Annotated in this window: 54 protein-coding genes, 2 tRNA genes, 3 other RNA genes and 1 other annotated feature (2 of these 60 running past the window's edge); of the genes, 35 read left to right on the top strand and 24 right to left on the bottom strand. The window is 53.7% G+C overall.

The window, feature by feature from the left end:
• The 4 genes in view from PGR09_RS17115 to narI are tightly spaced (each overlapping or abutting the next) and all read left to right on the top strand, a layout consistent with a single transcriptional unit that may run on beyond the window.
• On the top strand, window positions 1-1,116 hold the 3' portion of the coding sequence (locus PGR09_RS17115; RefSeq protein ID WP_047078768.1) for a nitrate reductase subunit alpha. The gene continues 2,628 nt to the left of window position 1, outside the view; only the last 1,116 of its 3,744 coding nucleotides appear in the window; its start codon lies off the left edge, out of view; the stop codon is at window positions 1,114-1,116.
• Window positions 1,113-2,648, top strand: a complete 1,536-nt coding sequence (narH, locus tag PGR09_RS17110) for a nitrate reductase subunit beta (RefSeq protein WP_045393813.1) — start codon at window positions 1,113-1,115, stop codon at window positions 2,646-2,648. Before PGR09_RS17115 ends, narH begins: the two co-directional genes overlap by 4 nt.
• On the top strand, window positions 2,645-3,355 hold the full coding sequence (narJ, locus tag PGR09_RS17105; protein ID WP_348877137.1) for a nitrate reductase molybdenum cofactor assembly chaperone: 711 nt from the start codon (window positions 2,645-2,647) through the stop codon (window positions 3,353-3,355). Before narH ends, narJ begins: the two co-directional genes overlap by 4 nt.
• Window positions 3,355-4,032: a respiratory nitrate reductase subunit gamma gene (narI, locus tag PGR09_RS17100; RefSeq protein ID WP_015367083.1), complete on the top strand. Its 678-nt coding sequence runs from the start codon at window positions 3,355-3,357 to the stop codon at window positions 4,030-4,032. Before narJ ends, narI begins: the two co-directional genes overlap by 1 nt.
• On the opposite strand, the gene PGR09_RS17095 is transcribed toward narI, so the two are convergent.
• On the bottom strand, window positions 4,029-4,925 hold the full coding sequence (locus tag PGR09_RS17095; RefSeq protein ID WP_430916341.1) for a DMT family transporter: 897 nt from the start codon (window positions 4,923-4,925) through the stop codon (window positions 4,029-4,031). The genes narI and PGR09_RS17095 overlap by 4 nt on opposite strands.
• Before the next feature lie 107 nt (window positions 4,926-5,032).
• Here PGR09_RS17095 and PGR09_RS17090 point away from each other — a divergent pair, with 107 nt between their 5' ends.
• Window positions 5,033-5,476 (top strand): Lrp/AsnC family transcriptional regulator, encoded by a 444-nt coding sequence (locus tag PGR09_RS17090; protein WP_045393819.1) that lies wholly within the window; start codon window positions 5,033-5,035, stop codon window positions 5,474-5,476.
• 113 nt (window positions 5,477-5,589) lie between these two features.
• Here the strand turns inward: PGR09_RS17090 and PGR09_RS17085 are convergent.
• The 6 genes from PGR09_RS17085 to PGR09_RS17060 form a co-directional block, all read right to left on the bottom strand.
• Window positions 5,590-5,722, bottom strand: a non-coding RNA gene (locus PGR09_RS17085) — RtT sRNA.
• Window positions 5,723-5,765: 43 nt separating this feature from the next.
• Window positions 5,766-5,850, bottom strand: a tRNA-Tyr gene (locus PGR09_RS17080).
• A gap of 39 nt (window positions 5,851-5,889) precedes the next feature.
• Window positions 5,890-6,022: non-coding RNA, RtT sRNA (locus PGR09_RS17075), on the bottom strand.
• A 43-nt stretch (window positions 6,023-6,065) separates the two neighbouring features.
• Window positions 6,066-6,150, bottom strand: a tRNA-Tyr gene (locus tag PGR09_RS17070).
• A gap of 159 nt (window positions 6,151-6,309) precedes the next feature.
• Complete coding sequence (gene purU / locus PGR09_RS17065) at window positions 6,310-7,152, bottom strand: formyltetrahydrofolate deformylase (protein WP_045397565.1); 843 nt, start codon at window positions 7,150-7,152, stop codon at window positions 6,310-6,312.
• 44 nt (window positions 7,153-7,196) lie between these two features.
• Window positions 7,197-7,655 carry a YchJ family protein gene (locus PGR09_RS17060; protein WP_430916339.1) on the bottom strand — a complete coding sequence of 153 codons (459 nt, stop codon included), beginning with the start codon at window positions 7,653-7,655 and terminating at the stop codon, window positions 7,197-7,199.
• A 110-nt stretch (window positions 7,656-7,765) separates the two neighbouring features.
• Between PGR09_RS17060 and rssA the strand changes: the two genes are divergently transcribed.
• From rssA to galU, 3 genes are all read left to right on the top strand, one after another.
• On the top strand, window positions 7,766-8,665 hold the full coding sequence (rssA, locus tag PGR09_RS17055) for a patatin-like phospholipase RssA (protein ID WP_045397562.1): 900 nt from the start codon (window positions 7,766-7,768) through the stop codon (window positions 8,663-8,665).
• An 89-nt stretch (window positions 8,666-8,754) separates the two neighbouring features.
• The gene (gene rssB, locus PGR09_RS17050) at window positions 8,755-9,768 is read left to right on the top strand and encodes a two-component system response regulator RssB (protein WP_045397559.1); all 1,014 of its coding nucleotides are present in this window, start codon (window positions 8,755-8,757) and stop codon (window positions 9,766-9,768) included.
• A 198-nt stretch (window positions 9,769-9,966) separates the two neighbouring features.
• Window positions 9,967-10,869 (top strand): UTP--glucose-1-phosphate uridylyltransferase GalU, encoded by a 903-nt coding sequence (galU, locus tag PGR09_RS17045; protein WP_045397556.1) that lies wholly within the window; start codon window positions 9,967-9,969, stop codon window positions 10,867-10,869.
• 125 nt (window positions 10,870-10,994) lie between these two features.
• Here galU and hns read toward each other — a convergent pair whose 3' ends face one another.
• Window positions 10,995-11,402: a histone-like nucleoid-structuring protein H-NS gene (gene hns / locus PGR09_RS17040; RefSeq protein ID WP_004103116.1), complete on the bottom strand. Its 408-nt coding sequence runs from the start codon at window positions 11,400-11,402 to the stop codon at window positions 10,995-10,997.
• A 546-nt stretch (window positions 11,403-11,948) separates the two neighbouring features.
• On the opposite strand from hns, the gene tdk reads away from it, so the two are divergent.
• Window positions 11,949-12,569, top strand: coding sequence for a thymidine kinase (tdk, locus tag PGR09_RS17035; protein ID WP_045397553.1), 621 nt, complete (start codon window positions 11,949-11,951; stop codon window positions 12,567-12,569).
• A gap of 184 nt (window positions 12,570-12,753) precedes the next feature.
• On the opposite strand, the gene adhE is transcribed toward tdk, so the two are convergent.
• Complete coding sequence (gene adhE / locus PGR09_RS17030; RefSeq protein ID WP_430916338.1) at window positions 12,754-15,432, bottom strand: bifunctional acetaldehyde-CoA/alcohol dehydrogenase; 2,679 nt, start codon at window positions 15,430-15,432, stop codon at window positions 12,754-12,756.
• Between the two features lie 478 nt (window positions 15,433-15,910).
• On the opposite strand from adhE, the gene PGR09_RS17025 reads away from it, so the two are divergent.
• From PGR09_RS17025 to PGR09_RS16995, 7 genes are all read left to right on the top strand, one after another.
• A complete protein-coding gene (locus tag PGR09_RS17025; protein WP_045397549.1) occupies window positions 15,911-16,558 on the top strand; it encodes a YchE family NAAT transporter in 648 nt (215 codons plus the stop codon).
• A 753-nt stretch (window positions 16,559-17,311) separates the two neighbouring features.
• Window positions 17,312-18,943, top strand: a complete 1,632-nt coding sequence (oppA, locus tag PGR09_RS17020; RefSeq protein WP_045397547.1) for an oligopeptide ABC transporter substrate-binding protein OppA — start codon at window positions 17,312-17,314, stop codon at window positions 18,941-18,943.
• Between the two features lie 84 nt (window positions 18,944-19,027).
• Window positions 19,028-19,948, top strand: coding sequence for an oligopeptide ABC transporter permease OppB (gene oppB / locus PGR09_RS17015; protein WP_015367069.1), 921 nt, complete (start codon window positions 19,028-19,030; stop codon window positions 19,946-19,948).
• A gap of 14 nt (window positions 19,949-19,962) precedes the next feature.
• Complete coding sequence (gene oppC / locus PGR09_RS17010; RefSeq protein ID WP_015367068.1) at window positions 19,963-20,871, top strand: oligopeptide ABC transporter permease OppC; 909 nt, start codon at window positions 19,963-19,965, stop codon at window positions 20,869-20,871.
• Window positions 20,872-20,882: 11 nt separating this feature from the next.
• Entirely contained in the window at window positions 20,883-21,896 is a 1,014-nt protein-coding gene (locus tag PGR09_RS17005; RefSeq protein ID WP_047046733.1) for an ABC transporter ATP-binding protein, read from the top strand.
• A complete protein-coding gene (gene oppF / locus PGR09_RS17000) occupies window positions 21,893-22,897 on the top strand; it encodes a murein tripeptide/oligopeptide ABC transporter ATP-binding protein OppF (RefSeq protein ID WP_015367066.1) in 1,005 nt (334 codons plus the stop codon). The genes PGR09_RS17005 and oppF overlap by 4 nt, the downstream gene beginning before the upstream one ends.
• 16 nt (window positions 22,898-22,913) lie before the next feature.
• A complete protein-coding gene (locus tag PGR09_RS16995; RefSeq protein WP_045368707.1) occupies window positions 22,914-23,780 on the top strand; it encodes an ion transporter in 867 nt (288 codons plus the stop codon).
• Window positions 23,781-23,848: 68 nt separating this feature from the next.
• Here the strand turns inward: PGR09_RS16995 and PGR09_RS16990 are convergent, their stop codons facing one another.
• Together PGR09_RS16990 and cls are read right to left on the bottom strand one after the other, a co-directional pair.
• Window positions 23,849-24,178, bottom strand: a complete 330-nt coding sequence (locus PGR09_RS16990; RefSeq protein WP_015367064.1) for an HI1450 family dsDNA-mimic protein — start codon at window positions 24,176-24,178, stop codon at window positions 23,849-23,851.
• Window positions 24,179-24,212: 34 nt separating this feature from the next.
• Complete coding sequence (gene cls / locus PGR09_RS16985) at window positions 24,213-25,673, bottom strand: cardiolipin synthase (protein ID WP_430916337.1); 1,461 nt, start codon at window positions 25,671-25,673, stop codon at window positions 24,213-24,215.
• Window positions 25,674-25,817: 144 nt separating this feature from the next.
• Between cls and PGR09_RS16980 the strand changes: the two genes are divergently transcribed.
• Entirely contained in the window at window positions 25,818-25,991 is a 174-nt protein-coding gene (locus tag PGR09_RS16980; RefSeq protein ID WP_086538044.1) for a YciY family protein, read from the top strand.
• A 52-nt stretch (window positions 25,992-26,043) separates the two neighbouring features.
• Here the strand turns inward: PGR09_RS16980 and PGR09_RS16975 are convergent, their stop codons facing one another.
• Complete coding sequence (locus PGR09_RS16975) at window positions 26,044-26,340, bottom strand: YciI family protein (protein WP_015367051.1); 297 nt, start codon at window positions 26,338-26,340, stop codon at window positions 26,044-26,046.
• Between the two features lie 210 nt (window positions 26,341-26,550).
• On the opposite strand from PGR09_RS16975, the gene tonB reads away from it, so the two are divergent.
• Entirely contained in the window at window positions 26,551-27,288 is a 738-nt protein-coding gene (gene tonB, locus PGR09_RS16970) for a TonB system transport protein TonB (protein WP_430916336.1), read from the top strand.
• A 37-nt stretch (window positions 27,289-27,325) separates the two neighbouring features.
• On the opposite strand, the gene PGR09_RS16965 is transcribed toward tonB, so the two are convergent.
• From PGR09_RS16965 to pfkB, 3 genes are all read right to left on the bottom strand, one after another.
• Complete coding sequence (locus PGR09_RS16965; RefSeq protein WP_430916335.1) at window positions 27,326-28,192, bottom strand: fructosamine kinase family protein; 867 nt, start codon at window positions 28,190-28,192, stop codon at window positions 27,326-27,328.
• Between the two features lie 105 nt (window positions 28,193-28,297).
• Window positions 28,298-28,582: a type V toxin-antitoxin system endoribonuclease antitoxin GhoS gene (gene ghoS, locus PGR09_RS16960; RefSeq protein WP_047046721.1), complete on the bottom strand. Its 285-nt coding sequence runs from the start codon at window positions 28,580-28,582 to the stop codon at window positions 28,298-28,300.
• Window positions 28,583-28,668: 86 nt separating this feature from the next.
• Window positions 28,669-29,601, bottom strand: coding sequence for a 6-phosphofructokinase II (pfkB, locus tag PGR09_RS16955; RefSeq protein WP_396279745.1), 933 nt, complete (start codon window positions 29,599-29,601; stop codon window positions 28,669-28,671).
• Window positions 29,602-29,958: 357 nt separating this feature from the next.
• Here pfkB and PGR09_RS16950 point away from each other — a divergent pair, with 357 nt between their 5' ends.
• The 9 genes from PGR09_RS16950 to ihfA all read left to right on the top strand — a co-directional run bounded on the left by PGR09_RS16950 (window position 29,959) and on the right by ihfA (window position 38,315).
• Window positions 29,959-30,717 (top strand): DUF481 domain-containing protein, encoded by a 759-nt coding sequence (locus PGR09_RS16950; protein ID WP_015705111.1) that lies wholly within the window; start codon window positions 29,959-29,961, stop codon window positions 30,715-30,717.
• Window positions 30,718-31,148: 431 nt separating this feature from the next.
• Window positions 31,149-33,077 carry a threonine--tRNA ligase gene (thrS, locus tag PGR09_RS16945; protein ID WP_045397528.1) on the top strand — a complete coding sequence of 643 codons (1,929 nt, stop codon included), beginning with the start codon at window positions 31,149-31,151 and terminating at the stop codon, window positions 33,075-33,077.
• Between the two features lie 3 nt (window positions 33,078-33,080).
• Entirely contained in the window at window positions 33,081-33,623 is a 543-nt protein-coding gene (infC, locus tag PGR09_RS16940; RefSeq protein ID WP_004189469.1) for a translation initiation factor IF-3, read from the top strand.
• Between the two features lie 90 nt (window positions 33,624-33,713).
• Entirely contained in the window at window positions 33,714-33,911 is a 198-nt protein-coding gene (gene rpmI / locus PGR09_RS16935; protein WP_001124225.1) for a 50S ribosomal protein L35, read from the top strand.
• A 50-nt stretch (window positions 33,912-33,961) separates the two neighbouring features.
• Window positions 33,962-34,318, top strand: a complete 357-nt coding sequence (gene rplT / locus PGR09_RS16930; protein ID WP_004102963.1) for a 50S ribosomal protein L20 — start codon at window positions 33,962-33,964, stop codon at window positions 34,316-34,318.
• A 118-nt stretch (window positions 34,319-34,436) separates the two neighbouring features.
• Window positions 34,437-34,561: a sequence feature (Phe leader region), on the top strand.
• Window positions 34,442-34,486, top strand: a complete 45-nt coding sequence (gene pheM / locus PGR09_RS16925) for a pheST operon leader peptide PheM (RefSeq protein ID WP_001386830.1) — start codon at window positions 34,442-34,444, stop codon at window positions 34,484-34,486. It overlaps the preceding feature by 45 nt.
• Window positions 34,562-34,624: 63 nt before the next feature.
• A complete protein-coding gene (pheS, locus tag PGR09_RS16920) occupies window positions 34,625-35,608 on the top strand; it encodes a phenylalanine--tRNA ligase subunit alpha (RefSeq protein WP_015367044.1) in 984 nt (327 codons plus the stop codon).
• 15 nt (window positions 35,609-35,623) lie between these two features.
• Entirely contained in the window at window positions 35,624-38,011 is a 2,388-nt protein-coding gene (gene pheT, locus PGR09_RS16915) for a phenylalanine--tRNA ligase subunit beta (protein WP_430916334.1), read from the top strand.
• Window positions 38,012-38,015: 4 nt separating this feature from the next.
• Window positions 38,016-38,315 carry an integration host factor subunit alpha gene (ihfA, locus tag PGR09_RS16910; RefSeq protein WP_015367042.1) on the top strand — a complete coding sequence of 100 codons (300 nt, stop codon included), beginning with the start codon at window positions 38,016-38,018 and terminating at the stop codon, window positions 38,313-38,315.
• A gap of 57 nt (window positions 38,316-38,372) precedes the next feature.
• Here the strand turns inward: ihfA and PGR09_RS16905 are convergent, their stop codons facing one another.
• The 3 genes from PGR09_RS16905 to PGR09_RS16895 are packed head-to-tail and all read right to left on the bottom strand — an operon-like array spanning window position 38,373 to window position 40,941.
• Window positions 38,373-38,726: a RidA family protein gene (locus PGR09_RS16905; protein WP_430916332.1), complete on the bottom strand. Its 354-nt coding sequence runs from the start codon at window positions 38,724-38,726 to the stop codon at window positions 38,373-38,375.
• Window positions 38,723-39,988, bottom strand: a complete 1,266-nt coding sequence (locus PGR09_RS16900; protein ID WP_325897858.1) for a D-amino acid dehydrogenase — start codon at window positions 39,986-39,988, stop codon at window positions 38,723-38,725. The genes PGR09_RS16905 and PGR09_RS16900 overlap by 4 nt, the downstream gene beginning before the upstream one ends.
• 38 nt (window positions 39,989-40,026) lie before the next feature.
• Entirely contained in the window at window positions 40,027-40,941 is a 915-nt protein-coding gene (locus PGR09_RS16895) for a LysR family transcriptional regulator (RefSeq protein WP_045396052.1), read from the bottom strand.
• A 277-nt stretch (window positions 40,942-41,218) separates the two neighbouring features.
• Here PGR09_RS16895 and PGR09_RS16890 point away from each other — a divergent pair, with 277 nt between their 5' ends.
• Window positions 41,219-42,652 (top strand): gluconate:proton symporter, encoded by a 1,434-nt coding sequence (locus tag PGR09_RS16890; RefSeq protein ID WP_045396055.1) that lies wholly within the window; start codon window positions 41,219-41,221, stop codon window positions 42,650-42,652.
• Between the two features lie 127 nt (window positions 42,653-42,779).
• On the top strand, window positions 42,780-43,766 hold the full coding sequence (gene btuC, locus PGR09_RS16885; protein ID WP_045396058.1) for a vitamin B12 ABC transporter permease BtuC: 987 nt from the start codon (window positions 42,780-42,782) through the stop codon (window positions 43,764-43,766).
• Window positions 43,767-43,802: 36 nt separating this feature from the next.
• Here the strand turns inward: btuC and PGR09_RS16880 are convergent, their stop codons facing one another.
• Window positions 43,803-44,603: a MetQ/NlpA family ABC transporter substrate-binding protein gene (locus PGR09_RS16880; RefSeq protein WP_045362713.1), complete on the bottom strand. Its 801-nt coding sequence runs from the start codon at window positions 44,601-44,603 to the stop codon at window positions 43,803-43,805.
• Between the two features lie 231 nt (window positions 44,604-44,834).
• Here PGR09_RS16880 and PGR09_RS16875 point away from each other — a divergent pair, with 231 nt between their 5' ends.
• The 4 genes from PGR09_RS16875 to selO all read left to right on the top strand — a co-directional run bounded on the left by PGR09_RS16875 (window position 44,835) and on the right by selO (window position 48,237).
• Window positions 44,835-45,386 (top strand): glutathione peroxidase, encoded by a 552-nt coding sequence (locus PGR09_RS16875; protein ID WP_042893936.1) that lies wholly within the window; start codon window positions 44,835-44,837, stop codon window positions 45,384-45,386.
• Window positions 45,386-46,135, top strand: a complete 750-nt coding sequence (gene btuD, locus PGR09_RS16870; protein WP_430916331.1) for a vitamin B12 ABC transporter ATP-binding protein BtuD — start codon at window positions 45,386-45,388, stop codon at window positions 46,133-46,135. Before PGR09_RS16875 ends, btuD begins: the two co-directional genes overlap by 1 nt.
• Before the next feature lie 81 nt (window positions 46,136-46,216).
• Entirely contained in the window at window positions 46,217-46,681 is a 465-nt protein-coding gene (locus PGR09_RS16865; RefSeq protein WP_045396070.1) for an NlpC/P60 family protein, read from the top strand.
• A gap of 113 nt (window positions 46,682-46,794) precedes the next feature.
• Window positions 46,795-48,237 carry a protein adenylyltransferase SelO gene (gene selO, locus PGR09_RS16860; RefSeq protein WP_430916330.1) on the top strand — a complete coding sequence of 481 codons (1,443 nt, stop codon included), beginning with the start codon at window positions 46,795-46,797 and terminating at the stop codon, window positions 48,235-48,237.
• Window positions 48,238-48,265: 28 nt separating this feature from the next.
• On the opposite strand, the gene hemP is transcribed toward selO, so the two are convergent.
• The 3 genes from hemP to ppsR form a co-directional block, all read right to left on the bottom strand.
• Window positions 48,266-48,445 (bottom strand): hemin uptake protein HemP, encoded by a 180-nt coding sequence (gene hemP, locus PGR09_RS16855; protein WP_161799839.1) that lies wholly within the window; start codon window positions 48,443-48,445, stop codon window positions 48,266-48,268.
• A gap of 170 nt (window positions 48,446-48,615) precedes the next feature.
• Complete coding sequence (gene aroH, locus PGR09_RS16850; RefSeq protein ID WP_047078818.1) at window positions 48,616-49,662, bottom strand: 3-deoxy-7-phosphoheptulonate synthase AroH; 1,047 nt, start codon at window positions 49,660-49,662, stop codon at window positions 48,616-48,618.
• Between the two features lie 154 nt (window positions 49,663-49,816).
• Window positions 49,817-50,650: a posphoenolpyruvate synthetase regulatory kinase/phosphorylase PpsR gene (gene ppsR, locus PGR09_RS16845; protein WP_015367027.1), complete on the bottom strand. Its 834-nt coding sequence runs from the start codon at window positions 50,648-50,650 to the stop codon at window positions 49,817-49,819.
• Between the two features lie 330 nt (window positions 50,651-50,980).
• Between ppsR and ppsA the strand changes: the two genes are divergently transcribed.
• On the top strand, window positions 50,981-53,359 hold the full coding sequence (gene ppsA, locus PGR09_RS16840; RefSeq protein WP_015367026.1) for a phosphoenolpyruvate synthase: 2,379 nt from the start codon (window positions 50,981-50,983) through the stop codon (window positions 53,357-53,359).
• 83 nt (window positions 53,360-53,442) lie between these two features.
• On the opposite strand, the gene rprA is transcribed toward ppsA, so the two are convergent.
• An RNA gene (gene rprA / locus PGR09_RS16835) (antisense sRNA RprA) lies at window positions 53,443-53,550 on the bottom strand.
• A gap of 170 nt (window positions 53,551-53,720) precedes the next feature.
• A complete protein-coding gene (gene ydiK / locus PGR09_RS16830) occupies window positions 53,721-54,845 on the bottom strand; it encodes an AI-2E family transporter YdiK (RefSeq protein ID WP_015367025.1) in 1,125 nt (374 codons plus the stop codon).
• Window positions 54,846-55,063: 218 nt separating this feature from the next.
• Here ydiK and ydiJ point away from each other — a divergent pair, with 218 nt between their 5' ends.
• Window positions 55,064-56,828 carry the 5' portion of a D-2-hydroxyglutarate dehydrogenase YdiJ gene (gene ydiJ / locus PGR09_RS16825; protein WP_045396078.1) on the top strand. 1,292 nt of this gene lie beyond the right edge of the window, so only the first 1,765 of its 3,057 coding nucleotides appear in the window; the start codon lies at window positions 55,064-55,066; the stop codon falls past the right edge of the window.

The raw sequence follows: 56,828 nt of genomic DNA, 5'->3' as shown, positions 1-56,828 counted from the left end.
CTGATTCCAGGGAAAACCGCGCCGCATATTATTCCGGTCGAGCGCGATTATCCGGCGACCTACGAGCGCTTCACCTCTATCGGCCCGCTGCTGGAAACCATCGGCAACGGCGGTAAAGGGATCGCCTGGAATACCCAGAGCGAGATGGATCTGCTGCGTAAGCTCAACTACACCAAGGCGGAAGGCCCGGCGAAAGGCCAGCCGAAGCTGGAGACCGCTATCGACGCCGCTGAAATGATCCTCACTCTGGCGCCGGAAACCAACGGTCAGGTGGCCGTGAAGGCGTGGAAAGCGCTGAGCGAATTTACCGGCCGCGAGCATGCGCACCTGGCGCTGAATAAAGAAGACGAGAAGATCCGCTTCCGCGATATTCAGGCGCAGCCGCGTAAGATCATCTCCAGCCCGACCTGGTCTGGCCTGGAAGACGAACATGTCTCCTATAACGCTGGCTATACCAACGTTCACGAGCTCATCCCTTGGCGTACGCTGTCCGGCCGTCAGTCGCTGTATCAGGATCACCAGTGGATGCGCGACTTTGGCGAAAGCCTGCTGGTCTATCGTCCGCCGATCGACACCCGTTCGGTGAAAGCGGTGATGGGCGAGAAGTCCAACGGCAATCCAGAGAAGGCCCTTAACTTCCTGACGCCGCACCAGAAGTGGGGGATTCACTCCACTTACAGCGATAACCTGCTGATGCTGACCCTGTCGCGCGGCGGGCCGATCGTCTGGATGAGCGAAGCGGATGCGAAAGATCTCGGTATCGAAGATAACGACTGGATCGAAGTATTTAACGCCAACGGAGCCCTGACGGCGCGTGCGGTAGTGAGCCAGCGCGTACCGGCCGGAATGACCATGATGTATCACGCGCAGGAACGTATCGTGAACCTGCCAGGCTCTGAAGTTACCGGTCAGCGCGGCGGGATCCACAACTCGGTCACCCGTATTACGCCAAAACCGACCCATATGATCGGCGGCTACGGCCACCTGGCATACGGCTTTAACTACTATGGCACCGTCGGTTCCAACCGCGATGAGTTTGTTGTGGTACGTAAGATGAAGAACATTAACTGGTTAGACGGCGAAGGTAATGACCAGGTACAGGAGAGCGTAAAATGAAAATTCGTTCACAAGTCGGCATGGTGCTGAATCTCGATAAATGCATCGGCTGCCACACCTGCTCCGTAACCTGCAAAAATGTCTGGACCAGTCGTGAAGGGATGGAGTACGCCTGGTTCAACAACGTAGAAAGTAAGCCAGGCGTCGGTTTCCCCAACGACTGGGAAAACCAGGAAAAATGGAAAGGCGGCTGGATCCGCAAAATCAACGGTAAGCTGCAGCCGCGCATGGGCAACCGCGCGATGCTGCTGGGTAAAATCTTCGCCAACCCGCATCTGCCGGGGATCGATGATTACTACGAGCCGTTTGATTATGACTACCAGAATCTGCATAACGCGCCGGAAAGTAAACATCAGCCGATCGCCCGTCCGCGCTCGCTGATTACCGGCCAGCGGATGGACAAAATTACCAGCGGCCCGAACTGGGAAGAGATCCTCGGCGGCGAGTTTGAAAAACGCGCCAAAGACCAGAACTTCGAAAACATGCAGAAGGCGATGTACGGCCAGTTCGAAAACACCTTCATGATGTATCTGCCGCGCTTGTGCGAGCACTGCCTGAACCCGGCGTGCGTCGCGACCTGCCCGAGCGGCGCCATCTATAAGCGTGAAGAGGACGGTATCGTCCTGATCGACCAGGATAAGTGCCGCGGCTGGCGGATGTGTATCACCGGCTGCCCGTACAAGAAGATCTACTTCAACTGGAAGAGCGGGAAATCCGAGAAATGCATCTTCTGCTACCCGCGTATTGAATCCGGGATGCCGACGGTGTGTTCCGAAACCTGTGTGGGCCGTATCCGCTACCTTGGCGTACTGCTGTATGACGCGGACGCAATTGAAAACGCCGCCAGCACCGAGAACGAGAAAGATCTGTATCAGCGCCAGCTGGACGTCTTCCTCGATCCAAACGATCCAAAAGTGATTGAGCAGGCGCTAAAAGATGGCGTACCGCAGGGCGTAATTGAAGCCGCGCAGCAGTCTCCGGTATACAAAATGGCGATGGACTGGAAGCTGGCGCTGCCGCTGCACCCGGAATATCGTACCCTGCCAATGGTCTGGTACGTGCCGCCTCTGTCGCCGATTCAGTCCGCCGCCGATGCGGGTGAACTGGGTAGTAACGGGATCCTGCCTGACGTAGAAAGCCTGCGAATTCCGGTCCAGTATCTGGCGAATCTGCTAACCGCGGGCGATACCCAGCCGGTACTGCTGGCGCTGAAACGTATGCTGGCGATGCGCCACTTCAAACGAGCGGAAACCGTCGACGGCGTCGTCGATACCCGCGCGCTGGAAGAGGTGGGGCTGAGCGAAGCGCAGGCGCAGGAAATGTATCGCTATCTGGCCATCGCCAACTACGAAGATCGTTTCGTGGTACCGAGCAGCCATCGCGAACAGGCCCGCGATGCCTTCCCGGAGAAGAGCGGTTGCGGCTTTACCTTCGGCGATGGTTGTCACGGTTCTGACAGCGAATTCAACCTGTTCAACAGCCGTCGCATCGACGCCATTGACGTTACCAGCAAAACGGAGCCGCACTCATGATTGAACTCGTGATTATGTCGCGTCTGCTCGAATACCCTGACGCTGCCTTGTGGCAGCATCAGCAGGAGATGTTCGAGGCTCTCGCGTCATCGGAAAAACTCGCCAAAGAAGATGCCCATGCGCTGGGCGTTTTCCTGCGCGATTTGGTGGCTCAGGATCCGCTGGACGCCCAGTCGGCGTACAGCGAGCTGTTCGACCGCGGCCGCGCCACCTCGCTGCTGCTATTTGAACATGTTCACGGCGAATCCCGCGATCGCGGGCAGGCGATGGTCGACCTGATGGCGCAGTACGAGCGCCATGGTCTACTGCTTGATAGCCATGAGCTGCCGGATCACCTACCGCTGTATCTGGAGTATCTGGCGCAGTTGCCGGAAGAGGAAGCGCTTGGCGGCCTGCGGGACGTTGCGCCGATCCTCGGCCTGCTCAGCGCGCGTCTGCAACAGCGCGAAAGCCGCTATGCGGTGCTGTTCGAGCTGCTGTTGAAGCTGGCCAATACTCAGGTCGATAGCCAGAAAGTGGCGGAGAAGATCGCCGACGAGGCCCGCGACGATACGCCGCAGGCGCTGGATGCCGTCTGGGAAGAAGAGCAGGTCAAATTCTTTGCCGACCAGGGCTGCGGCGAGTCGGAGATTTCCGCTCACCAGCGTCGTTTTGCCGGAGCCGTGGCCCCGCAATATTTGAATATCTCTAACGGAGGACAGCACTAATGCACTTCCTGAATATGTTCTTCTTTGACATTTATCCGTACATTGCGGGTTCGGTGTTCCTTATTGGCAGCTGGCTGCGCTACGACTACGGTCAGTACACCTGGCGCGCCGCCTCCAGTCAGATGCTGGATCGTAAAGGGATGAACCTGGCGTCAAACCTGTTCCATATCGGGATCCTGGGTATTTTCGCCGGCCATTTCCTCGGCATGCTGACTCCGCACTGGATGTATGAATCCTTCCTGCCGATCGACGTGAAGCAGAAAATGGCGATGTTCGCCGGCGGCGCGTGCGGCGTGATGACGTTGGTGGGCGGTTTACTGCTGCTTAAGCGCCGTCTGCTGAGCCCACGCGTTCGCGCTACCACCACGACAGCGGATATTCTGATCCTCTCGTTACTGATGGTGCAATGCGCGCTGGGACTGCTGACCATTCCATTCTCCGCCCAGCATATGGACGGTAGCGAAATGATGAAACTGGTCGGCTGGGCGCAGTCGGTGGTGACCTTCCACGGCGGCGCTTCGCAGCATCTTGATGGCGTGGCGTTTGTCTTCCGCGTGCACCTGGTGCTGGGGATGACGCTGTTCCTGTTGTTCCCGTTCTCACGTCTGGTTCATATCTGGAGCGCGCCGGTCGAATACCTGACGCGCAAATACCAGATTGTACGCGCACGTCGCTAGTTCATCCGCGACGGCTGACTCACCCCGCCATGGCGGGGTTTTTTTTCGCCCCAACCAAGGTTGTTGCCCGCAGCGGCAAGCAAAATCAGCACCCCTCCTGCCAACTGCAGCGGCGCCAACGCATGATGGAAAACCAGATAGTCCACCAGAATAGCCACCAGCGGATAGATAAACGACAGCGAACCGGTGACCGGCGTCGGTAGCTTTTGAATCGCACTATATAAAAGCTGGTACATAATCCCGGTATGGACAACGCCGAGGATCAGCAGATAGCGCCAGGGGAATTGGCTGTTAAACTCAGGAGCATGAACCAGCGGCAAAAGCATTACCGTGCCGACGATAACCTGAATAAAAGCGATATGCTGCGCCGGGAGCGGCTGCAGTTTGCGGGCAATAATAGCGGTCAGGGCATAAAAAAATGCCGCGCCTAATGCCAGGATAATACCGGTGACGAGATTATCGCTGTGGGCGGGAGTCAGCTCGCTCGACAGTAGAATCACCACGCCGGTAAAGGCCAGGAGTAACCATGCCCATTTTACCGCGCTTACCTTTTCACCCAGCATCATGCTCAGTAATACCAGCATAAAAGGCTGGGTATTGTAGACCACGGTGGCCATCCCAATAGAAACGCGTGAGTAGGCGGCAAAAAGCAGCAGCCAGTTAATGACCAGCGCGACGCCGCCAAGGATTGCCAGCGCCAGGGTGAGACGCGTCAGGCGGCTGAAGGGCTGTCGGCTTAACAAAATAAACAGCAATAATGTGACTGCGCCGATAAGACAACGCCAGAAAACCACGTCGATTACCGGCAACCCTGAGAGCAGCACGAACGCGCCAATCGAGCCGGAAATTATCATCGCCAGACTCATTTGCCAGACTCCACGAGAAAGCTGCATATTTCACCTCCAGAAGTTTTCCATTATTGTCGTGAAAAGCCTGACAGCTTGATATATCTGAATTAAGGTAAAAACAGATAAATACCTTTATTAATTAGGTGAAATAAATGGAATACATTATTGATGAAATAGACCGGGCGATTCTGGCCTGCCTGACGCAAGATGCCAGAGTTTCGCTTAAGGTATTGAGTGCGCAGGTGGGATTGACCTCCCCGAGTACCGCCGAGCGGGTAAAACGCCTTGAGGAAAAAGGAGTGATTCAGGGTTATAGCGCACGGGTTAATCTGGCGGCATTGGGATATAGCCTGCAGGCATTAGTACGGGTGAGGCCGCTACCGGGATTGCTGCAAAAAGTGGATAAATATATTCAGGCTATACCGGAGTGTATTGAAAGCGACAAGGTCACCGGAGAGGATTGTTTTGTTATGCGTCTCGTGGTGCGTGATATTGCGCAGCTGGATACGATATTGGATGGTCTGGCAGAATATGCGCAATGCAATACGTCGGTGGTGAAAAGCTCGCCGGTAAAAAGGCGCTTGCCCCCGCTGTGAGTTTTCCCGGAGGCGGTGCTGCGCACCTGTCCGGGCTACCAGACGGCACCACCTGTAGCCTCGCTAAGCGAAGCGCGAGCGAGGAGATAGCAGAACCGGTGGCTGAAGGGAGATGGTGGTGGGGGAAGGATTACTCGGCGCTAAAGCGCCTCGCCCTTCGGGCCGTTGCCTGCGGCAACGTGCTCTCGCTGATGCTCGAGTCGAACCTTAGTCGAAGCTTCTCATCCTTCCCCGTAGGGCAGAATATAGAATATCGCAAGTAGATTAAGCTGGGCATGACATGAGGAGATGGTGGTGGGGGAAGGATTCGAACCTTCGAAGTCGATGACGGCAGATTTACAGTCTGCTCCCTTTGGCCGCTCGGGAACCCCACCAGGGGTAAAATCAAATTGTAGGCTATTCAGCAAAATGAATGGTGGTGGGGAAAGGATAACTTGTCGCTATCGCTCCTCGCCCTTTGGGCCGTTGCCTATGGCAACGTTCTCTCGCTGGCGCTCGAGTCGAACCTTAGTCGAAGGTTCTTACCCTTCCCGCTAAGTGCAAACATCGTTTACGCTTGTCGGGGAAACCATATCACTGTAGTGAATAATGGTGGTGGGGGAAGGATTCGAACCTTCGAAGTCGATGACGGCAGATTTACAGTCTGCTCCCTTTGGCCGCTCGGGAACCCCACCACGGGGTAATGCTTTGTACTGGCCTGCTCCCTTCTCGGGAAGTGGGGCGCATCATACCAAATGACGCGCCCCTGTAAAGCATTCCTTTGACAAAATTAAACTGGTTGCCTGATTTTTACGCGTAACGCCGTAAAGCTAACCAATTCATTTCGCTGTCGATTAAAGAATAATCGTCCGGTTACCGTAAACAAAGACGCGCTGCGCCAGCACTTGATAAAGCGCTCGGCTTAAGACGTTTTTTTCAACGTCGCGCCCCGCGCGCATCATATCTTCGGCGGTATAGGTATGATCGACGTGAATCACGTCCTGCATGATGATTGGGCCTTCATCCAGATTATCATTCACGTAGTGGGCGGTGGCGCCGATGATCTTCACTCCGCGCTCATAGGCCTGATGATAAGGACGCGCACCGATAAACGCCGGCAGGAACGAGTGGTGAATATTAATGATTTTGTTCGGGAAACGAGCGACAAACGCCGGAGTAAGTACGCGCATGTACTTTGCCAGTACCACGTAGTCCGGATCGTGGGCGGCTATCGCATCGCCCATTCGCTGGTCGTGCTCTTCACGGCTCAGTCCTTCATGGCTCACCAGCTCAAAAGGAATACCGAAACGTTCCACCAGCGTGCGCAGCGTTTCATGGTTGCCGATTACCGCGGCGATGTCGACATCCAGCCCACCGTAGTTGGCTTTCATCAGTAGATCGCCGAGACAGTGCGCTTCTTTGGTGACCAGAATCACCACCCGGCGACGGCCGGCCGGGTTGAGTTCGCGAATTGAACCTTCCGGCAGCGCGCTATCGAGGTCGGCCAGCAGTGTGGCGTCGTTAAAAATACCTTCGAGCTCGGTACGCATGAAGAAGCGACCGGTACGGTGGTCGACAAACTCATTGTTCTGCACGATGTTTAACTCGTGCTTGTAGCAGATATTCGTGATACGCGCGATGAGGCCTTTCTGATCAGGGCAAATGGTGCGTAGTACTTTACGTTGTAATGAATGCATCGCGGGGGAAATCCTGTTGTGTTTGCAATTGCTGATGCCGGGCCTTACTGGCCGCAGCATTTTTTAAATTTTTTACCTGAACCGCAAGGGCAGGGGTCATTACGACCAATTAATGGCCGGGTGCCGTCAATATAGTACCACTGTCCGTTTTCTTTTAAGAATCTGGAACATTCAATAATCGCGCCGGGGCGGTTATCTTCAGTAAAACGTGCGATAAAACTGACGAAGCCTTCGTCGGGATTACGTCCGTTATCGGTGGCGAAAACGGTTAAGCCGAGCCATTGCGTATTGGCAAAGCCTTTTTCAATATCGGTGCGAAAACGTGACGCTTCACAGGTCGGATGCCAGGTTTTGATTAAATAATCGACATCTTTCATCACGAATGCGCTATAGCGGGAACACATCAGCTGTGACGGGCTCGGCGCTAGCTGACCGCCGTCCAGATATCGCTGGCAACATGAGCTATACTCGAGAGCGCTGCCACAGGGGCATAATTGCGACAAAATCGCCTCCATGGAAAAGAATGACGGCGCCTGAGCGCCAACCTGCATTATGTTAACTGAGCGATGGCGCTGATGTCATGCTCGGAGTGGAAGGATATGTATCAGTACTAATGAGAAAGTTGAAGATTGGTTTAGCGCTAGGGGCTGGCGCCGCGCGCGGTTGGTCGCATATCGGCGTGATAAAAGCGCTGCATCGGGCGGGAATTGATGTCGATGTAGTGGCGGGATGTTCTATTGGTGCCTTAGTCGGTGCGGCTTACGCCTGCAATCGTCTCCCTGCGTTGGAAAAGTGGGTTAGCTCCTTTAGCAACTGGGATGTGCTGCGCTTGATGGATCTCTCCTGGCGGCGCGGCGGTTTGTTACGCGGCGAGCGGGTGTTCAATCAATACCGGCAAATTATGCCTGTTGCGCAAATCGAAGAGTGCGAACGTCGTTTTGCCGCCGTGGCGACTAACCTGAGTACCGGGCGTGAATTATGGTTTACGGAAGGTGACCTGCACATGGCGGTCCGCGCTTCTTGTAGTATGCCGGGCCTGATGTCGCCGGTGATGCATAACGGCTACTGGCTGGTAGATGGTGCGGTGGTCAATCCGGTGCCGGTCTCGCTAACGCGAGCCTTGGGGGCGGATATTGTGATTGCCGTTGACCTCCAGCATGACGCCCATCTTATGCAGCAGGACCTATTATCAATCGAATCGCCGCGTCCGGAGCCGATAGAAGAGCTAAGTTGGCATTCCCGCCTGCGATCCCGGTTGGGGAGAATGAGCTCTCGTCGTGCGACAATAACCCCCACGGCGATGGAGATTATGTCCACCTCGATTCAGGTGCTGGAAAACCGCCTGAAACGTAATCGTATGGCAGGCGATCCGCCAGATATCCTGCTACAGCCGTTTTGTCCGCAAATCTCCACTCTCGATTTTCATCGTGCTGGCGAAGCGATGGCCGCAGGACAGCTGGCCGTTGAGAAAAAAATGGATGAATTATTACCCTTGGTGCGCACTTCCGCGTAGCGCACTTGTCCAACACTTAAGTAAATTCTGACAGGCGATAGCGTGAATAGCGTGCCACTATTTAATTATCGTCAGCCAGGGGAGAGAACATGACGCAGCCATTGGCGGGAAAACAGATTCTGATAGTTGAAGACGAACCCGTTTTCCGCTCTCTTCTGGATAGCTGGCTCACTTCACTGGGGGCGACCATCCGCCAGGCGGAAGACGGCATTGAGGCGCTGCAGCAAATCGCGATTTCGAAACCGGATCTGATGATTTGTGATATCTCGATGCCGAGAATGAACGGCCTGGAGCTGGTTGAACAGGTTCGCAACCAGGGTGAACAACTTCCTATTTTGATGATTTCCGCGACCGAAAACATGGCGGACATTGCCAAAGCGCTGCGTCTTGGCGTGCAGGATGTCTTACTGAAGCCGGTAAAAGATTTTAATCGCCTGCGTGAAACGGTGTATGCATGTCTCTACCCGACAATGTTTAGTTCTCGAGTAGAAGAGGAAGAGCGATTATTTGAAGACTGGGATGCGTTAGTTAGCGATCCTCTGGCCGCGTCAAGGTTATTGCAGGAGCTTCAGCCGCCAGTACAGCAGGAGATATCTCATTGTCGCATTCATTACCGTCAGCTTATCTCTGCGGATAAACCGGGGCTGGTGCTGGATATTGCGCCGTTATCAGAAAACGATCTGGCGTTTTATTGCCTGGATGTTACCCGTGCCGGTGATAATGGCGTTCTGGCCGCATTATTATTACGCGCTTTGTTTAATGGTTTGTTGCAAGAACAGCTTGCTCATCAGGGGCAGCGACTGCCGGAAATGGGCGCATTGTTAAAACAAGTTAACCAATTACTCCGCCAGGCCAATTTACCAGGCCAATTCCCATTGTTGGTTGGTTATTATCACAGCGGATTAAAAAATTTGATTCTGGTTTCTGCTGGCCTTAACGGCACGCTGAATACCGGAGAGCATAAAATTCAAATTAGTAACGGCGTTCCGTTAGGAACGTTGGGCAACGCATACCTCAACCAAATTAGCCAGCGCTGCACATCATGGCAGTGTCAAATTTGGGGAGCAGGGGGACGTTTACGCCTGATGTTGTCTGCAGATTGAACAATTCTATCTATTTTTAGTAGGTGGGATTACCGGGCCTACATTTCCGGTGGTACTATCACTGCGTTTTATGCGTAAAAGTCCTAATTCGAGGGTATCCAAACCTTTTCAGACCAGGTTTATCTGATCAGACTGATATACTCGATGCGTTATTTATTGACGATTAAGTTCAAAAAACGAACAGTCCAGGAGATTTCAATGGCTGCCCTTAATTCTAAAGTAAGAAAAGCTGTTATCCCGGTAGCGGGATTAGGCACCAGGATGCTACCCGCCACCAAGGCTATTCCGAAAGAAATGCTGCCACTGGTAGATAAACCATTAATCCAATATGTTGTTAACGAATGTATCGCCGCTGGGATTACTGAAATTGTTCTGGTGACACACTCTTCGAAAAACTCTATTGAAAACCATTTCGATACCAGCTTCGAACTCGAAGCGATGCTGGAAAAACGTGTAAAACGTCAGCTTCTGGAAGAAGTTCAGTCTATTTGTCCGCCGCACGTCACCATCATGCAGGTACGTCAGGGGCTGGCTAAAGGTCTGGGCCACGCGGTGCTGTGCGCGCATCCGGTTGTCGGCGACGAACCGGTTGCGGTTATTCTGCCGGACGTGATTCTGGACGAATATGAATCCGATCTGACCCGCGATAACCTGGCGGAAATGATTGCTCGCTTTGACGAGACGGGCGCCAGCCAGATCATGGTTGAGCCGGTTGATGACGTTACGGCCTATGGCGTTGTTGACTGCAAGGGCGAAAGCCTGCAGCCTGGCGAAAGCGTGCCGATGGTTGGCGTTGTTGAGAAACCGAAGGCAGACGTCGCGCCGTCTAATCTGGCGGTAGTCGGTCGTTATGTGTTGAGCGCCGATATTTGGCCGCTGCTGGCGAAAACCCCTCCGGGAGCTGGCGATGAAATTCAGCTGACTGATGCTATTGATATGCTGATCGAGAAAGAAACCGTTGAAGCCTACCACATGAAAGGCAAAAGCCACGACTGCGGTAATAAGCTCGGTTATATGCAGGCCTTCGTAGAATATGGCGTTCGCCATAAAACTCTGGGCGAAGACTTTAAAGCCTGGCTTGAGCAGGCTGTCGCGAAGTAATATTCGCCAGCAGAACAACCGGATCGTCTGATGATGATCCGGTTTTTTTATGCCTGTTACTTTAAGCGTGTAGCGATAAAAAAAATCCCGCCGAAGCGGGATTTTTATATCAAGCATAAAGCTAATTAGAGCAGGAAATCGTCCAGTGTTTTACCTTGCTCGTCCATTGCTTTCTTGATGACTGCCGGAGTACGACCCTGGCCAGTCCAGGTTTTAGTTTCGCCGTTTTCATCAACGTAGCTGTATTTAGCCGGACGTGCAGCACGTTTAGTTTTGGTGCCAGCTTTAACTGCCGCCATGGTGCTCAGCAGTTCATTCGGATCAATACCGTCAGCGATCAGCATTTCGCGGTACTGTTGCAGTTTACGAGTGCGCTCTTCAATTTCTGCAGCAGCGGCGCTTTCTTCTTCGCGACGTTCGTTAACGACAACTTCTAATTTTTCCAGCATCTCTTCAAGCGTTTCAAGGGTGCATTCTCTTGCCTGCGCACGAAGAGTACGGATGTTGTTCAAAATTTTAAGTGCTTCGCTCATTGTAGTAATCTCAAACTTATATTGTGGGGTGGTTTGTTGAAGTAATAATAGAGCGATAAAATCAGATGTGCAATAGGGGAGAATGTAAGGAATTCAAAATTACTTGTTATTTGTCTGGTTGATTAAATAATTTAAGTTAAATTTTCGCGCGACTTCACATCTTCTCGCTTATAGCTTAAGCATACGCGCAGGCGCTAAAACCATGAGTCAGGATGGTTTTCCTGCGTTTCGAGAGTAAATTTATACTTTACGTGGATAAATATCACTCTTCAGTTTTAGCGCATTAGTTACGGTGATGCTTAATATAAATTGGCGGCCAAAACCCATTATAGTTGTCCGGAGAATGGCGGTTTAAGCACAAAACGACAATGATTTGTATCTGCTGGCGCAGTAACGGTCTTGCCTGAAGCTATTCATTCACCGTCCGTTTCATTTTTTGTAAAGCATTATCGTTAAGTCGGCAATACCCCCTGTGAAAGCACGGTCGGCTCGGTAATATATGATACAATTGCGCAGTAAAACACATTGATTGGGGTTACGCAGCCGATGGCACAACTTTATTTTTACTATTCTGCAATGAATGCCGGTAAGTCTACCGCACTGTTGCAGTCTTCGTACAATTACCAGGAACGAGGGATGCGTACCGTCGTTTATACCGCTGAAATTGACGACCGCTTTGGTTCTGGCAAAGTGAGCTCGCGAATCGGGCTTTCTTCTCCGGCGCGGCTGTATAATCCTCAGACGTCGTTATATGCCGATATAGCGTCAGAGCATGCCCGCCAGCCTATTCATTGCGTGCTGGTGGACGAAAGCCAGTTCCTGACCCGTGAACAGGTCCACGAGCTCTCAGAAGTGGTGGATGAGCTCGATATCCCTGTATTGTGCTACGGCTTGCGTACGGACTTTCGCGGTGAGTTATTTAGCGGTAGCCAGTATTTGTTGGCATGGTCGGATAAGCTGGTTGAATTAAAAACTATTTGCTTCTGTGGGCGAAAGGCAAGCATGGTTTTGCGTCTTGACCAGGAGGGGCGACCGTACAATGAGGGCGAGCAGGTGGTGATTGGCGGTAATGAGCGCTACGTTTCCGTATGCCGTAAGCATTATAAAGAGGCGTTGAATATCGGTTCGTTAACCCAGGTGCAAAGTAAGCTGCGCCACTGCGAATAATTCTTTAATTTCATTATCTTCAGGCGCCTGTATGGCGCCTGTTGTCTTTTATGGAATCGGTTCCTGTATTCAGATATTACCCAGTGTATTGCTTCTTATACTTCTGTATGTGAACACGAATAAAGTACGAATATAAAAAAAGCCCCATCAATAGATGGGGCTTCGTTCATATCAATGCCGTGAATTAAGCGGATTTTTTCGCTTTTTTCTCAGCTTTGACTGGAGCCGCTTCTTTTTTCACAGCCGCTGCTTCGCCTTCGACAAAGTCACGACCGTAGTAGGTGTCCAGCAGAATCTGTTTCAGCTCGGCGATCAGCGGGTAGCGCGGGTTAGCGCCGGTGCACTGGTCATCGAAGGCGTCTTCAGACAGCTTATCAACGTGAGCCAGGAAATCAGCTTCCTGAACACCGGCTTCACGGATAGATTTCGGAATACCCAGCTCCGCTTTGAGGCTTTCCAGCCATGCCAGCAGTTTCTCGATTTTCGCAGCAGTGCGGTCGCCCGGAGCGCTCAGACCCAGGTGGTCCGCGATCTCGGCGTAACGACGGCGTGCCTGCGGACGGTCATACTGACTGAATGCGGTCTGCTTGGTCGGGTTGTCATTCGCGTTATAGCGGATAACGTTGCAGATCAGCAGGGCGTTCGCCAGACCGTGAGGAATGTGGAACTGTGAGCCCAGTTTGTGCGCCATAGAGTGGCACACGCCCAGGAAGGCGTTAGCAAACGCGATACCGGCGATAGTGGCGGCACTGTGCACACGTTCGCGGGCTACCGGGTTCTTAGAACCTTCGTGGTAAGAGGCCGGCAGATACTCTTTCAGCAGTTTCAGCGCCTGCAGAGCCTGACCATCGGAGAACTCGGAAGCCAGTACGGAGACGTAAGCTTCCAGGGCATGAGTCACGGCGTCCAGACCACCGAAGGCGCACAGGGACTTCGGCATATCCATGACCAGGTTGGCATCGACAATCGCCATATCCGGAGTCAGCGCGTAATCGGCCAGCGGATATTTCTGTCCAGTTGCATCGTCGGTTACCACGGCGAACGGAGTCACTTCAGAGCCGGTACCGGAAGTCGTGGTGATGGCAACCATCTTCGCTTTAACGCCCATTTTCGGGAACTTGTAGATACGTTTACGGATATCCATAAAGCGCAGCGCCAGTTCTTCGAAGTGGGTTTCCGGATGCTCATACATAACCCACATGATTTTGGCTGCATCCATCGGGGAACCGCCGCCCAGCGCAATGATTACGTCTGGTTTGAAGGAGTTGGCCAGATCCGCGCCTTTACGCACGATGGTCAGAGTTGGGTCAGCTTCAACTTCAAAGAACACTTCGGTTTCTACGCCAGCCGCTTTCAGTACGGAAGTGATCTGGTCTGCATAACCGTTGTTGAACAGGAAGCGGTCAGTCACAATCAGCGCGCGTTTGTGACCATCAGTAATCACTTCATCCAGTGCGATTGGCAGAGAGCCACGACGGAAGTAGATAGATTTCGGAAGTTTATGCCACAACATGTTTTCAGCTCGCTTAGCAACGGTTTTCTTGTTGATCAGGTGTTTCGGACCAACGTTTTCAGAGATGGAGTTACCACCCCAGGAACCACAACCCAGAGTCAGGGAAGGTGCGAGTTTGAAGTTATACAGGTCGCCGATACCACCCTGAGAAGCCGGGGTGTTGATCAGGATACGCGCGGTTTTCATCATCTGGCCGAAGTAGGCCACGCGAGCCGGCTGGTTGTCCTGGTCGGTGTACAGGCAAGAGGTGTGACCGATACCGCCCATGGCGACCAGTTTTTCTGCTTTATCGACCGCGTCTTCGAAATCTTTCGCCCGGTACATTGCCAGCGTCGGGGACAGTTTTTCGTGAGCGAACGGTTCGCTTTCGTCAACGTCGGTAACTTCGCCGATCAGAATCTTAGTGGTGGTCGGCACGGTGAAGCCTGCCAGTTCAGCGATTTTTGCCGCCGGTTGACCAACGATCGCCGCATTCAGCGCGCCATTTTTCAGGATGATGTCCTGAACGGCTTTCAATTCTTTGCCCTGCAGCAGGTAGCCGCCGTGGCTGGCAAAACGTTCGCGAACGGCATCGTAGACCGAGTCGACAACAACAACAGACTGTTCAGAAGCACAGATAACGCCGTTATCGAAGGTTTTTGACATCAGTACGGACGCTACTGCGCGTTTAATATCGGCAGTTTCATCGATAACAACCGGCGTGTTACCTGCACCAACGCCGATAGCTGGTTTACCAGAACTGTAAGCAGCTTTAACCATACCTGGGCCACCGGTGGCGAGGATCAGGTTGATGTCAGGGTGGTGCATCAGCGCATTAGACAGTTCTACTGAAGGTTGGTCGATCCAACCAATCAGATCTTTCGGCGCACCGGCAGCAATCGCCGCCTGCAATACGATGTCAGCCGCTTTGTTGGTAGCGTCTTTAGCACGCGGGTGCGGGGAGAAGATAATGGCGTTACGCGTCTTCAGGCTGATCAGCGATTTGAAGATAGCCGTTGAGGTCGGGTTGGTAGTCGGAACGATACCGCAAATAATACCGATTGGTTCAGCAATGGTGATGGTACCGAAAGTGTCGTCTTCAGACAGGACGCCACAGGTTTTTTCATCTTTATAGGCGTTGTAGATATATTCGGAGGCGAAGTGGTTTTTGATCACTTTATCTTCAATAATACCCATGCCGGATTCGGCAACGGCCATTTTTGCGAGAGGGATTCGAGCATCTGCAGCGGCCAGAGCGGCGGCACGGAAGATCTTATCAACTTGTTCTTGAGTGAAACTGGCATATTCACGCTGGGCTTTTTTTACGCGCTCTACAAGTGCGTTAAGTTCAGCGACATTAGTAACAGCCATAATGCTCTCCTGATAATGTTAAACTTTTTTAGTAAAACAGTAGCTCGATTCGACATTATAGACAGGCTGTTAACAGCTTGCATGTAAATGTTAACGTAAAGATTTCTAACGCTTTGAACACACTGATTTACTAAAAAAGCTTTGTCTCACTACGCACTCAGGTACTTCGGCCTTTCACTCTCTTGATGTAGCCAAGATTACTCACTTCTGAGTATGAATTACGTGATTTAGATCAATATTTGGCGATGCTGATACCTTTCAGCAGGGCAATAATTGACCAGTTAGATGATGGGGAGTGATAATGTATGCATATTTAATGAATAAAGCCCATCCGCTAAACAAATATATAACAAATAAAAGCAAACAGCCGCGGCTGCATATTTGAGATGAATTGTGGCTATGAAAAGGGTATCTTCTGCCAAATTAATTTGTACTGACACTGTCAACAGCCTTTTTTAATGGTGCTGCGGAGTTCACTGTGACCCTACCGTTGTTTGATTTCGCTGTTTATTTTAAATTTTTTATCGGCCTTTTCGCGCTGGTCAACCCGGTCGGCATCATCCCGGTTTTCATTAGCATGACCAGCTACCAGACGGCGCTGGTGCGGAATAAGACGAATCTGACGGCTAATCTGTCGGTGGCTATCATTCTCCTTACCTCGCTCTTCCTTGGCGATGGCATCTTGCAAATTTTCGGCATCTCTATTGATTCTTTCCGTATTGCGGGTGGGATCCTGGTGGTGACTATCGCCATGTCGATGATTAGCGGCAAACTCGGTGAAGATAAACAAAACAAACAGGAGAAGTCGGAGACGGCTATTCGGGAAAGTATCGGGGTCGTACCGTTAGCGTTACCTTTAATGGCGGGGCCGGGGGCGATAAGCTCCACGATCGTTTGGGGGACTCGCTATCACTCCATTGCCCACCTGATCGGTTTTTCAATCGCCATTGCGCTGTTTGCCGCCTGTTGTTGGGGAATTTTCCGCATGGCGCCGTGGTTGGTCAGATTGTTAGGGCAGACCGGGATTAACGTCATTACTCGTATCATGGGTCTGTTGCTGATGGCTTTAGGGATTGAGTTTATCGTCACCGGGATTAAAGCGCTGTTTCCTGGATTGACAGGGTAACTTACTTGGCAGGCGCGGGGCGTGGGGCCTCGCGTTTGAAAGATTATTAGCAAAACTTATTTCTGCAGCTGATATAAAAGACAAACTATAACTTTTACCAATTATGATTTAATTTTATATTTATCATATGGTTAGTCGTTTTTATTCTATCTCGCCGTACTGTCTTTCTCCCCTCATCACTGTTATTTTCGTCACATCATTCTCTGGCGCTTGCTGTCGGATCATTGAAATGATATTAGTAATTTCTGCGAGACAGCAGATTAATGTGCTAAAAATTAGACAATTGTTAAATTATTGTGCAAAAAAGCAACTTTGCGCGCAGAGCGGGAACGCAAAATGACAGGGTGTTCCTATCTTGCTGATTAAAAGCAATATTTTTGCTTTTTTAACATGATAAGTCTTACGTTAAGTGCGGCTAAAAAAACAATAAAAGAGAATCCGGTAACATATTTGCAAATTGCATTGGCGGACATGAAACCGTTTTGGTACTTTCCGGCCTGATCGCTAACTAAATAATGTGCACAAATGAGAATTATTATTACATAACTCATTGTGCCGGAATTCCCCTCTGGACAGGGGGATAAAGAATCGACGTCAAGGCTGCCGTTTGAGCGGTCGTAATAAATAAGTCGGTGATAGCAAGCAGTAGAATCTGACAGCGGCAAAGACTCCTGCACTGTACAGAATCCCTTTAAGGGAAAAATAACAGGCTGGTTAAATAACCAGTAATTATAATGAGTGGAGTAACAACACATGACCATCATCACTAAAAAAAGTCTGGTAGCGGCGGGAATTTTATCTGCGCTAATCACCGCAAATGTTGCTATGGCAGCAGATGTTCCTGCTGGGGTGCAACTGGCGGATAAACAAACGCTGGTGCGTAATAACGGGGCAGAGGTGCAATCTCTGGATCCGCATAAAATTGAAGGCGTCCCGGAGTCCAACGTTAACCGCGATCTGTTTGAAGGGTTAGTGATTGGCGATCTTAACGGCCATCCTGTGCCGGGCGTTGCCGAATCGTGGGATAACAAGGATTTTAAAGTCTGGACCTTCCATATCCGCAAGGATGCCAAATGGTCCGACGGTTCACCGGTTACCGCGCAAGATTTCGTTTATAGCTGGCAGCGTCTGGCCGATCCGAAAACGGCATCTCCTTACGCCAGCTATCTCCAGTACGGCCATGTCGCCAACGTCGATGAGATTATCGCTGGCAAAAAACCTGCAACAGACCTTGGCGTCAAAGCGATTGACGACAAAACGTTTGAAGTCACGCTGAGCGAACCGGTTCCTTATTTCTATAAACTCCTCGTCCATCCATCCGTTTCTCCAGTACCCAAAGCCGCCATTGAAAAATATGGTGAGAAATGGACTCAGCCGGCGAATATTGTCACCAACGGCGCTTATAAATTAAAAGACTGGGTGGTCAACGAGCGTATTGTGCTCGAGCGTAATACGAATTACTGGGACAACGCCAAAACCGTTATTAACCAGGTAACTTACCTGCCAATTTCTTCTGAAGTTACCGATGTGAACCGCTATCGCAGCGGCGAGATCGACATGACCTATAACAACATGCCGATTGAACTGTTCCAGAAGCTGAAAAAAGAGATCCCGAAAGAAGTTCACGTCGATCCTTATCTGTGTACTTATTATTACGAAATCAATAACCAGAAAGCGCCATTTACCGACGTACGCGTCCGTACCGCGCTTAAGCTGGCGCTGGATCGCGATATTATCGTCAATAAAGTGAAAAACCAGGGCGATCTGCCGGCTTACAGTTATACCCCGCCATACACCGACGGCATGAAACTCGTTGAGCCGGAGTGGTTCAAATGGTCTCAGGACAAGCGTAATGAAGAAGCGAAAAAATTGCTGGCGGAAGCCGGTTATACCGCTGATAAACCGCTGACCTTTAATCTGCTCTACAACACTTCCGATTTACATAAAAAACTGGCTATCGCCGTGGCGTCCATCTGGAAGAAAAACCTTGGCGCTAACGTTAAGCTGGAAAATCAGGAGTGGAAAACCTTCCTCGATAGCCGTCATCAGGGCACCTTTGACGTCGCTCGCGCCGGCTGGTGCGCTGATTACAACGAGCCGACATCGTTCCTGAACACCATGCTCAGCGACAGCTCTAACAACACGGCGCATTATAAGAGCCCGGCATTCGATAAGATCATCGGCGATACCCTGCAGGTCACCGATGAAGCGAAACGCGCCGAGCTGTACGCGCAGTCGGAACAACAGCTGGATAAAGATTCCGCGATTGTGCCTGTTTACTACTATGTGAACGCGCGCCTGGTTAAACCGTGGGTTGGCGGTTATACCGGTAAAGACCCGTTGGATAATATTTACGTGAAGAACCTTTATATTATCAAACATTAATGGCAAGACGTGGGGCAGGCTGAGCTTGCCCCACCGTGTCTGAATTCATCGCACTCGATAGGCACAGGCCAGAAGGTACGGGCAATGTTAAAATTCATATTACGTCGCTGTCTGGAAGCGATTCCGACGCTATTCATTCTTATTACTATCTCTTTCTTCATGATGCGCCTCGCGCCGGGCAGTCCTTTTACCGGTGAACGCACGCTGCCGCCGGAAGTCATGGCGAATATTGAAGCGAAATATCATTTAAACGACCCCATCATGACCCAGTACTTCAATTATCTGAAGCAACTGGCGCACGGTGATTTCGGTCCTTCCTTCAAATATAAAGATTATTCGGTCAACGATCTGGTCGCATCAAGCTTCCCGGTTTCCGCCAAACTGGGCCTTGCTGCCTTCTTGTTAGCCGTGATTCTTGGCGTCAGCGCCGGGGTTATTGCCGCGTTAAAACAGAATACCAAATGGGACTACGCGGTGATGGGGGTGGCAATGACCGGCGTCGTCATACCGAGTTTCGTGGTGGCGCCGCTGCTGGTGATGATTTTCGCCATCACGCTGCACTGGTTGCCTGGCGGCGGCTGGAACGGCGGGGCGCTGAAATTTATGATCCTGCCGATGGTGGCGTTATCGCTGGCCTATATTGCCAGTATCGCCCGTATCACCCGCGGTTCGATGATTGAAGTTTTGCACTCTAACTTCATTCGCACCGCAAGGGCGAAAGGTCTGCCGATGCGCAGAATTATCTTCCGCCACGCGCTGAAGCCTGCGCTGCTGCCGGTGCTTTCCTATATGGGTCCGGCGTTCGTCGGCATTATCACCGGTTCAATGGTTATCGAAACGATTTACGGCCTGCCGGGTATTGGCCAGTTATTCGTCAACGGCGCGCTTAACCGCGACTACTCGCTGGTGCTCAGCCTGACGATTCTGGTCGGCGCACTGACCATTCTGTTTAACGCGATCGTCGACGTGCTGTACGCCGTTATCGATCCGAAAATTCGCTACTGAAGCCGGAGTTCGCCATGATGTTAAGTAAGAAAAACAGCGAGGCGCTGGAGCACTTCAGTGAGAAGCTGGAGGTTGAGGGCCGTAGCCTGTGGCAGGATGCGCGTCGCCGCTTTATGCATAACCGCGCGGCGGTAGCCAGCCTGATTGTGCTGGTGATTATTGCGCTGTTTGTGACTATCGCTCCAATGTTGTCGCAGTTCTCCTATTTCGATACCGACTGGGGGATGATGTCCAACGCTCCGGATATGGAGTCTGGTCACTATTTTGGTACCGATTCATCCGGTCGCGACCTGCTGGTGCGCGTAGCGATTGGCGGACGTATTTCGCTGATGGTTGGCGTGGCCGCAGCGCTGGTGGCGGTGATCCTCGGCACCCTCTATGGTTCACTTTCCGGTTATCTCGGCGGCAAAGTGGACTCGGTGATGATGCGTTTGCTGGAAATCCTCAACTCCTTCCCGTTCATGTTCTTCGTGATCCTGCTGGTTACCTTCTTTGGTCAGAACATCCTGCTGATCTTTGTGGCGATCGGGATGGTATCTTGGCTGGATATGGCGCGTATCGTACGCGGTCAGACCCTGAGTCTGAAACGTAAAGAGTTCATCGAAGCCGCGCAGGTCGGCGGGGTCTCCACCGCGAATATCGTTATTCGTCATATCGTGCCGAACGTCCTGGGCGTGGTGGTGGTTTACGCTTCACTGCTGGTACCCAGCATGATTCTGTTCGAATCCTTCCTGAGCTTCCTCGGCCTTGGTACCCAGGAGCCGCTGAGCAGTTGGGGCGCGTTACTCAGTGATGGCGCCAACTCAATGGAAGTCTCGCCGTGGCTGTTATTGTTCCCTGCCGGGTTCCTGGTGGTAACGCTGTTCTGTTTCAACTTTATCGGCGATGGCCTGCGTGATGCCCTCGACCCGAAAGACCGCTAAGGAGCGCCGTCATGAGCACAATTGAAATGACTAAAGCGCCGCAGGCCGCGCAGCAAAGCGGTCTGCTGCTGGATGTGAAGGATCTTCGGGTGACGTTTAAAACGCCGGATGGCGATGTCACCGCGGTTAACGATCTGAATTTTAACCTGCGGGCTGGTGAAACCTTAGGTATCGTCGGTGAGTCAGGTTCCGGTAAATCGCAAACGGCATTCGCTTTAATGGGGCTGCTGGCGGCGAATGGCCATATCGGTGGTTCCGCCACTTTTAACGGTCGTGAAATCCTCAATTTGCCGGAGCGCGATCTGAATAAGCTTCGTGCCGAACAGATTTCGATGATTTTCCAGGATCCGATGACGTCGTTGAACCCTTATATGCGGGTCGGCGAGCAGCTGATGGAAGTGCTGATGCTGCATAAAGGGCTGAGCAAAGCCGCGGCTTTTGAAGAGTCGGTACGGATGCTCGATGCGGTGAAGATGCCGGAAGCGCGTAAGCGCATGAAGATGTTCCCGCACGAGTTCTCCGGCGGGATGCGCCAGCGCGTGATGATCGCCATGGCGCTGTTATGTCGGCCAAAACTGCTGATTGCCGATGAACCGACCACCGCGTTGGACGTCACCGTGCAGGCACAGATCATGACCCTGCTTAACGAGCTGAAGCGCGAGTTTAACACCGCGATTATTATGATTACCCACGACCTCGGCGTGGTGGCGGGGATCTGCGATAAGGTACTGGTGATGTATGCCGGGCGTACCATGGAATACGGTCAGGCGCGCGATGTGTTCTACCAACCGTCGCACCCGTACTCGATCGGTTTGCTCAATGCGGTACCGCGTCTCGATGGCGAAGGCGATTCCTTGCTGACGATTCCCGGCAACCCGCCGAACCTGCTGCGTCTGCCGAAAGGATGTCCGTTCCAGCCGCGCTGTCCGCATGCTATGGAAATCTGTAATAGCGCTCCGCCTCTGGAGTCGTTTGCGCCAGGTCGCCTGCGCGCCTGCTTTAAACCGGTAGGGGATCTGCTATGAACGCCGTGATCGAACAAAGAAAAGTGTTGCTCGAAATTGCTGACCTGAAAGTACATTTTGATATTAAAGATGGTAAGCAATGGTTCTGGCAGCCGTCAAAAACGCTCAAAGCGGTGGATGGCGTTACTCTGCGCCTGTATGAAGGCGAAACGCTCGGGGTGGTTGGTGAATCCGGCTGCGGTAAATCGACCTTCGCCCGCGCCATCATCGGCCTGGTGAAAGCTACCGACGGTAAAGTGGCCTGGCTTGGAAAAGATCTGTTAGGCATGAAGCCGGAAGAGTGGCGCGACGTGCGCAGCGATATCCAGATGATCTTCCAGGATCCTTTAGCATCGCTGAATCCGCGTATGACCATTGGCGAAATCATCGCTGAACCGCTGCGGACCTATCACCCGAAGATGCCGCGTCAGGAAGTGCGCGATCGCGTGAAGGCGATGATGATGAAGGTCGGACTGCTGCCGAACCTGATTAACCGCTATCCGCACGAATTCTCCGGCGGCCAGTGTCAGCGCATTGGTATCGCTCGCGCGCTGATCCTTGAGCCTAAGTTGATTATTTGCGATGAGCCGGTATCGGCGCTGGATGTTTCCATCCAGGCGCAGGTGGTGAACTTACTACAACAACTGCAGCGGGAGATGGGGCTGTCGTTGATTTTTATTGCCCATGACCTGGCGGTAGTAAAACATATTTCCGACCGCGTGCTGGTCATGTATTTGGGTCATGCGGTGGAGTTAGGTACCTATGATGAGGTGTACCATAATCCGCTGCATCCTTATACCAAAGCGCTGATGTCGGCCGTACCGGTGCCGGATCCTGATCTTGAGAAGAATAAAACCATCCAACTGCTGGAAGGGGAGTTGCCTTCGCCGATTAATCCGCCTTCGGGTTGCGTGTTCCGCACCCGATGTCCATTGGCCGGGCCCGAATGCGCCAAAACGCGTCCGGTGCTGGAAGGCAGTTTCCGCCATGCGGTTTCCTGCCTGAAGGTAGACCCGTTATAATCACTTGGGCTGACTGATGTCAGCCCTTTTTTATTGTGAGGTTAACGTGGCAGTTTCGCTTTCCGCCGCCCGTTTGCGGCTTTACCATTTACTTTTCGATCAAACTCGTCGCTCCGGCCGCCGTTTTGAAGGGCTTTGCGGTTTATTCGCCCTGTTGAGCGTGGTCATTATTTTTGTTGAGTCCGGGCTCGGTTCGCAGTATCACCTGTCGCTAGATGAATGGCATATTTTTGTCTGGCTGGAGTTGGGGGTCACCGCGGTCTTCACCGCGGAATATATTTTACGCGTTATAAGCTGGCCGAATCCGCTGCGCTATATCTTCAGCTTCTGGGGATTTATCGATCTGGCGACCGTTTTGCCGTTGTATGTGATGTGGTTATGGCCGGAAATGAGCCTCGAGTATGTTTTTGCCTGGCGGGCCATGCGGGTTATCCGCGCGCTGCGTATTCTTAAACTGCTGCGCTTTATGCCGTCGCTGAATATTTTTTGGCGGGCTATCGTCAGCGCCCGTCATCAGCTCATTCTGTTCTACTCGTTTATTGCTATTGTGATGGTGATTTTCGGCTCGCTGATGTATTTAATTGAAGGGCCGCAATACGGGTTTACCACCTTAAATGCTTCGGTCTATTGGGCAATCGTCACCATTACTACCGTGGGATACGGCGACATTACGCCGCATACTCCATTAGGGCGGATACTCGCCTCGGTGTTAATTCTCATCGGTTATTCTATCATCGCCATCCCAACCGGGCTGATAACGACCCATATGACTACGGCGCTGCAAAATCGACGCGCTCGCCGCGTTTGCCCAAACTGTAACAACGCCGAGCATGATAAAAATGCTCGTTTCTGCCACGCCTGCGGAACAGAATTACCGCAATAACGTATAAAACAAAAAGCCTGCCGATGTTACCGTCGGCAGGCTTTTTTACAGGCGCATTAGCTTAATGCTTATTCACGCCACAGAATGTGGCACAGCTTGTGATCTTTTTCGCGGCACAGCAGAACGCGAGCGAAGATATCGTTGATCTCGCCGCCATCGGTATCGGCCAGGCCAATGACAACTTCGGCGAAGAAATCTGGATTGAGGTCGTAATCGACATGCTCCTGCCAGTCTTCCGCCGGGTCAAACAGCTCGGCGCCGCCGCGCTCTTCAAACTGCAGATTGAAAAGAATGATATCCGCCGGGTCGAGGTTATCTGCCGCCAGCTCAAGAAAGATATCGTAGGCCTGTTCGAGCGTTTCGTCTTCGGTCAGGCGATTGTTTAAATCCATATCCATGATTGCTACCCGTTAAGCATCTGATGGGCACGTTTTACAGCAACGGGCTGAAGAAGTAAAACAGTCGCTCTGCGATCCGCTGCCATAGCGGACGTTTGGCCCACAGTTTTGCATCCAGCAGGCGCGATCGGGAGATGTAATCGTCCTGTACCGCCGCCAGGTCTCCGCCGAAGCCCACGTCGTCGATCGCCAGCGTGATCTCGAAATTAAGCCACAGGCTGCGCATATCGAGATTAACGGTACCGACCAGGCTCAATTCGCCATCCACCAGCACGCTTTTGGTATGTAGCAGACCGCCTTCGAATTGGTAAATTTTCACGCCAGCGGCAAGCAGTTCAGTGAAGAAGGCGCGACTGGCCCAGCCTACCAGCAGGGAGTCGTTTTTACGCGGCATGATAATACTCACCTCGACACCGCGTTGGGCGGCGGTACAGATGGCGTGCAGCAGGTCATCGCTGGGGACGAAGTAGGGGGTGGTCATGATCAGATGTTCTTTCACCGCATAGGCTGCGGTTAACAACGCCTGATGAATCAAATCTTCCGGGAAGCCGGGACCAGAAGCAATGGTATGGATGGTATGTCCATTGGCTTCCTCAAACGGCATGATGTTGACGTCCGGCGGCGGCGGCAAAATTCGCTTGCCGGTCTCAATTTCCCAGTCGCAGGAGTAGACGATACCCATCGCCGTCGCCACCGGACCTTCCATTCGCGCCATCAGATCGACCCATTGGCCGACGCCGGAATCCTGTTTGAAGTAGCGCGGGTCAACCATATTCATGCTACCGGTGTAGGCAATATAGTTGTCAATCATCACCATTTTACGGTGCTGACGCAGATCCATACGGCGTAAAAATACACGCATCAGATTCACTTTCAGCGCTTCGACCACCTCGATACCGGCGTTACGCATCATTGCCGCCCACGGGCTGCGGAAAAAGGCGACGCTACCGGCCGAATCGAGCATCAGCCGGCAATGCACGCCGCGGCGCGCGGCGGCCATCAGCGATTCCGCCACCTGATCGGCCATCCCGCCGGGCTGCCAGATGTAGAACACCATTTCGATGTTATGCCGCGCCAGCTGGATGTCTCGAATCAGCGCCTGCATGACATCATCAGATTCGGTCAGCAGCTGTAGCTGGTTACCTTTTACGCCAGCGATTCCCTGGCGACGTTCGCACAGTTTGAACAGTGATTCGGCAACCGGGCTATTTTCTTCAGCAAAAATATGTTTGCAGCTTTTCAGGTCCGTTAGCCATTTGGCGGTGGAGGGCCACATGGCGCGAGCGCGCTCGGCTCGACGCTTACCAAGATGCAGTTCGCCGAAGGAGAGGTAAGCGATAATTCCCACCAGCGGCAGGATGTAAATGATCAGTAACCATGCCATGGCGGAAGGCACTGCGCGACGTTTCATTAAAATGCGTAATGTAACGCCGGCAATCAGTAGCCAGTAACCAAGAATGACTAGCCAGTTTACGACCGTGTAAAAGGTTGTCATAGATGAAAAATCCTTTTGAATAGCCCGATGCCATGAGTTTACGCATCATCATCCATCTGGCAAATAAAAACGCAGCGAAAGCGATGGTCAGACAGATTCATCGGTTTATAATGAGGGCTGTTTTTCACTCGTAGAGTAGTAGCAATGAAGCGTAGTAGAACGGAAGTAGGGCGCTGGCGCATGCTTAGACAAGTAAGTCGCCGTAAATCGCGCTGGCTGGAAGCCCAATCTCGCCGCAACATGCGGATTCTTTCAATCAGGAAGTGCCTGGTCAAACGGCAGCGTCATGCTTTGCTGTTCACCTTCTCTGAATTCTGAGAGTTAAAACGAAAGGCACCGCTTGCGGTGCCTCTGTGTTTTAAGTGGGTGATTAAAATACTTTTTTGTAAGGTTTCACCGAGACGTGCTGATAGACGCCTGCGGCGATATAGGGGTCATCGTTGGCCCAGGACTGCGCCGCTTCCAGCGATTCAAATTCTGCGATAACCGTTGAGCCGCTAAATCCTGCCGCGCCAGGTTCATTGCTATCTACCGCGGGCATCGGGCCTGCGGTCAGTAAACGGCCTTCATCATGTAATAGTTGTAGGCGCGCCAGATGGGCAGGGCGCACCGCCTGGCGTTTTTCCAGAGAATCGGCGATATCTTCTGCGTAGATGACGTAAAGCACGGCAAGGCTCCTTAATCAAAAAATAGGCAAATCACGTGACGTGAAAGCGTTATGAGCAGCAATGTAAGATGCGCACGCCTTTAGCATGCCACGGCACGCCGGTTTTTTTCCACAAAACGAGGCAAAATTTGATGCAGGATAACACGTCTTATTGAATATGATTGCTATTTGCATTTAAAATCAGGGCATCATTTTTCAACAGAAACGACTATGAGCGCAATGACCCTTGATTTACCTCGCCGCTTTCCGTGGCCAACGCTGCTGTCCGTGGCTATCCACGGTGCCGTTGTGGCGGGGTTGCTTTATACCTCGGTACATCAGGTTATTGAAAAGCCTTCGCCTTCACAGCCAATCGAAATAACGATGGTAGCGCCGGCGGATTTAGAGCCTCCACAGGCGGCGCAGCCGGTCGTTGAACCCGTTGTTGAACCGGAGCCGGAGCCGGAACCTGAAGTGGTGCCTGAGCCGCCAAAAGAGGCGCCAGTGGTAATCCACAAACCGGAGCCGAAGCCCAAACCTAAGCCGAAACCAAAGCCTAAGCCAGAGAAAAAGGTCGAGCCGAAACGTGAGGTGAAACCCGCTGAGCCGCGTCCGGTCTCGCCGTTTGAGAATAACAATACGGCGCCTGCGCGTACCGCCCCGAGTACGGCGGCAACGGCAAAACCGATGACCACCGCGCCGAGCGGTCCTAAAGCGTTGAAACGCGGCGACCCTTCTTACCCGCAACGTGCGCAGGCGCTACGTATTGAAGGTGACGTGAGCGTGAAATTTGATGTTACTGCCGATGGTCGCGTGGAGAACATCCAGATAGTCTCCGCCAAGCCGGCCAATATGTTTGAGCGTGATGTCAAAACAGCGATGCGTAAATGGCGCTACGAGCCTGGCAGACCGGGTACTGGCCTGACGATGAACATCCAATTCCGCTTAAATGGCGTGAAAATGGATTAATCCTGCTGATGAAAAAGGCCCCTTTGAGGGCCTTTTTTTACGCTTCTTGCAGGGCTTCATCGAGCGCTTTTTGCGCGGTAACCAGGTGTTGGCCGCCGAACAGAATCGCCCGATTAAGTAAGGTATATAGCTGGTAAATCGGTTGTCGTTCAAGGAAGCCAGCAGGCAGCGGCGAGACCGACTGGTAACCGTCATAAATCTGCGGCGGCTGTTCCGGATGAAGTGGCAGCATAGCCAAATCGCATTCGCGATCGCCCCAATAACACGCCGGATCGAAAATATACGGGCCATTGGGCCCCAGCGCGCAGTTCCCTGACCACAAGTCGCCATGTAATAAAGAAGGCTGCGGCTGATGGTTGCTGAGCCGCCGCTGTACGGTGTCGACAATGCTGTCGATATCGCCGAAGTGCAGCCCTTTTTCCGCCGCTAGCTCCAGCTGCCAGCCAATGCGTTGTTCAGCGAAAAACGTTGACCAGCGGCGCTGCCAGGCATTCGGCTGCGGGGTCGTCGACAGATCGTTGTCAAAATCAAGGCCAAACTGCGGCTGATCGCTCCACTGATGTAAATGGGCAATTTGCTGACCGAGAAGAAACGCGTTATGTGCATCCAGCGGGCGCGGCGGTATATATTCCATCACCAGAAAGCTGTAATCCCGATCGCTGCCGACGGCGAAGACCTGCGGAACGCTAACGGTTTTACAGCGCGAGAGCAGCTCCAGCTGATCGGCTTCCGCGGTAAAAATGGGGAGCAGCTCGCGTTCATCGCATTTGACGAAATAATCTTTCCCGCCAAAACGTAAATGCCAGGCGGCATGGATTTCTCCGCCGGGTAGCTCGTTGCGCAGTTCGATTTCAGCGCCGTCAGTGTGCTGCTCGCTTAACAAATTGCTAATAGCTTGCCACATGCTGTCTCTCCCCATGTTTTCCACCATATCATAAGGTTAGCGTATAACCTGGCCGTAAAGTACGAGCTAACGCACAACTGGCGCCTTCAGCGGTGGCGATCGCACTTATTGAGCTTTTAACCATTCGCTAAATGTGGTGATGGCGATCTCTGCCGGTCTGCCTAAGGCCGTTTCCGCAAGACCTGCGCTTAAAGCCCGGACGTCGTCGGCGCTCTGCGCGCTCAGCAGGCCAAATGTGTTGGTGCCTAATTCATGAGTTTTGCCATCATCATCGTTGAGCGTCAGGACAAAACCTGCGCGGATGAAATGATTGCTGAGCTCATTTATCTCGGTCAGCGCCTGTTCCTGAAATTTAACGGTGATCACGTGCGCGGTAATATCGTTGCTCATTTTTCACTCTGTTGTTATGCATGGAATTTCTAGCATAGACCATGATGGCGAATTGACCCCCTTCACCGGAGCGAAGGGGGGCGAGACTAGCGGCCACACAGGTAATCGTAGATTTTCTGCGTATTGGCTAAGGAACAGAGACGGGTGCCGTGGTTAATCGTGGCGGCGCTGCCGGCGGCGACGCCAAAGCGGACCATATCTTCCAGCGAGGCGTGCTCGGCGAGACGCAAAGTCATCGCGCCGACCATACTGTCGCCGGCGCCGACGGTGCTTTGGCTTTTCATCGGCGGCGGCACCACCTGTACGCTACCGTTGGAATCAACCCCCAGCGCCCCCTGCGGGCCCAGCGAAACCACTACCCGGCGTACTTTTCCGGAGCGGATGAGCTCCAGCGCGGCATTGCGCACATCGTCCGGCTGGCTGAGGTCGCGCTGTACCAGCGCGCTGAGTTCTTTCTGGTTAGGTTTGACCAGTTCGATATTGCCAACGTCCAGCGCGGCGGCCAGCGCATCGCCAGAGCTGTCGATGATGCAACGCAGCCCGTGTTGCTGGGCATTTTTTACCAGTTGAGTCAGATGCCCGACGCTGATACCGGGCGGCAGACTGCCGCTGATAACCAGCAGAGAACCGGACTCAATCGCCAGCACTTTCTCTTCCAGGCGGCGGAATTCATCTTCGGTTAGCGCCGCGCCGGGCATGACAAAGCGATATTGTTCGCCGCTGGCATCGACATGCACATGTAAGTTTTGCCGCGTCCAGTCGCGGGTTTCTACTGTTTCGACCGGGACCTGCTCGTCAGCCATCAGGGCTGAAAGATGCTCGCCGGTGGCGCCCCCAACCGGAAAAATCGCCGTCGCTTTACCGCCCAGAAAAGTAATCGCCCGGGCGACGTTGATACCGCCACCGCCGGGTTCGAAAACCGGAGCGCTACAGCGTAATTTGCCTTCGGGGTAAATTTGCGGCGTCAGCGTTGCGCTGTCGAGTGATGGGGCTAGCGTGAGCGTATAAATTTTGGTCATCCTGTTCCTCCTTAATACGAATAAAGCTGCTTTTTTAAGCATGGCACCGAAATGGAGTGAGGGGAAGCGGGGCGGGCCGCGGATTTACAAAGATGTCTATGTTTTTATCTTTATGAAATAAAGATTGTTTTGGGAACCGTCTTATTCAAAAAACGAAATAGCAACTGATTGCTAAGTTATTCGTGCTTTTTTATAATCAAGCGCCTTTCTTAAGACTCGCATTCAGCGCGCCTCGCGAAAGTTTCCGGGACCTGTCGGGTCTCCTTAAATGTTGTACGGACTCTAAATTCAATGAAGGGATCTCTGGTCCATTCATCATTTGTACTGTCCTGAAGATATGTATTTTAGAGAGTTATAATGAAGCTTTTGAAGACAGTACCCGCAGCGGCATTGCTGGCGGGGGGGCTTTTTGCGTCTGTAAACGCACTGGCCGATGATTCCGTTTTTACCGTCATGGATGACCCTTCCACTGCTAAGAAACCTTTCGAAGGTGCTGTGAATGCGGGTTATCTCGCTCAGTCCGGCAACACGAAAAGCTCCTCAATGACCGCTGACTCAACGCTGACCTGGTACGGCGATACCACGGCCTGGTCACTGTGGGGCAACGCGAGCAACACGTCCTCTAACGATCAACGCTCTTCGGAAAAATATGCCGTTGGCGGTCGTAGTCGTTATAACCTGACCGATATGAACTACGTATTTGGTCAGGCCAGCTGGCTGACCGACCGCTACAACGGTTATCAACAGCGCGACGTCCTGACCGCCGGTTATGGTCGCCAGATCCTCAACGGCCCGGTTCACAGCCTGCGTTTTGAATTTGGTCCGGGCGTGCGTTATGACGAATATACCGATGGCGATAACGAAACTCAGCCGCTGGGTTACGCGTCCGGAACCTGGGCGTGGCAGATGACCGACAACGCTAAATTTACGCAAGGTGTTTCGGTATTCGGGGCTGAAGACACGACGCTGAATTCGGAAAGTGCATTAAACGTGGCCATCAACGCCCACTTTGCGCTACGCGTCGCCTATAACCTGACGTGGAACTCGCAGCCGCCGGCCTCGGCGCCTGAGCATACCGACCGCCGCACCACCTTGTCGCTCGGTTATAAAATGTAATTTTTCAGGCCGGGCAGCCGGCCTGATTCCTGTTGTATCCTGCCGGGTATGAATACTCACTATAACGGATGATTTTTTCATTCGTTTTTTAGCGGTGGGGGGATTTATTTATGTATGCAGGTAATTTATCGATTAATTAACCGCGTGGTATGAGCGGGAATTGCCGCGATTAATTGTCAGCACCCCTTGCTATTTAAAAGAAGAATAACCATTTAGTTATTGCGACTTTAATCGCGCACTAATGATGTGTACACTAACACCCGGTGTTATCAACGAGCGGCTGCAGGTGAGGGCGGTTCAATAGATAGACGGGCGTACTCATATTTTCGCAGAGTGAAGCGGGAGCTGAGCCACAACTCGTTGATAATTATGATTATATTGTTTTGTATGTGCTCTTTCGTGTGGGGCACCACTGCAAATAAGGACATAAAATGCCTGTAATTACGCTTCCTGATGGCAGCCAACGCCATTTCGACCACGCAGTTAGCCCGATGGATGTTGCTCTGGATATCGGTCCAGGCCTGGCGAAAGCCACCATCGCCGGACGTGTTAACGGTGAGCTGGTTGATGCCTGCGACCCGATCGAAAATGATTCCACGCTTTCTATTATCACCGCAAAAGATGAAGACGGTCTGGAGATCATTCGTCACTCCTGCGCGCACCTGTTAGGTCATGCGATCAAGCAGCTGTGGCCGAACACTAAAATGGCCATTGGCCCGGTTGTCGACAACGGTTTTTACTATGATGTCGATCTGGACCACACCCTGACTCAGGAAGACATCGACGCGCTCGAAAAACGTATGCACGAGCTCGCCGAGAAAAACTACGATGTCATCAAGAAGAAAGTCAGCTGGCACGAAGCGCGTGAAACCTTCGTGAAGCGCGGCGAAACCTATAAAGTTTCCATTCTTGACGAAAACATCGGCCATGATGACAAGCCAGGCTTGTATCATCACGAAGAATATATCGATATGTGCCGTGGCCCGCACGTACCGAATATGCGTTTCTGCCATCACTTCAAACTGATGAAAACCGCTGGCGCGTACTGGCGTGGCGACAGCAACAATAAAATGTTGCAGCGTATCTACGGTACCGCGTGGGCAGATAAAAAAGCGCTGAACGCCTACCTGCAGCGTCTGGAAGAAGCCGCTAAGCGTGACCACCGTAAAATCGGGAAACAGCTAGACCTGTATCATATGCAGGAAGAAGCGCCGGGTATGGTGTTCTGGCACAATGACGGCTGGACCATCTTCCGTGAACTGGAAACTTTCGTTCGCTCGAAGCTGAAAGAGTATCAGTATCAGGAAGTCAAAGGCCCGTTCATGATGGACCGTGTGCTGTGGGAAAAAACCGGCCACTGGGACAACTACAAAGATGCGATGTTCACCACCTCTTCTGAGAACCGTGAATACTGCATTAAGCCGATGAACTGCCCGGGTCACGTGCAGATCTTCAACCAGGGGTTGAAATCTTACCGCGATCTGCCGCTGCGTATGGCTGAATTCGGTAGCTGCCACCGTAATGAGCCGTCGGGTGCGCTGCATGGTCTGATGCGCGTTCGCGGCTTTACTCAGGATGATGCGCATATCTTCTGTACTGAAGATCAGGTTCGCGATGAAGTGAACGCCTGTATTCGTATGGTTTATGATATGTACAGCACCTTTGGCTTCGAGAAAATCGTCGTCAAGCTGTCTACTCGCCCGGAAAAACGTATCGGTAGCGATGAGACTTGGGATCGCGCGGAAGCGGATCTGGCGGTGGCGCTGGAAGAAAACAACATCCCATTTGAATATCAACTGGGCGAAGGGGCGTTCTACGGCCCGAAAATTGAATTTACCCTGTATGACTGCCTCGATCGTGCATGGCAGTGCGGTACTGTACAGCTGGACTTCTCCCTGCCGCAGCGTTTAAGCGCCTCTTATGTTGGCGAAAACAACGAGCGTCAGGTACCGGTAATGATTCACCGCGCGATTCTCGGCTCGCTGGAGCGCTTCATCGGCATCCTGACCGAAGAGTTCGCTGGCTTCTTCCCAACCTGGCTTGCGCCAGTGCAGGTAGTGGTCATGAATATTACTGATTCTCAGTCTGAATACGTTAACGAATTGACGCGTAAACTACAAAATGCGGGCATTCGCGTAAAAGCGGACTTGAGAAATGAGAAGATTGGCTTTAAAATCCGCGAGCACACTTTACGTCGTGTCCCGTATATGTTGGTCTGTGGCGACAAAGAAGTCGAAGCCGGCAAAGTGGCCGTGCGTACCCGTCGCGGTAAAGACCTCGGCAGCATGGACGTAAATGAAGTGATCGAGAAGCTGCAACAAGAGATTCGCAGCCGCAGTCTTCAACAACTGGAGGAATAAGGTATTAAAGGCGGAAAACGAGTTCAAACGGCACGTCCGAATCGTATTAATGGCGAGATTCGCGCCCAGGAAGTTCGCTTAACTGGTCTGGAAGGTGAGCAGCTGGGTATTGTGAGTCTGAGAGAAGCTATCGAAAAGGCTGAAGAGGCTGGAGTAGATTTAGTTGAAATCAGCCCTAACGCCGAACCGCCAGTTTGTCGTATCATGGACTACGGCAAGTTCCTTTATGAAAAGAGTAAGTCTTCTAAGGAACAGAAGAAGAAGCAGAAAGTTATCCAGGTTAAGGAAATTAAATTCCGCCCTGGTACTGATGAAGGTGACTATCAGGTAAAACTCCGCAGCCTGATTCGCTTTCTCGAAGATGGCGATAAGGCCAAGATCACGCTGCGTTTCCGCGGTCGTGAGATGGCCCACCAGCAGATCGGTATGGAAGTGCTTAATCGCGTGAAAGACGATCTGGTTGAACTGGCAGTAGTCGAATCCTTCCCAACGAAGATCGAAGGCCGCCAGATGATCATGGTGCTCGCTCCGAAGAAGAAACAGTAAGGCCATCAAGTAACATTCCGGTGGGCTTCGGCTCACTGGTTTGTTCGCCTTTGTTTCGTTTATTAACAATGCGAAGTGGAAGTTATTAAAATGCCAAAAATTAAGACCGTACGCGGTGCTGCAAAGCGCTTCAAAAAAACCGGTAAAGGTGGTTTTAAGCACAAGCACGCTAACCTGCGTCACATTCTGACCAAAAAAGCTACCAAGCGTAAACGTCACCTGCGTCCGAAAGCCATGGTTTCCAAAGGCGATCTGGGCCTGGTAATCGCGTGCCTGCCGTACGCATAAGTCGTTAACCCTTTTAACTTTTTAATTAGAATAGATACAGGAGAGCACATATGGCTCGCGTAAAACGTGGTGTAGTTGCCCGTGCACGTCACAAGAAAATTTTGAAACAAGCTAAAGGTTACTACGGTGCGCGTTCTCGCGTATACCGCGTTGCCTTCCAGGCTGTTATCAAAGCTGGTCAGTACGCTTATCGTGACCGTCGTCAGAAAAAGCGTCAGTTCCGCCAACTGTGGATTGCGCGTATCAACGCAGCAGCACGTCAGAACGGTATTTCTTACAGCAAATTCATCAACGGCCTGAAAAAAGCCTCTGTTGAAATCGACCGTAAGATCCTGGCTGACATCGCCGTATTCGACAAATTAGCGTTCACCGCTCTGGTCGAAAAAGCGAAAGCAGCTCTGGCATAAGCCAGTTGAAAGAGGGAGCTTGTCTCCCTCTTTTCGTTTCAACACTATCAATACATTGACTTTTATCCGTGCAGGCTTTTCAATACAGGTCTGACATTTCTTACCAGACAAGGTAATGCAAGCATGAATGCTGCTATTTTCCGCTTCTTTTTTTACTTTAGCACCTGAACTCAGGAGGCTAGCGCGTGAAAGAAGAAACGGAAAACAGCGCCAGAAAGCCTCCCCTGTGGAGGCTTTTTTCGTATATAGATTCGGGATATTTATTTCACTAAAACCGGTGTCTGCACCGACATAATGAGGAAAACCATGTCACATCTCGCAGAGCTGGTTGCCAGTGCCAAGGCAGCCATTAACGAGGCATCAGATGTTGCCGCGCTGGACAACGTCCGCGTTGAATATCTGGGTAAAAAAGGGCATCTGACCCTGCAAATGACCACCCTGCGTGAGTTGCCGCCGGAAGAGCGTCCGGCAGCGGGTGCGGTCATTAACGAAGCGAAAGAGCAGGTGCAGCAGGCGCTGAACGCGCGTAAGGCTGAGCTGGAAGGCGCCGCGCTCAATGCCCGTCTGGCCGCAGAGACCATCGACGTTTCGCTGCCGGGTCGCCGCATCGAAAATGGTGGTTTGCATCCGGTTACCCGCACTATCGACCGTATCGAAAACTTCTTCGGCGAACTCGGCTTCACCGTGGCGACTGGCCCGGAAATCGAAGATGATTATCATAACTTCGATGCGCTGAACATTCCGGGTCACCATCCGGCGCGCGCTGACCACGATACCTTCTGGTTCGATGCGACCCGTCTGCTGCGTACTCAGACTTCTGGCGTACAGATCCGCACCATGGAAAACCAGCAGCCGCCAATTCGTATTATCGCGCCGGGCCGCGTCTATCGTAACGATTACGATCAGACCCACACCCCGATGTTCCATCAGATGGAAGGTCTGATTGTCGATAAGAACATCAGCTTCACCAATCTGAAGGGTACCCTGCACGATTTCCTGAATAACTTCTTCGAAGAAGATCTGCAGGTACGATTCCGTCCGTCCTACTTCCCGTTCACCGAACCGTCTGCAGAAGTTGACGTTATGGGTAAAAACGGTAAATGGCTGGAAGTACTGGGCTGCGGCATGGTGCACCCGAACGTTCTGCGTAACGTCGGCATCGATCCGGAAGTTTACTCCGGCTTCGCCTTCGGCATGGGCATGGAGCGTCTGACCATGCTGCGTTATGGCGTGACCGATTTGCGCGCATTCTTCGAAAACGATCTGCGTTTCCTCAAACAGTTTAAATAAGGGCAGGACAGAACAATGAAATTCAGTGAACTGTGGTTACGCGAATGGGTTAACCCGGCGATCGACAGCGAAGCGCTGTCCGATCAGATTACCATGGCGGGCCTGGAAGTTGACGGCATTGAGCCGGTTGCCGGTAGCTTCAACGGCGTGGTCGTCGGTGAAGTGGTCGAGTGCGGCCAGCATCCGAATGCTGACAAACTGCGCGTTACTAAAGTCAATGTCGGCGGCGAGCGTCTGCTGGATATCGTCTGCGGCGCGCCAAACTGCCGTCAGGGGCTGAAGGTGGCCGTCGCGACCATTGGCGCCGTACTGCCGGGCGATTTTAAAATTAAAGCGGCGAAACTGCGCGGCGAACCGTCGGAAGGGATGCTGTGCTCTTTCTCCGAGCTGGGTATTTCCGACGACCATAGCGGTATCATCGAACTGCCGGTCGATGCGCCGATCGGTACCGATATTCGCGAATACCTCAAGCTTGACGATAACACCATTGAAATCAGCGTTACGCCAAACCGCGCCGACTGCCTGGGTATCATCGGCGTGGCGCGCGATGTCGCTGTGCTGAACAAAGCGCCGTTGAACGCGCCGGAAATCACTCCGGTTGCCGCCACCATCGATGACGTGCTGCCGATTCAGGTTGACGCGCCGCAGGCGTGCCCGCGCTATCTGGGCCGCGTGGTGAAAGGCATCAACGTCAAAGCGCCAACCCCGCTGTGGATGAAAGAGAAACTGCGTCGCTGCGGTATCCGCTCCATCGATGCGGTGGTTGATGTGACCAACTACGTGCTGCTTGAGCTGGGCCAGCCGATGCACGCCTTTGACCGCGACCGCATTGACGGCGGTATCGTGGTGCGGATGGCGAAAGAGGGCGAAACGCTGGTGCTGCTGGACGGCTCTGAAGCTAAGCTCGACAGCGATACGCTGGTCATTGCTGACCATAATAAAGCGCTGGCGATGGGCGGTATCTTCGGCGGCGAACATTCCGGCGTTAACGACGAAACCCAGAACGTGCTGCTGGAATGCGCGTTCTTCAGCCCGCTGTCTATCACCGGTCGCGCGCGCCGTCATGGCCTGCACACCGATGCATCCCACCGCTACGAGCGCGGCGTCGACCCGGCCCTGCAGTATAAAGCGCTGGAGCGTGCAACCCGTCTGCTGATCGACCTGTGCGGCGGTGAAGCCGGTCCGATTATCGATGTGACCAACGAAGAGACGCTGCCAAAACGCGCCACCATCACCCTGCGCCGCAGCAAGCTGGATCGCCTGATTGGCCATCATATTGATGACGCGCAGGTGAGCGATATTCTGCAGCGCCTGGGCTGCGAAGTGACCGTTGGTCAGGACGAGTGGCAGGCCGTTGCGCCAAGCTGGCGTTTCGATATGGAGATCGAAGAAGACCTGGTTGAAGAAGTGGCCCGTGTCTACGGCTACAACAACATTCCTGACGAGCCGGTACAGGCGGGTCTGATCATGGGTACTCACCGTGAAGCGGACCTGTCGCTGAAGCGCGTGAAAACGCTGCTTAACGACAAAGGTTATCAGGAAGTCATTACCTACAGCTTTGTTGACCCGAAAGTACAGCAGCTAATCCATGCCGGTGAAGAAGCGCTGATTCTGCCAAGCCCGATCTCCAGTGAAATGTCGGCGATGCGCCTGTCGCTGTGGACCGGTCTGTTGGGCACCGTCGTCTACAACCAGAACCGCCAACAGAGCCGCGTACGCATCTTTGAGAGCGGTCTGCGCTTCGTGCCGGATACGCAGGCGCCGCTGGGCATTCGTCAGGATGTGATGCTGGCCGGGGTGATTAGCGGTAACCGCTACGAAGAGCACTGGAACCTGGCAAAAGAAACCGTCGATTTCTATGATTTGAAAGGCGATCTGGAATCTGTTCTTGACCTGACCGGTAAATTAGCCGATATCGAATTCCGCGCAGAAGCGGCTACCGCACTGCATCCGGGACAATCCGCGGCGATTTATCTGAAAGGTGAACGCATTGGTTTCATTGGGGTTGTTCATCCGGAACTGGAACGTAAACTGGATCTCAACGGCCGCACTCTGGTGTTTGAAATTGAGTGGAACAAGCTTGCAGACCGCGTGGTGCCTCAGGCGCGCGAAATTTCCCGCTTCCCGGCGAACCGTCGCGATATCGCGGTACTGGTCGCGGAAAACGTCCCTGCAGCCGATGTTTTGGCCGAATGTAAGAAAGTTGGCGTAAATCAGGTAGTTGGCGTAAACTTATTTGACGTGTACCGTGGTAAGGGTGTGGCGGAAGGCTTTAAGAGCCTTGCGATTAGCCTGATCCTTCAGGATACCAGCCGTACACTCGAAGAAGAGGAGATTGCCGCTACCGTTGCCAAATGTGTAGAGGCATTAAGAGAGCGATTCCAGGCATCATTGAGGGATTGAACCTATGGCGCTTACAAAAGCTGAAATGTCAGAATATCTGTTTGATAAGCTTGGGCTTAGCAAGCGGGATGCCAAAGAACTGGTAGAGTTGTTTTTCGAAGAGATCCGTCGTGCTCTGGAAAACGGAGAACAGGTAAAACTCTCCGGGTTTGGCAACTTCGATTTGCGTGATAAGAACCAACGCCCGGGACGTAACCCGAAAACGGGGGAAGATATTCCCATTACAGCCCGGCGTGTGGTGACCTTCAGACCCGGACAGAAGTTAAAAAGCCGTGTCGAAAACGCTTCACCCAGAGAGAAATAATCTGGACTGACTAATTAAAAAGGCCGCTATGCGGCCTTTTTTCTTACCTAATTTATCTTACGCTTTTAGGGCGGTGACCATGATCTCCACCAGAATATCTGGCCGCGCCATCTCGGCCTGAACGGCTGCCCGCGCCGGGCTATGGCCTTCCGGCATCCACTTCACCCAGACCTCATTAAACGCCGCAAAATCGCGTGAGATATCTTTAAGCCAGATTTGTGCGGAAAGGATGTGCTGCTTGTCGCTATCGGCCGCGGCCAGCAGGGCGTCGATCTTCTCCAGTACTTCGCGGGTTTGCAGCGCAATATCATCAGTGCTGCTTTTCGGCGTTTGGCCGGAGAGGAACACCAGATTGCCATATTCGACGCTGGCGGAAAGTCGGGGTTGCGGATTATTACGTATAATTGTCATGCGGATTGTTTCCATGTCAGACCATCTAAAGAAATTGCCGGCGCTTCGCCATCGAGGAGCGCTCCCAGCACCACGGCGCTGCCGGCCGCGAGCGTAAATCCAAGGCTACCTTGGCCGAGATTCATCCACAGATTCTGGTATCCGGCGCGCCCCAGCATCGGTGGGCCCGCGGGCGTCGACGGACGCATACCGGTCCAGGCTTCGGCCTCATCCAGCCCCTGCAGATCGGGAAAGCTGCTAGCGACGATTTTCTTCAGCGCATGAACGCGGCTATCACGTAGTTCATCCCCGTCGTAGCCGATATCCACCATCGCCGCGATGCGCAACTGTTCTCCCAGGCGGGCGTAAACGATTTTGTGTCCGTAGTCGGTCACGCTGATATCCGGCGCGATCCCGGCCTCTTTAGGGTAGGGAAGGGTCAGGCTGTATCCCTTCAGCGCGCACAGCGGCACGCGCACGCCCAGATGACCCAGCAGCGGGCCGCTACCGTTGCCGGCGGCGACGACATAATCATCGCCGGTTATCGTACCGCGGCTGGTCTCAAGCGAACTGATGCGCCCGTCGCGTTTATTGAGCTTGAGCACCTCGCAGTGGGTGAGCAGGCTGAAGTTGCTGCTGGCATTGAGTTTGTCGAGCAGGGCGAGACAGAATTTATGGCAGTCTGCCGTTTCATCTCCCGGTGAATAAATCCCGCCCTGTAGCGAATGGCTGATGTGTTTCAGCGCCGGTTCCAGCTGCAGGCAGGCCTCGGCGCTTAGCGCATGCTGGTACTGCGGATTCATTCCTTTCGCCGCTTTATGAAAGTCATATTCCCGGCGATGGATAATAAGTTTGCCGCTACGCCGCCAGTGAAAATCGGCAAGATTATCTTCATCAAGCCACGACTGCATGACCTGACGACTGAGCAGGGATAAGCGCAAAATATGATCGCCGTTAATTTTGTTGCTTTGGCTATTGCAGGCACGCAGAAACTGCAACAGCCAGCGCCACTGCTGGAAAGACATTTGCAGGCGCATATTCAGCGGCGAATCGGCTTTGCCCATCCATTTAATTCCCTGCAGGGGGACGCCGCGGTCGGCAAGCGGCGCGACGTAGCGGTAGCTTAGCTGCCCGCCGTTGGCAAAGCTGGTGGCGCTGCCCGGCTCGGCGTTGCGCTCCAGCAGTTGAACCTGGTGTCCGCTCTTAATTAATACCCAGGCGGTGGCCAGTCCCACCACGCCGCCGCCGATAATCACAATGCGTTTTTTCATAACCTGATATATCCACCGCTGATAAATATCTTGCGGTTATGTCAAAGCATTTACCCTTGCGGCGCAATTGACTTTTTATGGTCAGGGTATAACTGCAGGTTAATTTCTTTGAGCTGTTGACGCAGCTGTCGACACAGAAAATCGACAAATTTCTGCGTGATTGGGCTGAGCGAAACATCGGCGCGACGCAGCAGGCAAAGGTTAATTTTCATCGGCGGCGTAATGGGGTGAATCATTTCCGGCGACAGATTATGCCGCGCCGAGAAAATATCGGTAATGCTGCAGCCGATGCCGCGCTTCACGAACTCGGTGGCCATGTAATAGGTCTGCACGTTAAGCCGGGTGGTGGAAAAGTCACGGCGAGTGGCGATGGCGGCAGAGAGCGAATGCGGCCCCGGCGAGATCCAGCGCTGCTGATCGATCTCCTTGATGTCCACCGCGCCTTGCCGGTAGTCGCGGTCGATATAGACCAGCGGCACTTCGGCAATCAGGGTGGTGATGATCTCCCCCTGCTGGACCGGCTGCAGCGTCAGCGCTAAATCTATTTCGCGTAGATCCAATTTCTTGACCAACGTCTCAGTATGCTCGGTGGTTAAGGTCATCACCAGATTACTGTTTTGCTGATAAAAATCGGTCACCAGCTCCGGCACCAGGCTTAATCCGAGGCTTGGTAAACAGCCTAAGGCGATCTTGGCGCGCGGGTCGCGGGCCAGATTATCGGCCAGCAGGCGCAGGTTATCGAGATCCTGATAAATGCTCTGCGCCTTTTCAAAAAGTGTGAGCGCTTCGCTACTCGGCAGCAGCTTGCCTCGTACCCGCTGAAACAGCTTAAAGCCGAGCTTAAGCTCGGCGTTTTTTAACGCTTTACTGGCGGCCGGCTGGGAGATATTCAGCGATTCCGCCGCGCGTGAGAGAGAGCCGCAAGTCATCACGGCGTAGAAGATTTCCAGATGGCGCAGTTTCATGAACAGTTAACTCAGGGTTATAGCTTGCCGATAAAAAGTCATTTTCCACTAACACTAAATTAACATAAATTTAATCGCCAATCAGCGCTTCGGTTACATATTGCGCTGCTGGTACCGTCTTCAGGCGGTCTTTTACGTTCTCAGAACCATTCCCTTTGTACCCTGCAAACCCTCAGGCCATGAAGCCAATAATGATAACGAGGGGGGATATTTTCTGAGCAGGCCCGAATACGCCAACCTGCAATTGCGGTCGGTTTTAATGGCTTTAAGGAGTTATATGAGTGACTCAACGCTCGCTGGCAATACCCTCGCCAGACGAAATATCACGAGAAAAAACGTTGTTATTGGCCTGTTATTGGTGCTTTTTGTGTTAACCGCGTGGTGGTGCCATGGCCGCCCGAGCAGTGAACTCGGCCTGTTGGGCTTTACGCCATTAGTGGCGTTAGCGGTGCTGTCGCTGGTCGGCGTCGATATTGTGTTGGCGGTGATTTCTTCGATTATCATCGCCATGATTATGACCTCGACCGGGTTGCCGGAAATGGGCACCATGCTGGCGAAATCCACCGGTTCGTTTATTGCCACCGTCGGGTTAATTATTATGCTCGGCGCCGGCGTGGGTGAAGTCGCCACCCGTACCGGCGCCGCGGTTGAGTTAGTGAAATTTGTGGTTCACCGCATCGGCCTTTCCAGCCAGACGCGGGTGAAGTTCGGCATCGTTGTATCTTCGATTTTAATCTGCGGCTCGCTGGGCACAATGGCCGGTGGTAACGCGATTATCGTCGCGGTGATCATCCCGGTGGCGGCTGCGGTACGCTTAACGCCGCCGACGGTGGCTGCGCTGATGATGACCGCCGGTTCGGTGGGGTTGTTTACCGGGCCGTTTACGCCCAGTACCGTCACCATCCTGAGCCTCGGCGGATTGAGCTATCCTGATTATCTGCTGTACGTTGGCCTGCCGATGAGCGCAGTCACGTTATTGGCCGGCTGGGTGATGGCGGGGCGGATCCAGAAGATGACCGAAGGTAAACTGCGCTATGAAGTCGATCTCACGGAGAAGCCAACAGAAGCACTGAGCGCCGCGCAGCTGCGTCGGCGTAAGCTTAGCGCGCTGGCTTTCGCGGCAACGATTATTGTAATGGCGGTCATTGGCGTGGTGATCAAAGCCGGATTCAGCTTTGCGATTATCGTGATGCTGCTGGTGGCCCTGATTACCGGGCTGGTGGGCGGCCTGCGCCCGACGCAGATCCTGCAGGCGCTGTACCACGGTTGTGGCCGTCTGGTGTGGATGTTTATTCTCTACTGGCTGTATAACCCGATCCTGGAGCTGATGGATGGCCTTCATGCCTATCAGGGGCTGCTCGACTATACCCAGCCGCTGCTGGAAGGCATTTCGCCTGCCTGGCTGTGCTTTTGCATCTTCGCTTTCAATATTATTGGTCACGTACCGGGGGCGGCGGTGGCGCAGATGACCTTCACCCACAAAATTTTCGGCCCGATGCTGATGGCCGCCGGCGTACCGCCGCAGGGAACCACTGCGGTGCTGCTGGCCTCTTCGCAGGTCGACTGGTTTGGCCCATTCCCCTCTTCGGATATGTTCGGTCAGATGGGGCTGGCGCAGTCTACCCATCTGAAATACATGCTGTATAACGGCTGGGCGATTGTGGTGGCGAATATCATTCTCTTCGCGCTACTGTTCCAGATACTGGTGTAACTTCCGTTTTCACGCAGGCGTCCTGGCGAGCACTGACGTCTGCGTGAAGATTGCTCTGCGTTTTTCCTTTTCTCCCCGCCATCGCCACCGTAAAATCAATCACCTCGCTCACTTGCCTCCGGGACTTATGCAGACCTTCGTCGATATTCAACAGCGCCATAACCGTCGTTGGCTAACCGCCTTAACGCTGATTCTGCTCGTCACATTGACTATTAGCCTGTGCGCCGGTGACCAGTGGATCCCGCCGCAGGAGTGGTTTAGCGCCAAAGGCGAGCTGTTTATCTGGCAAATCCGCCTGCCGCGCACGCTGGCGGTGCTGTTAGTGGGGGCGGCGCTGGCGCTTTCCGGGGCGATCATGCAGGCGCTGTTTGAAAACCCGTTGGCGGAACCGGGTCTGCTGGGCGTTTCTAACGGTGCGGGCGTTGGGCTGATTGCCGCCGTGCTGTTAGGCCACGGCGTGTTACCCATGTGGGCGCTGGGGCTGTGCGCCATTGCCGGCGCGCTGCTGATTACCTTTATTCTGCTCCGTTTCGCCCGGCGCCACCTGTCCACCAGCCGTCTGCTGCTGGCGGGCGTGGCGCTCGGCATTATTTGTAGCGCGTTGATGACCTGGGCGGTCTATTTCTCAACCTCTTTTGACCTGCGCCAGCTGATGTACTGGATGATGGGGGGTTTTGGCGGCGTCGACTGGCAGCAGCTGTGGCTGATGCTGGCGCTAATACCGGTGCTGCTGTGGGTATGCTGGCAGTCGCAGCCGCTGAACCTACTGGCGTTGGGCGAAGTCTCGGCGCGTCAGCTCGGCCTGCCGCTGTGGTTATGGCGAAAACTACTGGTGGTGGCCACCGGCTGGCTGGTCGGCGTCAGCGTGGCGCTGGCGGGGGCGATTGGCTTTATTGGTCTGGTGATCCCGCATATTTTGCGCCTGTGCGGCCTGAGCGATCATCGGGTGCTGCTTCCCGCCTGCCTGTTAGCTGGCGCCAGCGCGCTGCTCGGCGCCGATATCATCGCCCGTCTGGCGTTATCGGCGGCGGAATTACCGATCGGCGTGGTGACGGCGACGCTGGGGGCGCCGGTGTTCATCTGGTTGCTGCTGCGTTCGGGGCGACGGGGGTAGGGAGACGCCGTCATAGTGGACGGCGTCGGGTGACGATTACCAGCCTTTGATGGCATCGCCTTTATAGACTTCCTGCGCTTTATCGGCGACTTCCCTGGTCTGGAAGGCCTCTTTCAGCTCCTGAATTTTCTTGCTGTCTTTATTATCCTCGCGCGACACGATCGCATTCACATAAGGTGAATCCGGGCCTTCCATAAACAGGCCATCGCGGGCGGCGGATAAACCGACCTGCGCCGAGAAATTAGTGTTGATGATGGCAAGCGTAACGTTCGGATCGTCGAGCGTACGGGTCAGCTGCGGAGTATCGACTTCAACAATCTTCAGATGTTTCGGATTATCGATGATATCCAGCGTGGTGGGCAGATAGCCGACGCCATCTTTCAGCTTGATTAATCCTTGTGCCTGTAACAGCAGCAGGCTGCGGCCGAGGGTGGTGGTTTCGTTAGAGATAGAGACGGTCGCGCCGTCAGGCAGTTCGCTGATATTTTTGATTTTGCGCGAATAGGCGGCAATCGGGAAGACGAACGTTTTACCGACGATAGCGAATTTATAGCCGCGCTCTTTCGACTGCGCCTCGAGATAGGGCAGCGTCTGGAAGGCGTTAGCATCGACATCTTTATTATTTAACGCTTCATTCGGCAACACGTAATCATTGAAAGAGATAACCTCAACGTCAAGGTTATATTTGTCTTTTGCTACCTGCTCCACGACTTTCCAGATAGCTTCATCCGGGCCGGTATTGATCGCGACTTTAACCTTATTGTTATCGTCCGGAGAGCAGGCGGATAACAGCGCCACCGATGTGGCGATTAACACCGAGCTTAATAACTTCTTCATCTCTAAAAACTCTCATAAATTAACAAGTAACGAAACACTATTACATACTTTTCACACTGTACACTGATTTGTCCGCTGCGGATATTGAGAGGAATTCATGTTGTCGTCGGCAAGCGCAGCGCTGTCACATCAAGCGACATTTGCCCGCGAATCAAAGTAGAATCAAGCGCGTTGAATCCGCTACAGTAGATAGGGATCTCCTTAACCTGCATTATTGACTGAGGGAAGGCTATGCAACACGACATTCTTAATACCGAAGTGACGACCATCGATGGCGAAAAAACCACCCTGGCGGCGTACGCCGGAAAGGTGCTGCTGATCGTCAACGTGGCCTCAAAATGCGGCCTCACGCCGCAGTATGAGCAACTGGAAGCGCTGCAAGAAGAGTTTGCCCCGCAGGGATTCAGCGTCCTTGGCTTCCCTTGTAATCAGTTTCTCGGCCAGGAGCCGGGCAGCGAAGAAGAGATTAAAACGTTCTGTAGCGTGACCTACGGCGTCACCTTCCCGCTGTTCAGTAAAATTGACGTCAACGGCGAACATCGCGCGCCGCTGTATCAAAAATTGATTGCCGCCGCGCCGAAGGCCGTCGCGCCAGAAGGGAGCGGTTTCTATGAGCGGATGGCCAGTAAAGGCCGCGCGCCGCTGTACGTTGACGATATCCTGTGGAACTTTGAAAAATTCCTCGTGGGCCGCGATGGTCAGGTGATTCAGCGTTTCTCGCCGGATATGACGCCGGACGACCCGCAGCTGCTGGCTGCGGTAAAAGGAGCGCTAGCGCAATAATGCCGTTTTTGATGCAGCTACAGGATGTAGCGGAAGCGGGGCGGCTGTCGCCGTTTACCGCTGACGTTCGGCCCGGAGAGATAGTCCATCTGGTGGGGCCGAACGGCGCGGGCAAAAGTACCCTGCTGGCGCGGATGGCCGGGCTGACCGCCGGCCCTGGTCTGATTACGCTTAACCAGCGGGCGCTGGATCAGTGGCCCGCGGCGGAGCTTGCCCGCCATCGCGCCTATCTGAGTCAGCAACAACTTCCGCCCTTTGCGATGCCGGTGTGGCACTATCTGTCGTTACATATGCAAGACAGCGCCCCTCAGGGGGTGCTCAACGAGATAGCCGGGCAACTGGGGTTAAGCGATAAGCTGGGGCGTCAGGTTAACCAGATCTCCGGCGGCGAGTGGCAGCGGGTGCGTCTGGCGGCGGTGATCCTGCAGATTCACCGCCGCGCGAATCCCGCCGGGCAGCTGTTATTGTTAGATGAACCGATGAACAGCCTCGATGTCGCGCAGCAGGCGGCGCTGGATAGCGTGCTGGCGTCGCTGAGCGCGCTGGGGATCGCTATCGTGATGAGCAGCCACGATCTCAACCATACGCTGCGTCATGCGCAGAGGGCGTGGCTCATTTGTGAGGGGCGGATGATTGCCTGCGGAGAAACGTATGAGGTGTTAAGTGAAGAGAATTTGACCGCCGCTTATCATATCGCGTTTCAGCGGGTGGAAGTCGCGGGTCATCTCATGCTCGTGGCGTCACAGTAGCGGTTAAGGATCTTGCCTGTAAGCCGCTAAACAGGCTAAATTATTTCAATAACAGGACAGGGAACAGAGGAATCGTCTGAGATGCGTGTGTGGTTCATTTTTATTGCGGCGATGGTGCTGGCAGGCTGTAGCAGCCACCGGGCGCCGCCGCCGAATCCACGGCTGGCTGATTCCATTACCGTGGTAGCGAATCTCAATGAGCAATTGCGTAACTGGCGTGGGGCGCCGTACCGCTATGGCGGCATGACGCCGCGCGGCGTCGACTGCTCTGGCTTTGTGGTACGCACGTTCCGCGATAAATTCGCCATGCAGCTGCCGCGGGAAACTCGTGAGCAGGCGGAAATCGGCACCCGCATTGATAAAAGCGATCTGTTGCCCGGCGATCTGGTGTTCTTCAAAACCGGCTCCGGCGAAAGCGGCCTGCACGTCGGTATCTATGATACCGACAATCAATTTATTCACGCCTCCACCAGCCAGGGCGTTACCCGCTCGTCGCTGGACAACGTCTACTGGAACAAGAAATTCTGGCAGGCGAGGCGCATTTAACCCGCATTCGGCGAAAAAAGGGAGCGATGGCTCCCTTTTTTAATTGCCATAACCCTGCAGTTCGCCCGTGTTAATCCCCTGTTTAAGGCACTACACTGGCGGCAGGAGGAACCATGACCCTGTCTTTTACTACTCACTGGCGCGATCGGCTGCCGGGTTTTTACACATCGCTGGCGCCCACGCCGCTGGATAACGCGCGTCTCATCTGGCGCAACACCGCTTTAGCGCAAACGCTGGGCGTCCCGGAGACGTTATTTAAACCGCAACATGGGGCGGGCGTCTGGGGCGGCGAAGCGTTGCTGCCGGGAATGTCGCCGCTGGCGCAGGTCTATAGCGGCCATCAGTTCGGCGCCTGGGCCGGCCAGCTTGGCGATGGACGCGGCATTTTGCTTGGCGAGCAGCAGTTGCCGAATGGTCAACGTTTTGACTGGCATCTTAAAGGCGCGGGTTTGACGCCCTATTCGAGAATGGGCGATGGCCGGGCGGTATTGCGCTCGACTATCCGCGAAAGCCTTGCCAGTGAAGCAATGCATGCGCTGGGCATTCCCACTACCCGCGCGCTGGCGATGGTGACCAGCGACACGCCGGTTTACCGCGAACGCGAAGAACGCGGCACGATGCTGATGCGCATCGCCGAAAGCCACGTACGCTTTGGCCATTTCGAACATTTTTATTATCGTCGCGAAGCGGAAAAAGTGCAGCAGCTGGCAGATTATGTGATTGACCACCACTGGCCGCAGCTGCAGCAGGAGGCGGATAAGTATATTCTCTGGTTCCGTGACGTTGTCACGCGCACCGCGGAGATGATAGCCAGTTGGCAGACCGTTGGCTTTGCCCACGGGGTGATGAATACCGATAATATGTCGATTCTTGGCCTGACCATGGATTATGGTCCGTATGGTTTCCTCGATGATTTCCAGCCCGGGTTTATCTGTAACCACTCTGATTACCAGGGGCGCTACAGCTTTGATAACCAACCGGCGGTAGGGTTGTGGAACCTGCAGCGTCTGGCCCAGTCGCTCTCGCCGTTTATCAGCGCCGACTCGCTGAACGCGGTGCTGGATGACTATCAGCATGCCTTATTGACCGCCTACGGCCGCCGCATGCGCGACAAACTCGGCTTCTATACTCAGCAAACCGGCGATAACACACTGCTTGATGGACTGTTCAGCCTGATGGAGCGTGAAGGGAGTGACTACACCCGTACCTTCCGGATGCTGAGCCAAAGCGAGCAGCACAGCGCGGCATCGCCGCTGCGCGATGAATTTATCGACCGCGCGGCGTTTGATAGCTGGTTTGCCGACTACCGGGCGCGGCTGCGCGATGAACAGATCGACGATAGCGAACGCCAGCAGCGGATGCAGGGCGTCAACCCGGCGGTGGTGCTACGTAACTGGCTGGCGCAGCGGGCGATAGAACAGGCCGAAGCTGGCGATATGCGCGAGCTGGAACGTCTGCATGAAGCCCTCGCGCAGCCGTTCGCCGATCGTACTGATGATTACGCCAGCCGCCCGCCTGATTGGGGAAAACATCTGGAAGTGAGCTGCTCCAGCTAACCGTAAAGCCTCGCCATCGCGCGGGGTTTTATTTGGTCAAAATTAGCTTACCGGCGTGGGTCTGGCGCAGCAGATAGCGCTGGCCGTCATGTTCGATCACCACGCGTCCTTCCGGGCCTAACAGCGTCCGGCTGCTGATTTGGCGATCGCTGGCAATAGGATAGGGAGCATTGTCTTTTGTTTTCTCTGCTGTGGCAGTGTTATCCATACGCGTCATAGCACCAAAATAAAAATAAAAGAAACAATGATAATCATTATCAGTAATGTTAATTTTCACGGCAAGCCTTTTTTGTCGTGGCTTACCATTTCAGGTAGCTATTGCGCAGAGGATGAACGGCGAGCGGTGAAAACCCGCCGCGAGCGCGGCGGGGGAAGGGATTACAACCGTGTAGCGGTGGCTGCAGCTAGTTCAGCGAGCATTTTTTCGCTATCTTCCCAGCTCAGGCACGGGTCGGTAATCGACTGGCCCCAGGTCAGCGGCTGACCTGGGATCACTTTTTGCGTTCCTTCGGCGAGGAAGCTCTCCGCCATGATCCCGGCAATGGCGGTGGATCCATCGCGGATCTGCTGGCAGATATTGGCGCACACTTCCAACTGACGGCGATGCTGCTTCTGACAATTGCCGTGGCTGAAGTCGACGACCAGTTGCTCAGGGAGATCGAATTCCCGTAGCGCTTCACCGGCGGCGGCGATATCCGCTGCATGATAATTCGGCCGTTTACCGCCGCGCATAATGATATGGCCGTACGGGTTACCGCTGGTCTGGTAGATGGTCATCTGGCCCTGTTTATCCGGCGACAGGAACATATGGCTGGCGCGCGAGGCGCGTATCGCGTCGACCGCGATGCGGGTGTTGCCATCGGTACCGTTTTTAAAACCAACCGGGCAGGAGAGCGCCGAGGCCATCTCGCGGTGAATTTGGCTTTCGGTGGTGCGCGCGCCGATGGCGCCCCAGCTAATCAGATCGGCAATAAACTGCCCGGTCACCATATCCAGAAATTCGGTGGCGGTGGGGATACCCAGCTCGTTGACCTGCAGCAGCAGACGACGCGCCAGTTCAATGCCGTGGTTGACCCGGTAGCTGCCGTTGAGGTCAGGGTCGGAAATGAGTCCTTTCCAGCCCACGACGGTGCGCGGTTTTTCGAAATAGGTGCGCATGACAATTTCCAGCTGCGGCTGGTAACGTTCGCGCATGCCCTGCAGGCGGCGCGCATATTCCAGCGCCGCTTCGGGGTCGTGAATGGAGCAGGGGCCGATAATCACCAGCAGGCGGCGGTCTTCGCCGTTGAGGATCTTTTCAATCCGCCGGCGGGAAGCGGAGACGTGGGCGGCAACCTCGGCCGACACGGGATGGCGCTGCGCCAGTTCCGCGGGCGTTACCAGGCTTTCAATGCGCGCGGTACGCAATTCGTCTGTTTTATTCATTGGGGTCTCAAAAATCTGTTTCTTCCGCGGCGAAAATGCCGGGAAGTGATGCGCATCACGATAAACCAATCCCTGCTTATTGCAAGAGCAGGGCATGATCCTGTATAGGCCACGAGCGATAGCATAAACAAATTTTCAATAATGTACTAGTGTATTAGTACATTCTGCGATTCAGCCCCATGATATCCATGATTTTGGTGGCAATTTCCTCTACCGAATAGTTGGTACTGTTAAGGCAGGGGATCTTGTTTTTGCGATATAGCGCTTCGACTTCAGTTACTTCCATGCGGCATTGGCGCAATGAGGCGTAGCGGCTGTTTTCCCGGCGCTCTTCGCGGATTGCCGCCAGGCGCTCCGGGTTAATCGTCAGGCCGAACATCTTGTGCTGCAGCGGCTTTAACGAGGCCGGGAGAACCAGATTGTCCATATCGTCGGCGATAAAAGGGTAGTTAGCTGCGCGAATACCATACTGCATGGCCAGGTACAGGCTGGTCGGTGTTTTACCGCAGCGCGAAACGCCGAGCAGGATCACCTGCGCCTGATCGAGATTACGCAGCGAAATGCCGTCGTCATGGGCGAGCGTGTAATCGATGGCGGCGATACGCGCATCATATTTAATCAGGTTACCGGGATTCAGGCCGTGGGTGCGGTGAGCCACCGGCGTGGGATCCAGATGTAATTCTTGCTGCAGCGGGGCTACCAGCGCCTGCACGATATCCTGACAAAAACCCTCGCTTTGCAAAATTATGTCGCGAATTTCGGGGATAACGATGGAATAGAAGACCAGCGGACGGATGCCGGTTTGTTGAAAAATGGCATCGATTTGCTCTTTTACCGCCCGGGCGCGACTGACATTTTCGACGAACGGCAATGTCACGCTACTGATGGCCACCGGGAATTGCGACATTACCGCATGGCCTAAAACTTCCGCCGTAATAGCGGTACCGTCAGAAATATAAAATACGTGGCGATCTACAGCACTGTCCATTTTGACCATCCGGTATAATTATCTAAAAGCAGAGTAAATTTAAGCACAGAGCTTTAACCTTTGTCTCACTTAAAAAAATGAAACGCTATTTTTGTTTTTAATGAAATGGCAGGTTCAGTTTCTGTTTTTGCACACTATTTGTATCAAATATCAATAGAATCCATTTTAATCATATAGTTAGGGAATTCCGGAAAACAATCCTAAAAACAGAAAATTAATTTGCTTGAACGATTCACCGTTTTTTTCAGCGGCATAAATATGTCAGGATGAATACCGTAGTCGATCGTGTGTTTTCTATAATTTGTATTAAATCACAAAAGGATTGTCTCGATGTCCAACAATGGCTCGTCACCGCTGGTGCTTTGGTATAACCAACTCGGCATGAATGATGTAGACAGAGTTGGGGGCAAAAATGCCTCCCTTGGTGAAATGATTACTAACCTGTCCGGTATGGGTGTCTCCGTGCCAAACGGGTTCGCCACCACCGCTGATGCTTTCGATCAGTTCCTGGACCAAAGCGGCGTTAACCAGCGCATTTATGCACTGCTGGATGAAACCGACATTGACGACGTTTCCGCATTAGCGAAAGCGGGCGCGCAGATCCGTCAGTGGATCATCGACACCCCCTTCCAGAGCGAACTGGAAAACGCGATTCGCGAAGCTTATGACCTGCTGTCCGCCGATGACGCCGAGGCCTCGTTTGCCGTGCGTTCTTCGGCGACGGCGGAAGATATGCCGGATGCCTCCTTCGCCGGCCAACAAGAGACATTCCTCAACGTGCAGGGCTTTGACGCCGTGCTCGTTGCCGTGAAGCACGTATTTGCTTCACTGTTTAACGATCGCGCGATCTCCTATCGCGTGCATCAGGGTTATGATCACCGCGGCGTGGCGCTATCCGCCGGGGTGCAGAGGATGGTGCGCTCCGACCTGGCCTCCTCCGGCGTGATGTTCTCCATCGATACCGAGTCCGGTTTCGACCAGGTGGTGTTTATCACCTCGGCGTGGGGGCTTGGCGAGATGGTGGTGCAGGGCGCGGTGAACCCGGACGAATTTTACGTTCACAAACCGACCCTGGCGGCTAACCGCCCGGCTATCGTGCGCCGTACCATGGGGTCGAAAAAAATCCGCATGGTGTACGCGCCGACTCAGGAACACGGCAAGCAGGTGCGGATTGAAGATGTGCCCCAGGCGCAGCGCGATGTTTTCTCGTTAACCAACGAGGAAGTGGAAGAGCTGGCGAAGCAGGCGGTGCAGATCGAGAAGCATTACGGCCGTCCGATGGATATCGAGTGGGCGAAAGATGGCCACACCGGTAAGTTGTTTATCGTCCAGGCGCGCCCGGAAACAGTCCGTTCACGCGGTCAGGTGATGGAGCGTTATACCTTGCATGCCCAGGGGCAGATCATCGCCGAAGGGCGAGCCATCGGCCACCGCATCGGCGCCGGCCCGGTTAAGGTTATTCACGATATCAGTGAGATGAACCGCATTGAGCCCGGCGACGTGCTGGTCACCGACATGACCGACCCGGATTGGGAACCGATCATGAAGAAAGCCTCGGCGATCGTCACCAACCGCGGCGGACGTACCTGTCACGCGGCGATTATCGCCCGTGAGCTGGGGATCCCGGCGGTGGTCGGCTGCGGCGATGCGACCGACCGTATCCAGGAAAACCAGAATGTCACCGTTTCCTGTGCCGAAGGCGACACTGGCTACGTCTACGCAGAGTTACTGGACTTCAGCGTGAAGAGCTCCAGCGTCGGCGAGATGCCAAACCTGCCGCTGAAGGTGATGATGAACGTCGGCAACCCGGATCGCGCCTTTGACTTCGCCTGCCTGCCGAATGAAGGCGTGGGGCTGGCGCGTCTGGAATTTATCATTAACCGCATGATTGGCGTTCACCCGCGCGCGCTGCTGGAGTTTGACGACCAGGAACCGGGCCTGCAGAACGAAATCCGCGAGTTGATGAAAGGCTACGACTCACCGAGAGAGTTCTACGTTGGCCGCCTGACCGAAGGGATCGCTACCCTTGGCGCCGCCTTCTACCCGAAACGGGTGATCGTGCGTTTGTCCGACTTTAAATCTAACGAATACGCCAACCTGGTGGGCGGCGAGCGTTACGAGCCGGAAGAAGAGAACCCGATGCTTGGCTTCCGCGGCGCCGGACGCTACGTTTCAGAAAGCTTCCGCGATTGCTTCGCGCTGGAGTGTGAAGCGATGAAACGCGTGCGTAACGACATGGGGCTGACCAACGTGGAAGTGATGGTGCCGTTCGTACGTACCGTCGCGCAGGCGAAAGCGGTGGTCGAAGAGCTGGAGCGTCAGGGGCTCAAGCGCGGCGAAAACGGGCTGAAGATCATCATGATGTGTGAAATCCCGTCGAACGCGCTTCTGGCGGAGCAGTTCCTCGAGTACTTCGATGGCTTCTCGATCGGTTCGAACGATATGACGCAGCTGGCGCTGGGCCTTGACCGCGACTCCGGCGTCGTGTCTGAGCTGTTTGATGAACGCAACGACGCGGTGAAAGCGCTGCTGTCGATGGCCATCCGCGCGGCGAAAAAACAGGGCAAATACGTGGGCATCTGCGGCCAGGGTCCGTCCGACCACGAAGACTTTGCCGCCTGGCTGATGGAAGAGGGGATCGATAGCCTGTCCCTGAACCCGGATACCGTGGTGCAAACCTGGTTAGGTCTGGCTGAACTGAATAAATAAGTTCAACGCGGCTAGCACAATCCCTGGCAGAGATGCCGGGGATTTTTTTTGCCTTCAGCAACGTTTCGCTATTTGATTTTGACGTAAAAAAAAGCCCATCGTGGGAGATGGGCAAAGACTACACACAGCAATTCGTTGTTTCACTCAGGGGATTTCCATGCTTATAAATCAATATCTTGATCTATAACCGTGGGCTAATAGTAGGCATCAGGGCTGTTGGCGTCGATCGGATTCTTCTCAATAGTTAAATCAGTGTGAAGAATATGAGAGGTAAATATCGAGCTGGAACATGAATATGCCGGAAGTGGCGAGGGATTGATAAATTTAGCTTAAGTTTAAGGCGGGTTTCCCCGCCTTTCTGTTACTTTTCGCTTTTGTTATGGCTGGCATTAAGCTCGGCGAGCTCCGCCAGAACCAGATCGGGGTCCAGCGGCGGCGGCGGTACTTCTTGCACCCAGGCGTCGTAAAGACGCCAGGAGACGGCCAGCAACACCGGGCCGATAAACAGGCCAATCATGCCGAAGGCGATCAGGCCGCCGATAACGCCGGAGAGGATCAGAATCATCGGCAGGTCGGCGCCCATGCGAATCAGCACCGGGCGAATCACGTTATCCATCGTACCCACCACGCAGCTCCACACCAGCAGCACCGTGCCCCAGGTCGTATCGCCGGTCCAGTACAGCCAGATAATTGAAGGGACCAGCACGATAAGCGGCCCCAGCTGTACCAGACAGGTGAAAATCATCACCACGGTCAACAGCGCGGCGTAAGGCACGCCGCTTATCGCCAGCCCGATACCGCCGAGCACCGCCTGCGCCAGCGCGGTGACAACCACGCCCAGCGCCACGGCGCGAACCGCCTGTCCGGCAAGGACCACCGCAGCATCGCCACGCTTTGAGGCCAGACGGGTAGCGAAGTAGCGGAAACCATAAGCGACGCGTTCGCCGCGCCAGTAAAGCAGAGCGCTGAACAACAGCATCAGTCCGCAGTAAACCAGCAGTTTACCAATGTGCGCCGCCTGGCCGACAAACCAGGTGGTGGTGGCGCCGATATAAGGGCGAACCTTAGCCATAATCGCCGCGCCGCCCATCTCCAGCAGGCTATGCCAGGCGGAATAGAGTTTATCGCCGATCAGCGGAATCGAGTTCAGCCAGGCGAAATCCGGCAGCGTTACCTGGCCGGTGCTGACGATTTTGATCAGCGGGGCGCTATTATCGACCAGGCTATTCACCAGTAAGGCGATAGGAATAACGAACAGTAAAAACAGCAGCAGCGTCATCACCAGCACCGCCAGCGAGCGCTTGCCAAACAGCAGCTTTTGCAGACGCAGCAGCACCGGCCAGGTGGCGATGACCACGGTGCCGGCCCAGGCAAAAGAGAGAATAAATGGTTGCACAACCCACAGGCAGGAAATAATTATCAGGGACAAAAACAGCACCGACAGCAGAATTTGCGGTATGTCCCGGGGCTGATGTTGGTTAATCATAGAGAAAATTTACCTTTCCAGTCGCGTCTCAATGCTGACGCAGCGTAATTCCATGTACAGATAATAATATCAATAATTTCGCGCGCCTGATTTTGCCCGTAAATCTCGTGGGCGGATATGAAAAAAATGTGATAAAAAGTTGAGTGCGCCACGCAAACGTTTAATTTGCGCATTATTACATCATCTAAACACAACATATTCAGGCAGGGTCAAGCGTCATGATCCCACAGATTTCTCAAGCGCCGGGCGTCGTTCAACTGGTGCTGAATTTTTTGCAGGTACTGGAGCAACAAGGATTCACCGGCGATACCGCCACCAGCTATGCCGACCGGCTCACCATGGCGACCGATAACAGCGTCTATCAGCTGTTGCCGGACGCCATTCTGTTTCCCCGTTCCACCGCGGACGTCGCTTTACTGGCGCGGCTGGCGGCGGAACCGCGCTTTCAATCGCTGATTTTTACCCCACGCGGCGGCGGTACCGGCACCAATGGTCAAGCGCTGAATGCGGGGATCATCGTCGATATGTCGCGCTATATGAACCGTATTATCGAAATCAATCCTGAAGAGGGGTGGGTGCGGGTCGAAGCCGGGGTAATCAAAGACCAGCTCAACCAGTTTCTTAAGCCCTACGGCTACTTCTTCGCGCCGGAACTGTCGACCAGTAACCGCGCGACGCTCGGCGGAATGATCAATACCGATGCTTCCGGACAGGGTTCATTGGTTTACGGTAAAACCTCCGATCATGTGCTTGGGGTGCGATCGGTACTGATGGGCGGCGATATCCTTGATACCTTGCCTATTCCCGCCGCGCTGGCGGAAACGCTGGGGCGAGAGCAGTCAGCGATTGGCCGCATCTATCGTACCGTCTATCAGCGCTGTAAAGCGCAGCGTCAGCTGATCATCGATAAATTCCCGAAATTGAACCGCTTCCTGACCGGCTACGATCTGCGTCATGTCTTTAATGATGAGATGAGCGAGTTCGACCTGACGCGCATTCTGACCGGCTCCGAAGGCACGCTGGCATTTATCACCGAAGCGCGGCTCGATATTACGCGTCTGCCGAAAGTGCGCCGCTTGGTCAACGTCAAGTATGACTCCTTTGATTCGGCGCTGCGTAACGCGCCCTTTATGGTTGAAGCGAAGGCGCTGTCGGTGGAGACCGTCGACTCGAAGGTGCTTAATCTGGCCCGCGAAGATATCGTCTGGCACTCGGTAAGCGAACTGATCGCCGATGTGCCGGATAAAGAGATGCTGGGTCTCAATATCGTTGAGTTTGCCGGGGATGATGCTGAATTAATCGACGGCCAGGTAACCACCCTGTGTCAGCGTCTTGATGAACTCATGTCGCAGGGCGCCGCGGGAGTCATTGGCTGGCAGGTCTGTCATGAACTGGATGGCGTTGAGCGCATCTATGCCATGCGTAAAAAGGCGGTTGGGCTGCTGGGCAACGCCAAAGGCGCCGCTAAACCGATTCCTTTTGCTGAAGATACCTGCGTGCCGCCGGAGCATCTGGCGGATTACATCACCGAGTTTCGTGCTTTACTCGACGGGCATGGCCTGAGCTACGGCATGTTTGGACACGTCGACGCCGGGGTGCTGCACGTTCGTCCGGCGTTGGATATGTGCGACCCGCAGCAGGAGGTGCTGATGAAGCAGATCTCCGATGAGGTGGTGGCGCTGACGGCCAAATATGGCGGCCTGCTGTGGGGCGAACATGGTAAAGGGTTCCGCGCCGAGTACAGTCCAGCCTTTTTTGGCGAGGAGTTATATAGCGAACTGCGTAAAGTGAAAGCGGCATTTGATCCGGACAACCGATTGAATCCGGGGAAAATTTGCCCACCGGAAGGCGTCGATGCGCCGATGATGAAAGTCGATGCGGTGAAGCGCGGCACCTACGATCGTCAAATTCCCATTGCCGTGCGTAGCGCCTGGCGTGGCGCGATGGAGTGTAACGGTAACGGTCTGTGCTTTAACTTCGATG

Origin of the sequence: Klebsiella sp. 141251, from assembly GCF_050600725.1 — a bacterium.
GTDB classification, from domain to species: Bacteria; Pseudomonadota; Gammaproteobacteria; order Enterobacterales; family Enterobacteriaceae; genus Klebsiella; species Klebsiella aerogenes.
Note: the sequence above shows the minus strand (reverse complement) of the source record. Positions and strands in the feature narration are given on the sequence as shown.

What these genes read in the sequence shown, in the direction of transcription:
- selO (WP_430916330.1), top strand. Translation starts at nt 46,795, where the DNA reads ATGACCCTGTCTTTTACTACTCACTGGCGCGATCGGCTGCCGGGTTTT.
- narJ (WP_348877137.1), top strand. Translation starts at nt 2,645, where the DNA reads ATGATTGAACTCGTGATTATGTCGCGTCTGCTCGAATACCCTGACGCT.
- PGR09_RS16890 (WP_045396055.1), top strand. Translation starts at nt 41,219, where the DNA reads ATGAGTGACTCAACGCTCGCTGGCAATACCCTCGCCAGACGAAATATC.
- PGR09_RS17005 (WP_047046733.1), top strand. Translation starts at nt 20,883, where the DNA reads ATGAGCACAATTGAAATGACTAAAGCGCCGCAGGCCGCGCAGCAAAGC.
- rssA (WP_045397562.1), top strand. Translation starts at nt 7,766, where the DNA reads ATGAGAAAGTTGAAGATTGGTTTAGCGCTAGGGGCTGGCGCCGCGCGC.
- pheS (WP_015367044.1), top strand. Translation starts at nt 34,625, where the DNA reads ATGTCACATCTCGCAGAGCTGGTTGCCAGTGCCAAGGCAGCCATTAAC.
- pfkB (WP_396279745.1), bottom strand. Translation starts at nt 29,601, where the DNA reads ATGACCAAAATTTATACGCTCACGCTAGCCCCATCACTCGACAGCGCA.
- pheT (WP_430916334.1), top strand. Translation starts at nt 35,624, where the DNA reads ATGAAATTCAGTGAACTGTGGTTACGCGAATGGGTTAACCCGGCGATC.
- PGR09_RS16980 (WP_086538044.1), top strand. Translation starts at nt 25,818, where the DNA reads ATGAAGCGTAGTAGAACGGAAGTAGGGCGCTGGCGCATGCTTAGACAA.
- PGR09_RS16990 (WP_015367064.1), bottom strand. Translation starts at nt 24,178, where the DNA reads ATGGATATGGATTTAAACAATCGCCTGACCGAAGACGAAACGCTCGAA.
- purU (WP_045397565.1), bottom strand. Translation starts at nt 7,152, where the DNA reads ATGCATTCATTACAACGTAAAGTACTACGCACCATTTGCCCTGATCAG.
- PGR09_RS16905 (WP_430916332.1), bottom strand. Translation starts at nt 38,726, where the DNA reads ATGACAATTATACGTAATAATCCGCAACCCCGACTTTCCGCCAGCGTC.
- PGR09_RS16950 (WP_015705111.1), top strand. Translation starts at nt 29,959, where the DNA reads ATGAAGCTTTTGAAGACAGTACCCGCAGCGGCATTGCTGGCGGGGGGG.
- PGR09_RS16875 (WP_042893936.1), top strand. Translation starts at nt 44,835, where the DNA reads ATGCAACACGACATTCTTAATACCGAAGTGACGACCATCGATGGCGAA.
- ghoS (WP_047046721.1), bottom strand. Translation starts at nt 28,582, where the DNA reads ATGAGCAACGATATTACCGCGCACGTGATCACCGTTAAATTTCAGGAA.
- PGR09_RS16995 (WP_045368707.1), top strand. Translation starts at nt 22,914, where the DNA reads ATGTCAGCCCTTTTTTATTGTGAGGTTAACGTGGCAGTTTCGCTTTCC.
- adhE (WP_430916338.1), bottom strand. Translation starts at nt 15,432, where the DNA reads ATGGCTGTTACTAATGTCGCTGAACTTAACGCACTTGTAGAGCGCGTA.
- PGR09_RS17090 (WP_045393819.1), top strand. Translation starts at nt 5,033, where the DNA reads ATGGAATACATTATTGATGAAATAGACCGGGCGATTCTGGCCTGCCTG.
- oppC (WP_015367068.1), top strand. Translation starts at nt 19,963, where the DNA reads ATGATGTTAAGTAAGAAAAACAGCGAGGCGCTGGAGCACTTCAGTGAG.
- ppsA (WP_015367026.1), top strand. Translation starts at nt 50,981, where the DNA reads ATGTCCAACAATGGCTCGTCACCGCTGGTGCTTTGGTATAACCAACTC.
- hns (WP_004103116.1), bottom strand. Translation starts at nt 11,402, where the DNA reads ATGAGCGAAGCACTTAAAATTTTGAACAACATCCGTACTCTTCGTGCG.
- cls (WP_430916337.1), bottom strand. Translation starts at nt 25,673, where the DNA reads ATGACAACCTTTTACACGGTCGTAAACTGGCTAGTCATTCTTGGTTAC.
- rssB (WP_045397559.1), top strand. Translation starts at nt 8,755, where the DNA reads ATGACGCAGCCATTGGCGGGAAAACAGATTCTGATAGTTGAAGACGAA.
- ppsR (WP_015367027.1), bottom strand. Translation starts at nt 50,650, where the DNA reads ATGGACAGTGCTGTAGATCGCCACGTATTTTATATTTCTGACGGTACC.
- oppA (WP_045397547.1), top strand. Translation starts at nt 17,312, where the DNA reads ATGACCATCATCACTAAAAAAAGTCTGGTAGCGGCGGGAATTTTATCT.
- ydiK (WP_015367025.1), bottom strand. Translation starts at nt 54,845, where the DNA reads ATGATTAACCAACATCAGCCCCGGGACATACCGCAAATTCTGCTGTCG.
- PGR09_RS17095 (WP_430916341.1), bottom strand. Translation starts at nt 4,925, where the DNA reads ATGCAGCTTTCTCGTGGAGTCTGGCAAATGAGTCTGGCGATGATAATT.
- rplT (WP_004102963.1), top strand. Translation starts at nt 33,962, where the DNA reads ATGGCTCGCGTAAAACGTGGTGTAGTTGCCCGTGCACGTCACAAGAAA.
- btuD (WP_430916331.1), top strand. Translation starts at nt 45,386, where the DNA reads ATGCCGTTTTTGATGCAGCTACAGGATGTAGCGGAAGCGGGGCGGCTG.
- hemP (WP_161799839.1), bottom strand. Translation starts at nt 48,445, where the DNA reads ATGGATAACACTGCCACAGCAGAGAAAACAAAAGACAATGCTCCCTAT.
- PGR09_RS16865 (WP_045396070.1), top strand. Translation starts at nt 46,217, where the DNA reads ATGCGTGTGTGGTTCATTTTTATTGCGGCGATGGTGCTGGCAGGCTGT.
- ihfA (WP_015367042.1), top strand. Translation starts at nt 38,016, where the DNA reads ATGGCGCTTACAAAAGCTGAAATGTCAGAATATCTGTTTGATAAGCTT.
- thrS (WP_045397528.1), top strand. Translation starts at nt 31,149, where the DNA reads ATGCCTGTAATTACGCTTCCTGATGGCAGCCAACGCCATTTCGACCAC.
- PGR09_RS16895 (WP_045396052.1), bottom strand. Translation starts at nt 40,941, where the DNA reads ATGAAACTGCGCCATCTGGAAATCTTCTACGCCGTGATGACTTGCGGC.
- narH (WP_045393813.1), top strand. Translation starts at nt 1,113, where the DNA reads ATGAAAATTCGTTCACAAGTCGGCATGGTGCTGAATCTCGATAAATGC.
- tdk (WP_045397553.1), top strand. Translation starts at nt 11,949, where the DNA reads ATGGCACAACTTTATTTTTACTATTCTGCAATGAATGCCGGTAAGTCT.
- tonB (WP_430916336.1), top strand. Translation starts at nt 26,551, where the DNA reads ATGAGCGCAATGACCCTTGATTTACCTCGCCGCTTTCCGTGGCCAACG.
- rpmI (WP_001124225.1), top strand. Translation starts at nt 33,714, where the DNA reads ATGCCAAAAATTAAGACCGTACGCGGTGCTGCAAAGCGCTTCAAAAAA.
- oppF (WP_015367066.1), top strand. Translation starts at nt 21,893, where the DNA reads ATGAACGCCGTGATCGAACAAAGAAAAGTGTTGCTCGAAATTGCTGAC.
- narI (WP_015367083.1), top strand. Translation starts at nt 3,355, where the DNA reads ATGCACTTCCTGAATATGTTCTTCTTTGACATTTATCCGTACATTGCG.
- PGR09_RS16880 (WP_045362713.1), bottom strand. Translation starts at nt 44,603, where the DNA reads ATGAAGAAGTTATTAAGCTCGGTGTTAATCGCCACATCGGTGGCGCTG.
- oppB (WP_015367069.1), top strand. Translation starts at nt 19,028, where the DNA reads ATGTTAAAATTCATATTACGTCGCTGTCTGGAAGCGATTCCGACGCTA.
- aroH (WP_047078818.1), bottom strand. Translation starts at nt 49,662, where the DNA reads ATGAATAAAACAGACGAATTGCGTACCGCGCGCATTGAAAGCCTGGTA.
- galU (WP_045397556.1), top strand. Translation starts at nt 9,967, where the DNA reads ATGGCTGCCCTTAATTCTAAAGTAAGAAAAGCTGTTATCCCGGTAGCG.
- PGR09_RS16965 (WP_430916335.1), bottom strand. Translation starts at nt 28,192, where the DNA reads ATGTGGCAAGCTATTAGCAATTTGTTAAGCGAGCAGCACACTGACGGC.
- btuC (WP_045396058.1), top strand. Translation starts at nt 42,780, where the DNA reads ATGCAGACCTTCGTCGATATTCAACAGCGCCATAACCGTCGTTGGCTA.